Genomic DNA, 56,663 nt, shown 5'->3' with positions numbered 1-56,663 from the left:
GTTGACGCGCGCGTCGTCGTCCTTCAGGCCCAGCAGGCGCAGCACGGCGAGGCCTTGGGCTGCGAAGGCTTCGTTGAGTTCGATGACGTCGATCTGGTCGATGGTGAGGCCGGTGAGCGCCAGCACCTTCTGCGTGGCGGGCGCCGGGCCGATGCCCATCACGCGCGGCGCGACGCCGGCGGTGGCCATGCCGACCACGCGGGCGCGCGGCGTGAGGCCGTGCTTCGCGGCGCTGGCTTCGTCGGCCAGCAGCAGCGCGCAGGCGCCGTCGTTCACGCCGCTGGCATTGCCCGCGGTGACGGTGCCGTCGGGGCGCACCACGCCCTTGAGCTTGGCGAGCGACTCGAGGCTGGTTTCGCGTGGATGCTCGTCCTTGTTGACGATGATCGCGTCGCCCTTCTTCTGCGGCACGCTCACGGGCACGATCTCGGCGTCGAAGAAGCCCGACTTCTGCGAGGCCACGGCACGCAGCTGCGAGTTGAGCGCCATCAGGTCTTGCGCTTCGCGCCCGATCTTGTAGTCGGTCGCCACGTTCTCGGCCGTCTCGGGCATGGAGTCGACGCCGTACTGCGCCTTCATTAGCTTGTTGACGAAGCGCCAGCCGATGGTGGTGTCGTACACCGCATTGTTGCGGCTGAAGGCGCTCTCGGCCTTGGGCATCACGAAGGGTGCGCGGCTCATGCTCTCCACGCCGCCGGCGATCATCAGGCCCGCTTCGCCGGCGCGGATGGCGCGCGCGGCGGTGCCCACGGCGTCGAGCCCCGAACCGCACAGGCGGTTGATGGTGGCGCCGCCGAGTTCGAGCGGCAGGCCCGCGAGCAGCGCCGACATGCGCGCGACGTTGCGGTTGTCTTCGCCGGCCTGGTTGGCGCAGCCATAGAGCACGTCGCCCACGGCCTGCCAGTCGACGTTCTTGTTGCGTTCCATCAGCGCGCGCAAGGGCACGGCGCCCAGGTCGTCGGTGCGCACGCTGCTGAGCGAGCCGCCGTAGCGGCCGAAGGGGGTGCGAACGGCGTCGCAGATGAAGGCTTGGTTGGTCATTTGGCTGTGTCTCTGTGAATGGTTGAACGGGTCATGCTGCGATCGGCAGACCGACCAGCTTCTCGAGTTCTTCGCGGGTGAGGCCTTCGGCGAGGTCGACGAGCTTCAGGCCCTGCGGCGTGCATTCGAGCGTGGCGAGGTCGGAGTACACGCGCTTGACGCAGCCAATGCCGGTGAGCGGATAGGTACATTCCTGCACCAGCTTGCTCGCGCCCTGCTTGGTGAGCAGATCCATCATCACCCAGGTCTGCTTGGCGCCGATGGCCAGGTCCATCGCGCCGCCGACCGCGGGAATGGCGTCTTTCTCGCCGGTGTGCCAGTTGGCGAGGTCGCCCGTGGCCGACACCTGGAACGCGCCGAGCACGCAGATGTCGAGGTGGCCGCCGCGCATCATCGCGAAGCTGTCGGCATGGTGAAAGAACGAGCCGCCCGGCAGCAGCGTGACGGGCTGCTTGCCGGCGTTGATGAGGTCGTAGTCTTCTTCGCCGGCCGCGGGCGCGGGGCCCATGCCGAGAATGCCGTTTTCGCTTTGCAGGATGACCTCGCGGCCTTGCGGCAAGTGGTTGGCCACGAGCGTGGGCTGGCCGATGCCGAGGTTGACGACGGCGCCGTCGAAGATGTCTTGCGCCACGCGGGCGGCGAGCTGGTCCTTGGTACGACGTTGGTAAGTGCTGCTCATGGTCATGCCGCCTTCTTGAAGCCGCCGGCTTGCGTAGCCACGCGTTCGATGCGCACCACCTGGTGCACGAAGATGCCCGGCGTCACGATGCTCTCGGGGTCGAGCGTGCCGAGCTCGGCAATGTCGTGCACGGTGGCAATGGTCTTCTTCGAGGCCATGGCCATCACGGGCCCGAAGTTGCGCGCGGCCTTGCGGTAGACCAGGTTGCCCCAACGGTCGCCGCGCTCGGCCTTGATGAGTGCCACGTCGCCGTGGATGGGGTACTCGAGCACGTATTGCTTGCCGTCGATCTCCCGCGTTTCGCGGTTTCCGGCAAGCTGCGTACCGTAACCCGTGGGGCAGAAGAAGGCGCCGATGCCAGCACCCGCGGCGCGAATGCGCTCGGCGAGGTTGCCCTGCGGTACCAACTCGAGCTCCAGCTTGCCGCTGCGGTAGAGCCCGTCGAACACCTGGCTGTCGGCCTGGCGCGGAAAGCTGCAGATGATCTTGCGCACGCGGCCAGCCTTGAGCAGCGCCGCCAGGCCGGTCTCGCCGTTGCCGGCGTTGTTGTTGACGACGATGAGGTCCTTGGCGCCCTGCTCGACGAGGCCGTCGATGAGTTCGCCGGGAATGCCGGCGGTGCCGAAGCCGCCGATGAGAACCGTGGCGCCGTCTTGGATGCCTGCCAAGGCATCGGCGACCGAGCGCGCGATCTTGTTGATCATGAAGCTTGTCTCCGGGAATGAAGAAAGAAACCGGACTGCCTGCGAGCCGCGGGCAATCCGCTTGAACGACCGTACGAACTTACCAACGAACGAACCGATGAACTGATCGATTTCGTGAACCGCTCTTTTGTTCGTCTAAAGAACATTTGTTCGTATAATGAATTCTAAAGAGGATCACCCCGCATGGCAACCCACGCCCAGAAAACCAAGGCCCCCGAGGCACCCGCCCCCGGCGACAGCTACGTGCAGTCGTTCGCGCGCGGGCTGCAGGTGATTCGCTCGTTCAGCGAAAGTGCTCCGCACCAGACGCTGAGCGAAGTGGCGGCTTCGAGCGGCCTCACGCGGGCCGGCGCGCGGCGCATTCTGCTCACGCTGCAGACGCTCGGCTACGTGGTGACAGACGGCAAGCTCTTCACGCTCACGCCGCGCATCCTCGACCTGGGCTTTGCGTATCTCTCGTCGATGCCGATATGGAACCGCGCCGAGCCGGTGATGGAAGCGCTGGTGCAGGAGGTGCAGGAGTCTTGCTCGGCCGCCGTGCTGGACGCGACCGACATCGTCTACGTGATGCGCGTACCGACGCAGAAAATCATGCGCATCAGCCTGGGCGTGGGCTCGCGGCTCCCCGCCTACTGCACCTCGCTCGGCCGGCTGCTGCTCGCAGACCTGGACGACGCCGAGGTGCGCGCACGCCTCGAAGCCTCGGAGCGCGTGGCGCTCACCAAACACACGGTGACCGACCTCGAAGCGCTCATGGCCAAGGTGGCACAGGCGCGCCGGCAGCAGTGGTGCCTGGTGAATCAGGAGCTGGAAGAAGGCCTGATCTCCGTGGCCGCCCCCATCGTCAACCGCCAGGGCCGCATGGTCGCGGCACTGAACATCAGCGGCCAGGCCAACCGCACCAGTGCGAAGGCGATGCAGGAGACGATATTGCCGGCACTGATGAATGCCGCGAAGAAGGTCTCTCAACTGCTGTAAGAGAAAGCGGCCCATTCCAGCGTACCCGCGGAACCGGCTTTGCCGGGCCGCCGGGTGCGCCCCCCAGTGGGGGGAAGGGCCGAAGGCGCTTCGGGGGGCGTCCTAAGTCTCCGACTGGATGCCCTTCATGATGATCACGCCGCCCAAACGCGCCGTGTCGGAGCGCATGCGCTTGGCCAGTGCATCGGGTGTGCCCGGCTGCGCCTGCCAGCCGGTCTTCAGCAAGGCCTGGCTCACGTCGGGCGAGCTGGTCACTTCGACCAGCGCCGCATTGAGCCTGGCAATGGCCGCCGGCTTCATGCCCGCGGGTGCGGCCAGTGCGGTCCAGATCTCGAGGTCGGCGCCGCGCACGTCGGCATCGCGAATCGTGGGCAACTCGTTGGCGAGAGGACTGCGCTCGGGCGACGTCACGCCAATGGCCTTGATCTTTCCCGACTTCACATGCGGCATGGCCAGGCCCGGCGGCAGCAATGCCAGCTGAATCTCACCCGACAGCAGGCCGGCAATGACTTGCGGATTGCCGGTGTAGGGCTTGTGCTGCGCGGTGATGGCAGCGCGGCTCTTGATGAGCTCCATGCCCAAATGGCCTACGGTGCCCACGCCCGGCGTGCCGTACTTTCCGCTGCTGCTGAGGTTGCGCGTCCACAGCAGCAGATCGGCCGCGGTCGTGCCGGTCGCGTTGCCGGACACCACGAGCACGAGCGGCGCGGTACCGATCATGCCGACCGGCGCAAAATCTTTCTCGGGGTCGAAGCTGATCTTGGGGTTCAGCAGCTTGGCGATGGTGAGATTGCCGTTGATCAGCGCACCGAGGGTGTGGTCGTCGGTGGCCTTGGCCACCTGGTCGGCCACGAGATTGCCGCTCGCGCCCGGCTTGTTCTCGACAGTGACGGGCTGGCGCAGGATCTTCGACAGCGGCTCCGCGATGGCGCGGGCCGCCAGGTCGGGCGATGCGCCGGCGGGAAAGCCCACGAGGATGCGAACAGGCTTGGTCGGCCATGCGTCGCCGCCGGCCGCGCTGGTTGCAGAGCGCTGTGCCAAGGAACCCGGCGCAAAAAGCGACGCGGCAAGTGCTGCTGCGCCGCTTTCGAGCAAGCGGCGTTTGGTGATCTTCAAGATGACTCCAGGGAATGAAGGGACTGGGAAGTTGCTGACAATTCGCTTACACAACGTTACATGATCATGCTGCGTTGCGCAAGTCGTCAGTTGGTGAATTAGCAGCCTTCGAACACTGTGTCCGAAGGTTACCCGCCCACTTACAATGCCTGCCGCATCTCCCCTTCCCTCCTACGAGGTCTTGTCCGCAATGCCCAAGAGCCCCCACCCGCGCGCCCGTTTCTGCTTTTCCCCTGCCGTGCGCGCCCTGCTCCTGGCCACCGCCTGCGGCATGGCACTTCCTGCGCTCGCCGCGGCGGAGCACGACGAGGTCGACCGCCTCATGCAGGCCGGCAAGCTCGACGAGGCTGCGAGCCGCGCCGATGCCTTCCTGAAGGACAAGCCGAAGGATCCGCAGATGCGTTTCCTCAAGGGCGTGATCCAGCTCGACACCGGCAAGCGCGCCGAGGCCATCGCGGCCTTCACGCAACTCACGCAAGACGCGCCCGAGCTGCCCGAGCCGTACAACAACCTGGCGGTGATCTACGCCAGCCAGAACCAGTTCGACAAGGCGCGCAGCGCGCTCGAAAGCGCCATTCGCACCAACCCGAGCTATGCCACGGCGCAAGAGAACCTGGGCGATGTGTACGCGCGCCTGGCCAGCCAAGCCTACAGCAAGGCCTTGCAACTTGATCAGAACAACACGGCCGTGCAGCCCAAGCTGGCGGTGATTCGCACGCTTTTCACCCCCGCGCCGGCTGGCGCCAAGCCCTTCGCGCTCGTGGCGGCAGCCCCTGCGGCTGCGAAGGCGACCGCACCTGCTGCAGCACCCGCACCTACACCTGCACCTGCACCTGCAGCGGTCGCGAAAGCACCCGCTGCTCCTGCACCCGCAACCGCACCTGCGCCGGTGCCCACCGCCAAGGCAGCTGCCCCCGCGCCGGTGCCCGTGGCGCCGCCGCCCGCCGTGGTCGCCAAGGCACCCGAAGGGTCGGTGTCCTCCGCGCCTGCACCTTCCGCTGCGGCGTCTCCCGCTTCCACGGCCGAGATTGAATCGGCCGTGCGTGGATGGGCTGCCGCGTGGGCGGGCCAGGACATGGACCGCTACCTTGCCGCGTACGGCCCAGAGTTCAACCCGGCCGGCGGGCAAAGCCGCAAGAGCTGGGAAGACGAGCGCCGTGCGCGCATCGTCGGCAAGTCGAGCATCAGCGTGAACATCGAGAACCTGGCGATCCACGTCAACGGGCAGGCCGCAACCGCCAAGTTCCGACAGATCTACCGCGCCGACAACCTCAACATCTCGAGCCGGAAGACGCTGGAACTCCAGCGCTCCGGCAACCAATGGCAGATCCGCAAGGAAAGCGTCGGCGGGTAGTGGCGGGCATCGTCCGGCGGGGCCGGCCACAGAACCCTGCATTGCGGCACGGCGAAAACATGCTGGCCGCACTCGTCACGGCATCGGCCTTGTTGCTGGCCGCGCCCGGCGCTGCCGATGCGTCGGCCCAGACTGGCGGCACGAAGACGAAGACCGGCAGCAGCGCCCACGCAAAGGCCGGCATCAGCCGCGCGGCCCCACAGGGCACCAGCAGGGAGGCAAAAGCCAGGTCAAAGAAGGCTTTGGCGGCAGGAACCGCGGCCAGGTCCGCGCCGCGGAAGGCAGCCGCACCGTCGCCAGCCGCCATCCAGGAAGCCAGCGGCGCCGAGGCCCGCCTGATTGCGGTCTACGAGTTGTTCGGCCGCGGCCAAGCCCGGCCGGCGCTGGCCAAGGCTCGCGAGCTGGTGCGCGACCATCCCAACTTTCAGCTGGCCCAGCTGGTGTACGCCGACCTGCTCGCAACGCAGGTACCGCCCGCGCACGCCTTCTCCGACGCCTCCGGCATCGCCCGGCTGCGCGGCGATCCGGCCATGGCCGAACTGCGCGAGGAATCGCGCCGGCGCCTGCAGGCCCTGCGCGAAAGACCGCCGGCCGGCAGCGTGCCGTCCCAGTTCCTGGCGCTGTCCGCGCGCAGCCGCTATGCCATTGCGGTCGATGCCTCGCGCTCGCGGCTCTACCTGCTCGAGAACTCCGGCAAGGGGCTGCAGCTCGTGGCCGACTACTACGTCTCCGTAGGCAAATCGGGCATCGGCAAGGTCACCGAGGGCGACGCGCGCACGCCGCTCGGGGTGTACTACATCACCAGCAGCCTCGACCCCAAGTCGCTGCGTGACTTCTATGGCGCCGGCGCGCTTCCCATCAACTACCCCAACCCCTATGACGTGCGGCGCGGCAAGACCGGCGGCGGCATCTGGCTGCACGGCACCCCGCCCCAGCAGTTCGCCCGCGCTCCGCTGGCCAGCGACGGCTGCGTCGTCATGGCCAACCCCGACCTGAAGCAGCTGCTGCGCAAGGTGCAGATCGGCGCCACCCCGGTGGTGACGGCGGACAGCCTGCAATGGATCACTCCGCCGCAAGCCGAAAAAGAAGCCCAGACCTTCGCAAGCACCGTCGCAGCCTGGAAAGACGCCAGGGCCACGGGCAATGAAGCGCAATTGAAGAAATTCTATTTGCCGGATTTCCAGCGCAACAACAATAAAAAATCCATCGAAGGATTTTCGGTTCTCCGCGATGAAGTGGAATACGCCCGAGGCAAGCGCGTCCAGTTCAAGGACGCGTCCTACCTGCATTGGCGCGACGGCGACGACACCATGGTCGCCACCTTCGGCGAGGTGTTCGAGGGCGAAAAAAGCGGGCGCACACGTCGCCAGTACTGGCTGCGTCAAAGCGGTGAGTGGAAACTTTTTTACGAAGAAGTACTCGGCTGAGCGACCGATTGCGCTTTGCTGGCGACGAGGTTGCGCCCAGAAATGTGACTTATGTCTCAGATGGAATGCCAAAGTTGGGGCGTTACATCTCGCTTCACATTTCCTTTGTTACGTAACACGTAACCCATTTGTTCTCGTAACAAGGCTCTTTTGCGTGTTCCGCGCGGCCGTAGCGCGCATCCCTCATTCATGGGATAGGAGGCGGCCACCACAGAGGGAGCAGCGCATCTCCAGAAGGCCTACCCCCTCCGGCACGAGAACTTTCGCGATCGCGGCAACGGGTTGGCCGCTATCGTGCTTACGCCTCCTTGCTAGCACACGAAACGCCGCGTCGCCCGGGTTGGCCGCCTTGATACACGGAGTTACGCTGTATAACATTCACCTTGCCAGCCGTTGTTAACAACTTTCAAAAAGGGTCAATCATGCTCAGCTCAATTACTCGTTTTTTGCGTGACGAAGAAGGTGCTACTGCAATTGAATATGGAATTATTGCGGGGCTGATTTCGGTTGTGATGATTACCGCCATTACCGGCCCGGGCGGGATCGGCGCCAGCTTGGCGAGCATATGGGCGGACATCAAGTCCTCCATTGCAACCGCTGCTACTTGAGGTATGTAAAAAAGCAATGACGTCAGCCTATTTGATCTGGTTGCTCTTCATTGCCATTTATGATTTCAGGCAGCGCCGCGTTCCCAACTGGCTTGTGCTTGCAGGAGCCTTCCTGGCTCTTGCGGCACTGTCGACGGGAATGGCTCCCATCGAGCAGGACTGGACTGCCGCCCTGCTCGGCGCAGGCGTCGGCTTCGGGTTTCTGCTGCTTTTCTATGCACTCCGGGTCATGGGAGCCGGCGACGTGAAGTTCGCCGGAGCGCTCGGGCTGTGGGTCGGCCTTTCGGCGCTGCCGCCGGTATGGCTCATCGGCAGCCTCCTGGCCGGTCTTCACGCCGCACTGTGGCTCGCTCTTCAGCGCTGGCCCGTTTTTCCCCGGCTGTCGCTGGTGCTTTTCGGGCCCTCGTCTTCGCCGCAAGGCCAGCCGGCGCCAACCCGGGTTCGATTTATTCCTTATGCGGCCTACCTCGCGCTGGCCGCCGCGGTGTGGATGGTTTGGGGTCGACAGGGCAGCTAACCGCTCCGTCACCACGAGTTGTTCATCGATGACTCTCGAATTGCCCCCTTCCTTGACCTGCCGCCCATGATCAATCTCACCAAAATCATCGCCGCCATCCTCGTGCTCCTGGCCCTCGTGCTCGGCGGCTATGCATGGCTGCTGAGCCGGCAGCCGCCACCACCCGTTGCGGTCGCCCCTTCGGCCCTCGCCCCGGCCAAGGCAGCCCAGGCGCAAACCTTCCGGGTCGTCGTGGCGTCCAAGCCGCTGCCCGCGGGTGGGGCGATCCCGGCCGACGCGCTTCGCGTCGAACGCCTGACGATCAACCCTGCAGGCGCTTTCCAGGAGACGGCGCAGCTCGCGGGCCGGGTGCCGGTGATCGACCTGGGCGAGGGCACGCCACTCGTCGAAGGGCAACTGGTTTCCGGCCTGGCCCTGCGCGTCGGCGAAGGCGAACGGGCTGTCGCCATCAAGGCCGACGAGGTCATGGGCGTGGGCAACAAGGTACGGCCCGGCGACTTCGTCGATGTCTTCCTGATGCTCAAGTCCGACGGCAAGGACATCGACCGCAGCCAGGCGCGCCTGCTCCTGTCGCGCAAGCGTGTGCTGGCCTATGGCGGCGCTTCCATCGACGGCATGCCTTCCGGAATGGACAAGAACGGCGCAGCCCACCAGCAAGCCCAGCGCGCCGAGGCCGCCCGCACCGCGGTGCTCGCGGTGCCCGTGGACGACATCAACCGGTTGACGCTCGCCGAGAACAGCGGCCGCTTGCTTCTGGCGCTGCGCAATCCCACCGACCTGTCGGAGCCCGACCCGAAGCTTTTTGCCGAACTGCCCACGGCCTTGCAGCCGATGCCCCCAAAAGCCGGCGAAGCCCGCAGAGCCCCGCTCGAAGGCCTGGACCGCGCCCAGGCCGGCATGACCGCCGCCGACTTCGTGACAGGCGGCAAGCCGGGCACCTCGCGAATGCCAACCGTTGCAGCCGCAGCCGCCGCCGCAAATCCTCCGGTCCGCACCGGCGGCTCCCGCGGCGGGCTGCAGGTCGAGGTCATTCGCGGCGACCGCAGCGAAACCATCAACTACTGATCAGCAACAAGTGGCACGCAGATGCACGCCACCCAGGAAACGAACACCATGACGATCGCCCCACGCGCGAAAACAACCGGCACGGCGCGTTCCATGCGCCCGAAGCTCGCGGTGCTGAGCCTGCTGGCCTTGGGCGTCTGGCCGGTGGCGGCCGCAACGGCGGCCGAGGCAGAGGCGACGCCTGCGCGTGCTGCGCTTCCACTGCGGATCGACGCGGGCACGCAAAAGGAACTGCTGATCGGCAAGGGCATCGAGCGCATGGCCATTGCCGACGAAACCGTGGCCGGCGTTGCGCTCACGCGCCAATCGCCCAACTCGCCGGCGGCGCGCCTCATCGTCACCGGCAAGGCGGCCGGCCGCACCACACTCATGGTCTGGGAAAAGGGCCAGGCCAACGCCATCGTCTATGCGCTCGAAGTCCGGCGCCGCACCTCCACGCTCAGCGGCTCGCTCAACAGCATGGAAGCGCACCAGGAGGCGCGCGATGCCGCCATGTCGGCCGGCGGAGAAAAGTCGGCGTTGAACGACCGCTCCGTCGTCAACGTACGCAGCAACACGGTGCAGGTCGAAGTCAAGATCGTCGAGTTCAACCGCAGCGTGCTCAAGCAGGCCGGCCTCAACATCTTCAGCACACGCGCCAACTCCAATGGCTTCAGCTTCGGCGTGTTCGGTCCGTCGTCGCTGCGCTCCGCAACGTTCGGAACCGACGGTTCGATCGGCGGTGAATACAACAATCCGCTCGCACAAGCCTTCAGTCTTCTGTTCAATTTCAGCAAGGCCGGCATCGGCCTGAACGTGGGTTTTCTCGAGGGCAACGGCATGGCCCGCGTGCTCGCCGAACCGACGCTGGTGGCGCTGTCGGGCCAGAGCGCGAGCTTTCTGGCGGGCGGCGAACTTCCCGTGCCGGCGCCCCAGGGCCTGGGCACCACGAGCATCGAATACAAGCCCTTCGGCATCGGCCTCACGCTCACACCGACTGTGCTCTCGAACGAGCGCATCGTGCTCAAGGTGGCGCCGGAGGCCAGCGACCTTGACTACACCAACTCGCTCAGCATCGGCGGCGTGGCCGTACCCGCGATCAGCACGCGGCGCGCCGACACCACGGTGGAACTCGGCGACGGCGAGAGCTTCATCATCGGCGGCCTCGTGAGCCGCACCACCACGTCGAATGCCGACAAGGTTCCGCTGCTCGGCGACATACCGGTGCTCGGCACCTTCTTCAAGCAGAACAAGTACCAGATGAGCGAGAAGGAGCTGGTGATCATCGTCACGCCGCACCTGGTGAAGCCCATTGCGCGAGGCACCGATCTCGGCCCGTACCTCCCCGGGGGCGCCGAACAGCGGGACGGGCCCGTGTGGGGCGCTCACCTTCTCGGCCCGGCTTCAGGCACCACTGTTCCGGGCTTCTCACGTTGACTGAAACAAACCCCACAGATCCGGTGGCAGAAGCCATGAACGCTCCTCGCGACAGCCTCCCAGAGATCGGTGCCGAGACCTTTCTCTTCGCATCGCCGAACAGCGGCCACATCACCTGGCTGACCGATGCCCTTGCCGGGCTGGGCACCGTGGTGAACCTTCCCGCCGAGGCCAAGTCCCTGGACGAGCGCATGGCCATGCTCGGTCCCGCCGCGGTGTTTCTCGATTTTTCGGGCGACCACGCAGCCGCGGCAAGCGAGCTTCACCAGCGCCTCAAGCGCGAATGGCCGACGCTCCCGGTGCTGGCCATCGGCGTTTCGGCCGAGCCCGCTTCCATGCTCGCCGCGTTGCGCGCCGGCGTGGACGACTTCGTGGACATGGTCGCGCCGCCGGCGGATGCGATCAACACGCTGCGCAAGCTGCTCGATCGCCAGAGCAGCGTGCCGGGCCGCACGCGCGGACGCACGCTGGCCCTGCTGGGCGCCCGCGCCGGCATCGGCGTGACCACGCTCGCGGCCAGCCTGTCGCTCGTGCTCAAGGACCAGCTGGGCCAGGCCGCGGCCCTGCCTCAGTCTGGCCGCAACGCGCGCGGCGGTGTCGCGCTGCTCGACCTCGGGCTTCCGGCCCGCGACGGGCTTCTTTATCTCGACACGCAAAGCGGCTTCAGCTTTGTCGACGGCGTGCGCAACCTGCGACGCCTCGACCAGACGCTGCTGCACACCGCGCTGGCCCACCACGCGAGCGGTGTGGCCGTGCTCCCGCTCCCCGCGAGCCTTGCGCAGGTGCGCGAAATCTCGCATGCGGATTCGGTGGCGCTGATCAAGCGGCTCGGCGATTTCTTCGATTTCCAGATCGCCGACCTCGGGGGCTTTTCGACCCTCGACTTCGTCGCCCAGACCGTGAAGGCGGCTCCGCGCAGCTGGGTCGTGTGCGACCAGAGCATCGGCGCCATCGTTTCCACGGCGACCATGCTCAAGGAACTGCGCACGCGCGGCGTCGAGACCGAGCGGCTGTCGCTCGTGGTCAACAAGTTCGACAGTCACGTGGGCCTGTCGGCCAAGGACGTCGCCGAGCGGCTCGAGCTGCCGCTGCACCACGTGGTGCCGGCGCGCAGCACGCAACTTTTGGCGGCGGCAAGCCGCGGCGAAATGCTGGTGCGCACGGCGCGCAGCGACGCGTATTCGCAAGCCGTGGCCGAGCTGGCGCGCGGCCTGCACCAGGAACTCATGGCCGGCACAGGCCAGCCACCGGCCAAGGAATCCCGCTGGGCGGCACGACTACCGCGAATCGCCGGCCTCTGGAAAAGCTCTAGCGAAGGTTGAACCGCCCTTATGTCCAACGATCTCGAATTCGCCGACGACGACCAGGCGTTCATCAACTCCCAGCAGTTCCAGGACATCAAGAGCTGGACGCACGACCATCTGCTGAGCCGCATCGAGGAGCTCGGCGCGGAGTTCGGCCGCTGGTCGCGCGCCTCGATCCAGCAGTTCGTCGAACTGGAGGTCGACAGCTTCGTGCGGCTGCGCCGCGTGCCGATCAACGACCGCGAGATGCAGCTCATCTCCGACGCGCTGACCAAGGAGCTTGCGGGCTTCGGGCCGCTGGAAGACCTGCTCAACGATTCGGCCGTCGAAGACATCCTGATCAACGGCTACCAGAACGTGTACGTGTCGCGCCACGGCATGCTCGAGCGCGAGACGGTGCGCTTTGCCGATGCGGAGCACGTGATGCGGATCGTGCGCCGCATTCTCGCGCCGCTCGGCCGGCGGCTGGACGAATCCAACCCGATGGTCGATGCGCGCCTGCCGGACGGCGGCCGCATCAACGTGATCATCGAACCGCTGGCGATCGACGGACTCTCGGTTTCGATTCGGAAGTTCCGCAAGGAACCGCTCACGCCGGCCGACATGGTGAAGCTCGGCACCTTCGACGCGGGCATGGCGCAGCTGCTGGAGATTGCCGTTCGCGCGCGCTGCAACATCCTGGTGAGCGGCGGCACCAGCTCGGGCAAGACCTCGCTGCTCAATGCGCTGGCCACCTTCATCCCGCCGCGCGAGCGTGTCATCACCATCGAAGACACGGCCGAGCTTTCGCTCGGCACCAGCCATGTGGTGCGGCTCGAAAGCCGCCCCGGCGGATTCGACGGCACCGGCGTGGTGTCGATCCGCGACCTCCTGCGCAACAGCCTGCGCATGCGGCCCGACCGCATCATCGTGGGCGAGGTGCGCGGCGCCGAAGTGATCGAGATGATGCAGGCGATGAACACGGGCCACGAAGGTTCGATGGGCACCATCCACGCCAGTTCGCCGCGCGAGTGCCTGTACCGCCTTGAAATGCTCGCGGGCTTTGCGGGCTACCAGGGAAGCGAAGTGAGCCTGCGCCGGCAGATTGCCAATGCCATCGATTTCATCGTGCAGATCGGACGCCTTTCGAACGGCCAGCGCCGCATCCTCTCGCTGAGCGAAGTCACGGGCGTCAACGACAACGTGGTGGCCATGCAGGAGCTCTACCGCTACGAGCCCATTGCATCGCCCGACGGCGAGGAGCGCGACCGCTGGGTGTCGCTCGGCATTGCGCCGCATTCGCCCAAGATCACGCGCTTCCGGCAGTCGCTGACACGCGCCGCACAGCAGGGAGACAACAACCGTGCGTGAAATGCTGCTCGCGGTGGCCGGCCTCGCGCTGCTGCTCGCAGCCGGGGGGCTGCTGCTGTGGCAATGGGCCAAGGGCCGCCAGGCACGCCAAGCGGCCGCTCGGCACCTGAACCAGCAGATCCAGGCAAGCACCGGAGCCGATGCACCGGCGCGGATGCCCATGCCTTTGCGGGACCCGGCCAACGACAACCTCATGGCGAGCGTGATCTCGGACCCGTGGCTCAACGCCGACGCAGGCACTGCGGCCGCGGCACCCGCCGGGTTGCTTGAAAAGGCTCTGCCCGAATGGCTGATCGGCGTGATTGCTCCGCGCACAGCCGCATTGGGGCTGGCCGTGATCGCGGCGGCAGCCGCACTCGCCGGCCTGCTTGCCGGCTGGGTATCGGGCCTGAGCGCGCTCGTGCTGCTGGCTGTTCTGGCGGTCTTCGCGCTCTGGCTGCGCGTGCAGAAGTTCCGCCGCAAGCTCGTGAGCCAGTTGCCCGCGTACATCGATGCGATGGTGCGGCTGATCACCATCGGCAATTCCACTCAGGCCGCATTCCAGCTTGCGATTGCCACCACCGAGGCGCCGCTGCGGGGCCAGCTGGAGCGCTCTGCATCGCTGGTGCGCGCGGGCATGGATCTCGATCGCGCCCTGCACCAGACAGCCAGCAACGTGCGCATCGAGGAAATGTTCCTGCTGGCGTCCATCCTCGGGCTGGGCGTGCGTTACGGCGGGCGCTCCGACCTGCTGCTGGAGCGTGTGGGCAACTTCATGCGCGATCGCGAGCAGGCCGAGCAAGAGCTGCTCGCCCTGTCGTCCGAAACCCGGCTTTCCGCCTGGATTCTCGGGTTGCTGCCTGTGAGCGTGGGCGCCTTCTTCATCCTCACCAATCCCGGCTACTTCATGGGAATGTGGAACGACGGGACCGGACGCGTCATGGTCCTTTCCGCGGGAGGCTTTCAGCTGTTCGGTGCGGCGCTTCTCTACCGGCTGGCGAAACTCACATGAGCTTCACCACCCATCAGCTCGCGATCATCAGCCTGGCGTTGCTGGCCCTGGGCCTGATGGCCGGTGCCGGCGCGCTGATCGCGGCCGAGCTGCGCCGCACGCGCAGCGGCAAGGTCATCGGCCGCGCCATCCAGCAGGTCACCACGGCGCCGGGCGGATCCGCGGCGTCCGCCGATGCGGCCGACGTGTTCAACGCCTCTGCAAAGTCCGACATCGAGCTGCCGTTTCACTGGCTCGATTCACGGATCGGCCGCGCACTCGTGGCCAACGAGGACCGGAACCTCATTGATCAATGCGGCTTGTCCTCCAAGCGGGCCCAGCTGGTTTTTCTGGTGACCCGCATCTTCTTCACCTTCCTTCTTCCCTTTGCCGTCTACGTGCTGTGGAGCGCGGGCCGCCCGCAGCGCACCGTCACCATCGTGCTGGCGGCCGCCTTCGTCATCGGCTTCATGGCGCCCAAATGGGTGCTCGGCCGCTTTGCCGCCAAGCGCCGCGAGCGGGTGAACCAGGAGCTGCCGCTGTTCATCGACCTGCTTCGCCTTCTGCAAGGCGTGGGACTGAGCCTGGACCAGAGCCTGCAGATCATGGCCAGCGACTTCTCGCATGTGCTGCGCGTGCTCGGCTACGAGCTCACCTTTGCCAACAACCAGTACAGCCGCGGCCGCAGCCGCGAGCATTCGTTGCAGCGCCTCGCAACCCTGCACAAGAACGAGAACCTCCGCGGGCTCGTGTCCTTGCTGGTGCAGGTCGACAAGCACGGCGGCGCCGTGCAGGAGCCGCTGCGCATCTTCAGCGACCGGCTGCGCGAACACCGGCGTTCCGAAATGAAGGAACGCATCGGAAAGATCACCGTGAAGATGACCGCCGTCATGGTGACCACGCTGTTGCCGGCATTGGTCATCGTCACGGCGGGGCCGGCATTTCTTGCCATCTTCCGTTCACTGGGAGCCGCCGCCAAATGAAGAAGCCACTCGACCTCTGCGCAAGCCCGCGCCCTGCTTGCCGCTTGCTGGCCATCGCCTGCGCGGCGGCAGCGGCGCTCGCCATTGCCGGCTGCGCCGGCCTCAAGGACCAGTACGCCGCCAGCGCCGATGCGCAGCAGCGCATGGCCGCCGAAGCCGCCGCGGACACCAAGGCCGGAGCGGCCGTGGACACGCAGGCCACCTATCTCAAGCTCGTCGAGCAGATGCAGAAGGAAGACCTGTGGTTTGCATCGCTCGCGCACATCGACGCCCTGGAACAGCGTTGGGGCGTGTCGCCCGAATCCACGCGCACGCGCGCCGAAGCGCTGCGCCAGACTGGGCAGGCCGCGCCCGCCGAAGCCGCCTACAAGCGCCTGCTGGCCACGCCGCTGGCGAGTGCGGGCTACCGCGGGCTGGGCCTGTTGGCGGGAATGCGCGGCAACTATGCCGAGGCGGTCCAGTTGCTTGTGCAAGCGCAGCGCCGCACCCCGACCGATGCGCTGCTGCTGAGCGACCTCGGCTACGCGCACCTGGGCGCCGGCCAGATCGAGGAAGCCCGGCTGCCGCTGATGCAGGCCCTGCAATTGCGCCCCGACAGCACCCAGGCGCAAGCCAACCTTGCGCTCTATCTGGAAGTGACCCACCAGCCCGACCGGGCGGCAGCACTGATGGACGCCCACCGCATGCCGCAGCCGACACGCCTGGCCGTGCGCGAAGCGGCGTTGCAGATGCGTGCATCGGGCAGGCTGCCCGCACCCGCACCCGCACCCGTTGCTGCTGCCGCGGCGGCGGGAACTCGCGTCGAACCCGTTGTGGCGCCCCTTGCGCTCAAGCCGTCGCGGTGGAGCGGCGCGGGCGGCATGAGAACCGCGAGCCAGACCAATCCTTCGCCCTCCGCGCCTGAAGCGCCGCTTTCACTGAACTCGACCTCGCGAGGTACACCATGAACCACCAGCTTGCCGAGCGGATCGCGCTGACGGCCGCACTCTTCTTCATGGCGACCGCCGCCTCGGCCCAAGCCGTACCGCAGGCGCCGCAGCCCCCGAAGGCGCAGGAGGCCGAGGCCGAAGCGTTCGAATCGCCGCCGCCGCTGCTCATGGGCGATGCGACGCAGAACCTGCTCGCCTGGCAGCGCAGCGGAGAAATCGCCTCGCGCACACCCCGGCCCATCGCCGGCAGCGTGGCCAACCGAAGCTATGAGCGCTACATCAAGAGCTTCGAGCATCCGATTCCGGAACACCTGGGTTCGACGGTGACGAAATCGAAGAGCGGCGGCGGCGATTCCTCTTCCGGAGGCCGGTAGGCAACAAGCCGATCCTCGCCGCGCAAAGCAGAAAACCACGATGGAAACACGCAACCACGCAAAGTCCGAGCGCGCCCAACGCGGCGTGTACGCGATCGAGTTTGCGTTCGTGTTCCTGATCATCTTTGCACTGCTGTACGCGGTGATTTGCTATGGCTTCTTGCTGACCGTGCGCATGAGCCTGCAGAACGCGGCGGAAGACGGTGCCCGAGCGGGGCTGCGTTACCAGAGCAATCTCGAAGCCAGAAAAACCAAGGCAAACGACATTGCGACAGCGCGCAGCGACTGGTTGCCTGCGGGCCTGAAAGCGAACCGGAATGTCGAGGCAAGAATTTGCATGGCAGGAACGGACGACTGCTCGCAGGCTGCACCCACTTGCGGCCCGGAATGGAACAACCGGTGCCAGGTGGTTGTGACCGTCGCCGTCAGCGGGCTCGACGCGTTGTTTCCCGCGATTCCGAGTTTTGCGGTCCCCGCCCGGATTGCGGGCCAGGCCAGCATGCTGCTCGACGGGAGGTCGTTGTGAAGTTCGGCCGGCTGAAACTCGAACGGGCCATGGCTCACCGCCAGCGAGGCGTTGCCGCCATCGAGTTTGCACTCGTCTTCGGCGTTCTGTTCCTCGGCATCTATGGCCTCGTGACGTTCTGCGGCGTCTTGTACGTTCAGCAGGTCATCTCTCGCGCGGCTGAAGATGGCGCGAGAGCCGCTCAATCTTTCCGCAGCGACACGCCGGCCGCAGATCTGCAAACGAATGTTCGAACGGCGGTCTACCGCTCGCTGGCACTCTCGATGATCACCCCCGCCTCCGTGGGCGCCGCCCCTCTGTCAAAAGAAAACTGGCTGCGGGAAAAGATGGCAGGCATCCCTCCCGAAGTGACTGTTTCGCTTGGAGAAGTTGCGGTGAAGGTGACTTACCCCTACCGCGCCAATCCACTGCTGCCACCCGTTCCGCTCACCGGCAGCTGGATGCCCGAGCGCCTGCTTGGCAAGGCCACGGCCGCCAGATCTTCTTCATAGACAGATGCGAACGATGCGGGCACTCCATCGAAGAACAGCACGGCGGCAAGGCGGGTCGGTGGTCATCACTGCGACCATCGCGTTGAGCCTTCTGGTCATCGTGCTTGTCGGCGTTGAACTGGGCTACATGTTCTTTCTGAAACGCGAGCTTCAGAAGACGGCGGATCTTGCGGCGCTGGCGGGTGCGCAGGCCTTGCTGCCCGCAAGCTGCGGCGAGGCAACCACCGCAGCAATTACGAATGGTGGAAAAAACATGCCGCAGTTGCTGACGCCGGTAACAGCAGCAGAAGTCCAATGCGGCAACTGGAACCCGACCCTGCGACCAGCGCCCCTTCACTTTGGCACGCCCGAGAGCGGGCAGATCTTCAATGCCGTGCGGGTGACGCTTACCAGGAGCGCGCCATCTCTGCTGCCGAATCTCCCCGGCAATCAGTCTTTCGCCATCAGCGTCGAAGCACTCGCGGCCAAGAAGCAGCCGCTCGCTTCACTGAGCATCCGCAGCACGATCGCAGCCATCGACTCCCAACGCTCGCTGATTTTGAACGCACTGTTCCGCGGCATGCTCGGCGGTTCGCTCGATGTGTCGGTCGCCGGCTGGCAAGGGCTGGTCGACTCCAACATCAAGCTGCTCGATTTTCTCGATCAGCTCAAGCTGGATCTCAACATCAATACCGCCAACTACGACGAAGTGCTTGGCACCGATGTGAACGCCGGCATCCTTTTGCAAAGCATGATCACGGTCATGGAACGCGGGGGCACCAGCGCCAGTATTGCGGTGCAGGCGTTGCAGCAACTTCTGACAGCATCGGCTGGGTCGCCTCAGCCCCTCACCGTCGGCGAACTGCTGAACATCGCTACCGGCACCGATGCCGCGGGTTTGCAGACCGACTTGCAGCTCTTTCAACTCGCTCAGGGTGTGGTGCAGCTTGCGAATGGCAAGAACGCGCTGGCCGCCGATCTTCCCGTGAATGTTCCCGGGGTTGCCGGTGTCACCGCCAAGGTTCGTGCAATCGAGGCACCACAAGTTTCGGCGGTCGGGGATCCTTCCTTGATCAACGCAAGTCTGGGCGTGAACGATCCCAACAAGATCTATGTGCGAACGGCGCAGATTCGATTGTTGCTTTCGCTGGACCTGAGTGAGCTGGCAACAGTTGTTTCGGACGTGGCATCCGCTGCATTGGGCGCACTGGCTCCGCTTGCCAATTTTCTGGACAGCGTCACAACACCGGGTTTCGATAACTTCGTTCCGGACCTCATCGGCATTGTTGCCTGCGGTGGAATCTTTCCCTCCTGCGCGCCGATGAAGGTCATCTACACGACACCGCTCGCTACTCCTATCGATATCAGCATCAGTTCGGGCAACGGCGCCGCCCTGGTCACTGGTCACACATGCGGGTTGAACGCCAGCAAGACACTGAACGCCCATGCATCCACCAGCCTTGCCCGAATCAACGTGGGAAAGGTGTCGAATGCGCTCTCCTCCTCGCAGCCTGCAACGGCGGAGCCGGTGGAGATTCTGGAGATCGGCTATCGCGAAGCCAAATACGATTCCTGTTTGCTCTCGTTGGTGTGCTTCGGCAAGAAATGGAAGAATGCGGCCGGCACGTTCGTGAACGACGAAACGAGTGCCAAGAAGAACATCATTTCGGGCTTGGGGCTGGTAGTCAATTCGGACGTAGGGGGAAGCGCCAGCAACCGCACCTTGACCTACACCGCGCCCGCTGCCGCAAACCTGCCCGAGATCGACGCCGCGCCGTATGACGGTTCCAGTCCTGATCCTTCATTCCAGCCGATCAGTGCTCAATCGCTGGTCCAGAGCCTAGGCCCCACACTGGCCGGCATACAAATCCAGCCGTATTCAAGCACCACCAGCGGCATCCTCGGACCGCTCCTCAACGGCACCTTGAGCCTCGTGAGTGGCCTCCTCAGCACCGTGAAGACCATCATCACGGATGCGCTCGCTCCTTTGCTCGACCCCGCAGTCAACCTGCTTCTGAACTTGCTGGGCATCGACCTCGCGAAAGCGGAAGTCGGAGCTCGGCTTTCCTGCAACCGAGGGGCCGAGCTTGTCTATTGATACACGTATTCCCCCGACATGAGCTCCCCCCCCAACTTCGACGAACTCGACCTCTTTGTCTGGGAAGGCAAGGCCGACATCCTCGACCGTATCGCGCGGTGCATGGCGAGCTTCGACGTGGAGGTGATCCGGGCCGATGGCATGCCGCCTCCGCAGCAGCAGCGCGGCACGGCGCTTCGGCCTTCGGTCGCCATCCTCAGCGTCACGGTCATCGACGGCGGAGGGCTGGCGCATGCGACCGAGCTGTTGCAGGGCATGCCGGTGATCTGGGTGGCGGCGGGCTCGCGGGACCGCGACTCTCGCACGTACCCGCCCGAGTACCTGCATGTTCTGCCGTACGACTTCACCTGCGCCGAGTTGCGCACGATGGTCGCCAAGCTGGTGCGGCAGCTGCGGGCGCGCGACGTGGCACCGCAGGCGCCCGATGTGCTGGTGGCGCATTCGGAGGCGATGCAATCGCTGCTTGCCGAAGTGACCGCCTTTGCCGATTGCAACCACAGCGTGCTGGTGCGCGGCGAAACGGGTGTGGGCAAGGAACGCATTGCGCAGCAGTTGCACCTGGGGCACCAGCACTACAGCAAGGGCGCATTCGTGGCGGTGAACTGCGGCGCGATTCCGGACGGTCTCTTCGAGTCGCTTTTCTTCGGCCATACCAAGGGCTCGTTCACCGGCGCCGTGCATGCGCATCGCGGCTATTTCGAGCAGGCGACGGGCGGCACGCTGTTCCTCGATGAGATCGGCGACTTGCCCAAGTACCAGCAGGTCAAGCTGCTGCGCGTGCTGGAAGACAACGCGGTGACGCGGCTGGGTGCCACGGCGCCGGTCCGCGTCGACTTTCGCCTGGTGGCCGCGACCAACCGCAACCTGCGCGAGATGGTGGCCAGCGGCGAATTCCGCGCCGACCTGTTCTATCGGCTCGCAGTGATCGAGCTGCATGTGCCCAGTCTCGAGGAGCGCGGCGAAGTCGACAAGATCGCGATCTTCAAGGCGCTGCTGGGCAACGTGCTGGGCGATGAACTCGAGGCGCTCGGTGAAACGCCGCACTGGCTCAGCGATGCGGTGGCCGAGACTTATTTTCCCGGCAACGTGCGGCAGCTGCGCAACCTGGCCGAGCGGGTGGGCGTGATTGCGAGGCAGCTGCATTCGTGGGACCAGAACCTGATTCAGCGCGCCATTGCGCTGACGCGCGGCACGCCGACGCCCTCGGCGAACTCGGCCGAAAGAAACGGACACAACGGCAGCGCCAACGGCGCTGCACTCGACGGCAACGGCGAGCGCAAGGGATGGAACAGCAGCGAGCGCAATCGCATCATCGCGGCGCTGGAGATCAACGACTGGAAGCGCCAGGACACCGCGCAGCACCTCGGCATCAGCCGCAAGGTGCTGTGGGAAAAGATGCGCAAGTACCAGATTCTCGACGGTGAGCCCGGCATCCCCGAGGACGCCTGAGCCCTCCTCCTCCTCCCCCGCTTAACGGGCCGCCAAGCGCGCGGCGCGGCGCAGCGGCGGGTTCGATGCCACCGCGGTGGCGCCGCGATCGGTCACCGGCTCGCTGGCGCAGCTCGCGTTGCTCGAGATGCACAGTGCGGTGAGCAGCCCGTCTTCGCTCAGTGCCGGCCGGCTCGGCGGGCCGAAGATGCGGTCGATCCAGGCGTTGCCCGCTTCGGGTTCGATGCGCAGTTCGCCGGTGGTGCGCGCCAGGCGCAGTTCGGAAATGCGCAGGTCGAACACGGCGTCGACATAGTCGAACAACAGGTTGTAGTAGTCCAGTTGTGCGTCGAGCACGGCGGGCAAGGTCTCGCGGCCGAACTCCATCAGGCGGCGCCGGCCGCGGAAAGCCTGGCCCGAGGTGCTGACCGCTTCCATCAGCTGGCGCTCGCGCTCGCGTCCAGAGACCGTGCGGGCCCATGAGGCCGATGTGAGCTCCAGCAGATTGAGCTTCACACCTTCGAGCTTCGCTTCCTGATTCGCGACTTCAGCCAATGCGGACTTCAGCCGCAATTGGCGGTCGAAGCCGTTGCCGAAGTTCCAGTTGAGCTCGAAGGCCGCGCGCGTCGGGTCCTGCGGCGACACGCCGCGCGGGTCCTTGCTCTTGACGAACACCGCGTCCACCGTCGGGTAGATGCTGGCCTCCTGCTGGTCGACGAGCGCCTGGGCCCGTGCGACGCGGCCCTTGGCTTCGGCGATTTCGGTGCTGCGTTCCTCGGCGCGGCGCAGGGCCTCTTCCTGCGAAGCGATGCGCCAGAGCGTGGGCGCCGCGAGCACGGGCAGCGAATCGGTCGCGGGCGTGAACTTGAAGTAGGTGTTGAACTTGGCGACCGCCTCGTCGCGCTGCGCCTGAAAGTCGGATTCGCGCGCGGCCACGCTGGCACGGCGCGCGGCGGCCATGTTCAGGTCGTTCTCGCCCGCGGCGCCAAGGGCAACGCGCCGGGCCTCGGCCTTCGACAACTCGGCCACCACTTCGGTGGACTTGCGCGCGATCTGCTTCTTCAGGTCGAAGCGCTGCACCTGCAGGTAGGCGGTCAGGGCGTCGAGCACCACCTTCTGCGAGGTGGTGACGACCGCTTCGTCGTCCGCCTGGTTGCCGGCCTCGGCCGCGCGCACCGCGGCGCTCATGGCGCCGCCGTCGATCAGGCTCACGCGTGCTTCGGCGGTCAGCACGGTGTAGTTCTCGGACTTGGCATTCGCCGCGCCGCTGTTGTAGTTGCCGGACGCGGTGCCCATCTTGAAGCGCGGATAACGCGCCTTCCTGGCGGCATCGACGCCGAAGCTGCTGGTGTTGGCCGCCGCCTGCGCGGTCTGCACTTCGGGGTATTCCTGCGAGAGCGCGACCAGCGCCTGCTTCACGCGCTGGGCATAGCTTGCGGCTCCGATCGACGGCATGGAAAGGCGGCGCGCCGCCACGAGTTGCGCTGGCTCCTCCTGCGCGACGGCGACGCCAGGAGGCAGCGCAAAGCCCGCGCACAGCGCTGCACAGAGAACGCCGCGGCCCATGCGGCGCCGGCCTGCCGAGTTGCTGCCCCTCATGGTTCGCGGAAGGCTTCGCGCCGAAGCTTGAGCACAGGACGAAGGATGTACCAGATGAACGGATCGGTTCCCACCTTCAGGTCGACCTCCGACTCCATGCCGGCGGTGACACGGTTCTCTTGCTGTCCCACATAGGATTGTCCGGTGCCGATCAGGATGCGGTAGTACGGCGCCGCGTTGGCAATCGCCGGATCACGGTCGGCATCGGCGGCGACGAGTGTGACCTTGCCGTCGATGGCACCGTAGCGCAGGTAGTCGTAGGCCGTGATCTTCACGCGCGCCGCCTGCCCGACTTCGACGAAGCCGCGATCGTTCGGATTCAGGCGCGCCTCGATCATGACCTCGTCCTTGTCGGGCACCACTTCCATGATGGCTTCGCCCGGCTTGATGACCCAGCCCGGGCTGGCGCTGCGCAGCCCCTTGACGATGCCATCGGCGGGCGCCTTGACGATCGTGCGCGAGCGCTGGGTGCGCGCGCGCGCGAGGTCTTCGCTCAGGCTTGCGAACTGGCGCTCCACGGTGGCGAGTTCGTCGGACGCGCGGCGCCGGAAGCGCCCTTCGGCCTCGGCCATCTTGGCCTGCGCCTCGGCGATGGCGGCGCTGGCGGAAATAGCGCCCTGGCGCGCCACGGCCAACTCGCTTCGCACGCCCTCGACCAGCCTGCGCTTCTCGAGCACCTCGACCTGGCCGACCAGCTTCTCGCTGAGCAGCTGCTCCGAAATTTCGAACTCCTTGTGCATCAGCGCCAGGCGGTCGTTCAGGCCCTTCACCTTGGCCTGCTGTTCGAGCTCCTTGCTGCGCGCCTGTTCGAGCCCCGACACCGCACCGGCCATCACGCCGCGCTGCTCGAGCGCGCGTGCTTCATACGCACCGGTTTCGCCGTCGAGCACGCTCTCGTCGATGTCGGCGGCAAAACTGTCTCGCTTGAGCGGCTTGCCGCGGCTCTCGGCCATGAGCCGGATGCGGGTGGCTTGCGTGGACGCATGGCGCGCCGCGAGCTCCTCGAAATTGAGGCCGCTGCCGCCCAGGTCGATCTCGACCAGCGACTGGCCCTGCTTCACGCGGTCGCCTTCCTTCACCAGCACGTTGCTGACGATGCCGCCTTCCAGATGCTGGATCGACTTGACGCGGTCCGACGGGATCACGCGGCCTGGCGCCACCACCACCGTCTCCATCGGAAAACCCAGCCCGACGACGGCCAGCACGGCCACCACGCCGCCGATCACCCACTGGCGGCGCCGGCCCTCGGGCGATGCATGCGCGGCGCGCTTGTGCTCTTCGTCCTGGAGTATCTGCGGCAGATCTGATTTCAAGTCGCGGTCCCTGTTTGCTCTTTGATCGACTGGCTCAAGCCATGGAACGGTTCGCCGCGGCGGCGCCCTGCGAGTGCGCATCGGCGTCGCCGTCTCCCGCGGCCGGATCGGTCAGCGCCACCAGCGCCTTCTTCACCCCGAAAAGCTTCGGCACCATCACGGCGGCCGTTCCCTGTTCGACATTGCCCTGCCCCGTGACGTGATAGACCACCGTGGCGGCCGATACGATGCGCAGCGAATGCGTCACCACCACCACGGTGCGCACCTTGGCCACCGCGAGCAGCGTGGCGAGCAGCGTGCGCTCGCTCTGGAAGTCGAGGTCGTTGCTCGGCTCGTCGAGCACCAGCACCGAGGGCTTGCGAAGGAAGCTCATGGCCAGCGCGAGCTTGCGCCGCTCGCCCACCGAAAAGCCGGTGCCGCCTTCGCCGACCACGGTGCGATAGCCATCGGTCAGCTTCGAGATGAAGTCGTGCGCGCCCGAGAGCTTGCAGGCCGCCACCACCTGCTCGTCGCTCTGCCCCGGAGCCGTGCGGCGCATGGTGTCGATCAGCGGGCCGCCGAACCAGTAGACCTCTTGCGAGAGATAGCTGATCCAGCGCGAGAGCTCTTCGCGGCCGAACTGCGACAGGTCGTACTCGCCGATGCTGATGACGCCGCGCGTGGGCGTGTACAGGCCCGACAGCAGCTTGACCAGCGTCGACTTGCCGGCGCCGTTGCGCCCGACGATCACATGCAGCCCGCCCGGCCCGATGTCGAGGTCGACGTTTTCGAGCACTGGCTTCTGCGCGGCTTCCGAGAAGCTGAAGCTCACGTCCTTGAGCGTCACGCGGCCGAGCGGCTGCGGCAGCGCCATGCCGCTCGGCGGCTTTTCGACCGGTTCGGCAAGCACTTTTTCGAGCCGCTTCGCCGCTTCCTTCGCGGCGGCCAGCGAACGCCAGCTCGAGACCAGGCCGGCCACCGGCTGCAGTGCCTTGAGGGCCAGCATGTTCGAGGCCACGAGCCCGCCGACCGTCATCCACTGCTCCATCACGGATACCGCGCCCACCGACACCACGACGACCGAGAAGACGGTCAACAGCACGGTGGTGCCGTCGCGCGCGGACTCGATCTGGCCGTTCTTGCTGAAGCTCTCGCTCAGCCAGGCGTTGTAGGTCTGGCGCCACATCTCGACCGTGGGGCCGTCGTTCGACTGCGTCTTGAGCGTTTCGCGCGCGTTGCAGATCTCCGAAGTCATGCGGTCGAGGCCGCGGCCGCGCTGCACTTCCTCGACCCGGCCGGTGCGCACTTCGTCGGCCCACCACCAGGCCAGGAAGGCCATGACGCCAAGGAACAGCACCACCACCGGCAACACCGGCAAGGCGACGATGCCGATCACCGCCAGCGCGAAGACCGCCATCGGCAAGTCGAAGATCGATTGCGCCAGCCCGCCCGTGACCGTGCCGCGCACCGACGCCACGTCGCGAAAGAACTGGTGCCAGATCGAGGCCGGCCGCGCTTCGAGCGCGCGCAACGGACGGCTCAGCATCGAATGCAGCAGCGCACCCGACACCCCATGATCGATGATGGCGCCCGCATTGCGCAGCAGGCGCGAGCGCCGCGAACGCAGCCAGAACTCGATGCACAGAAAGAACAGGATGCCGCTCACCAGGGCGGCGAGTGTCGAGATGCCGCTGCGCGAGAGCACGCGGTCGTAGACCTGAAGCAGGAAGATCGACGGCAGCAAGCCGAAGAGGCTGATCGGCAGCGAGCGCCAGGCCGCGCTCTTGACCAGCGGGTACGCCTCGCGAAAGGCCTTGTTCAGCGCAGCTGCATACGGACTCGCGCCCGGCTCTTCGGGCGCATCGGCAACCAGCTGGCTGGGCAAGAGAAACTTGATCATGGGAAATGGCCGATCCGTCGGGCAGTGACGCCTCGATGATTATCAACTGTTACCCTGTTGTTACAAGCGAAATCTACCCATGGCATCGCGGCGCCGGCGCGGACTCTGGAGGTGCCGTTCCGTCGAGGGCCGCGACAGGCTTCAGCAGGCCTGCGGCGGCCACGCAGCCTGTGGGTTTTCTGGCTCCAGCACGAGCGTCATCCATGGGCAGCCCCTTGGACAGTACGAGCGCGATGTTGGCGCACAGCAACATGCAAAGAAGCCACGCGCCGAGCAGCTGCAGCCAGCCGAGCCACCAGCGGCGGGCGGGCGCCGCCTCGGCCGCATGGCGTTGAATGGGCAGTGACACATACGCGCTGAATTTCATGGCAGTGCTTTCAAAACCCGGGCCAGCCGGGACAGGCCGACGCCCGCGGAACTCTTGGCCAGCACCCAGTCGCCCGGCTGCAGCAGGCCGCCAAGCGCGGTCGACAGATCGGACACATCGACGAACCAGTGCGACCGGACCTTGGTACGGATGCGTGCGTGCAGCGCCCGCATGAGCGGGCCGCACAGCAGCACGCGGTCGGGCTGCGAAGCGAGCAGCTCGGGCTCCAGGTCGAGGTGATGCCGTTGTGCGGCGGGGCCAAGCTCCTGCATGTCGCCGAGGATCGCCACGCGCCGCGCCGGTTCGCACGGGGCCTGCGACAGCAGCTCGAGCGCGGCGCGCATCGAACTCGGGTTGGCGTCGTAGGTTTCGTCGATCAGCTTGAAGCTGCCGCCGCCGATGTGAATGGTGTGCAGCGCACCACGCCCGCCCGGTGGCTCGAAACGCGCAAAGGGCTCCACCGCGGTGGCCAGCTTGAGGCGCATGGCCTGCAGCGCCGCGAGCGCGGCCACGGCGCTTGCCCCCATGTGGCGGCCCGGTGCGTTGAGCCTGAGCTGAAACGGCTCGCCGAGTACCAATGCCTGCACTTCGCCGTGGTCGAACGCGAGCAGCCGCACATCGGCGTCCTTGTGCTCGCCATAGGTCACGATGTGGAGCTGGTGCGCCATGGCGGCTTCGGCGAAGGTCGCGAACTCGGGAATGTCGCGGTTCAGAACGGCGCTGTCGCCCGGCGCCATGCCTTCGAAGACGCGGCTGTCCAGGCGCGCGGCCGCTTCGGACGGCCCGCGGTGTTTCAGCGAAGCGGCCGAAAGCCCCGTCACCACGGCCAGCATCGGACGCACCAGTTGCGCCGAAGCCAGCATGTGCGGTGAGCCCATCTCCAGCACCCAGTAGGCCGCGTGTCGCGGCATGCAGGTCAGGTTCCAGGCAATGCCCGAAGGCAGGCTGACGTTGCCTTCGGGCCGGCCCACCTCACCCCAGACGGCCAACGCGTCGGCGAGCATCGCGGCCACGGTGCTGCTGCCGGTGCCGCTGCCCAGCACGGCGCACACACGCCCGCCGAACTCGGTGCGCGCATGCATGCCCAGTTCCAGCACGGCCTGCAGCACGTCGGACACCTGGAGCACGGGCACGCGCTTGTCCAGGTGCGGTGCGGGGTCGGTGCACAGCACGGCGGCTGCCGGCTGCAAGACGCCTTTGAGCGCCACGGCGGCCAGCGCGGTCTTCGAAGGGCGCGCCTGGTGCTCGAACACCACGCGGCCCTTGCGCAGAAAAGAGCGCTGCGTCACGCCGGTGGCGCGCCAGCCGTCTTCCGGTTTGACGACCCAATCGCCGCCGGTTACGCGTGCCATGTCGATCGCGGTCCAGAGGGCGCCCTCATCCCTCGCGTGGCCGTTGCCGGCGCCGGGCACGGCGCGGCGCTCCAGCAGGTAGCGGTGGTAGGCCACGAATCCCGACACATATTGAGCCACGTCGTCGACGCGCACGCGGAATGCGTGATGCCGGACGAAGAACGAGCCCGCGACGACGGACGGCCGCCGGAAGTACATCGCCATCTCGGGCCAGAAGAAGCCGTTGAGCAGGTAATGGGCGCGGTACTCGAGCGCGCGGTAGAACTTTTCGGTGTCGAGCTCGTCGAGCAGGTGCCGCATGGCGGGCATGCCCTCGAGCCGCTGGAGCATCTGCTGCGCGGCCAGCATGAGCTCGAGCAACGTCGGTAGCGTGGTCTTGCGGTCGAGCACGAAGTCCAGGTAGCCGGCCACGTTCTGCAGCCCGAAGCGAAAGTACTTTTCCTGCGGGCTCCAGCGCGTGAGCTCGTTGACGCAGCAGCTCAACCCATGGTCGTGCGCCTGCCAGTGCTGGCTTGCGATGAAATGCTCGAACGCCTTCTCGACCGCGGCAAGCCATCGCGCATCGCGCGTGAGGCCATACAACCGCATCAGGCCCAGGGCCGCCTCGCCATCGAAGTAGATGGCGCTCGAGGCCTGCTTGACCGTCAGATCGGCGGCATGCAGCACGTGGTTGAAGCGGCCCGTGCCGGCGTCCTGCATCGACACGATGCCCAGCGCCAGCTTTTCGAGCAGCGGCAACCATTCGCGTGTGTCTGTTGCCTCGCAATACTTCACCCATGCGAGCACGCAGGCCGCATTGCCGCTCAGCTTGATCTCTTCATCTTCATCGACGAGGAAGGCGGCTTCGCTGCCGTCGGCGAGCTTGCGGTCCCGTATGAAGCCGTTCGCAAGATGGTCGAGCGCGCGATCGATGGCAGAACGCAGCGTGTCGTCGCGTGTGAGCTCCCATGCCTCGATCATGGCGTGAAGCACGCGCGCGTGACGGGTCGCATCGTAGGTCGGAATGCGGCTGTCGAAGCACGGAAAGTAGCCGTAGACGAAGAGCCCGTCGCCCTGGACCTGTCGCGCGAGATAGGACGCGCCGCTGCGCACGAGGTCGAGCGCCGACTGCGGATTGAGCGCGGGGGCCTGGCGCCGCCCGGCGTCGAGCCCCGTTCCCACGAGCTTGTGCACGACGCCGTCGGGCTGGCAGAAAACGCCCACCGTCGCGAGCAAATAGACCGGCCGGTCGGCCGGCAGATCGAACGTGAGCGCGCGGGCGAAGCGCGCCTGGCCGTAGACCTCGAAGTTGCGCGTGTTCACCACCGCATGCGCAACGCTCGAATCGCCATACAGCATGGCGTTGGCGTTGAGCTCCTGCTCGGTGAATGCCGTCTCGAAGTCCTTGTCGAAGGCCAGTCCGAGACGGAAGTAGTTGCGCTTGACGGCCGCGAGCTGGGCCTTGAACTGGGCCCAGTCGATCGGGCTGGCGCCTTCGACCCAGTCGATGCGCAGCCAGGGCGAGGCGATGCCGTTTTCGCACACCCAGCGCGCGACGGTTTCGGCACCTTCGCGCCACGCGGTCTCGAATTCGGCCGCGCGCGCGTGCACCACGTGCGCGCGCTGCGACCCGTCGCTGACCGAGAAGAAAAGCGTGAACGCCGGATAAGGCGCCGGCAGCGCCGCGCACACCGAGACCAGGCGCTCGTGGCAGGCGTGGAGCTGGTCGGAGAAGGACATCATTCGGCCTCGATCGAAGACGGGAGACCGATCGCGCCCGTCATCTGCTCTCGCTTCCTTGACGTGGCGGACCGAAAGCTTCCCTCGAAGGCATCGCGGTTCTCCGGATTTCAGCGGTAGCTGAACTCGGCTCGGCGATTGAGCTGATAGCCCTCCTCGGTGGTTTCAGGGGACGCGGGCTTTTCGATGCCCCAACTCACGGCCTCGATGCGCTCGGCCTGCACGCCGAGCTGCGTGAGCGCGCGCTGCACGGATTCGGCGCGGCGCTGGCCCAGCGCCAGGTTGTATTCGCGGCCGCCGCGCGAGTCGGTGTGGCCCTCGATCACCACCTTGCTGGCAGGACGGTTCCTGAGAAAGCCCGCATGCGCTTCCACGATGCTGCGGTACTGCGGCTTGACGTCGTATCTGTCGAAGTCGAAGTACACGATCTTCGCTGCGGCGGGGCTGTCCTGCACCGGCGGCGCGGGCGGAGGCGGCTCCACCTTCGCGACCGGGACGGCCTTGTTCGAGTAGTAGTACGTCGCGTCTTCGCGTCCGCTCTTGGGCCCTGTTCCGCAGGCGGCAAGGCTTGCCCCGAGCGCGACGACGGCCAGTATCCGGGAGGTGTTTTTCATGTTCGGTCCTTTTCGCGCGGGGCAGGCCGGCGAGGCCTGCCCCTTGCTTTCGTTTTTTCTTTCTTCTCCTGCTGCTGCCCTTGTTCCTTAGCCCAGCAAGCCGTGCAGGATGTTCGTGACCGGAGTCAGAACGCTGCCGGCGCCGGCTGTTTGATCGACCAGGCTCGTGATCGGGGTCACGACATCGGTCACGATCGGAGCGGATTGCTCCACGGTGTCCACCAGGCCGGCGACCGTTTCGACCACCGGCGCGAGCGTGGGTGCCGTGCCGGCCAGGATGTCGGTGACCGGTTCGGCCACCTCGGACACCGCAGCAACCACGGGCTCCAGCGTCGCGCCGACCGAGCCTGCGGCGTCGAGCACCGGGTCCAGGATGTTGGCAACCGGGTTGGTGTCGCCCAGCACGCCGCCCAGCAGGCCGCCGTTGCCGAGCAGGCTGCCGACGAGGCCCTCGTCGCCCACCAACCCGCCGAGCAGATCACCGCCGAGCAAGTCGCCGCCCAGGAGGTCGCCACCGAGCAGGTTGCCGACCACGCCGTCTTCGCCGAGCACGCCGCCAAGCAGGTCACCGCCGAGCAAGTCACCGCCCAGGAGGTCGCCTCCGAGCAATTCGCCACCGAGGAGGTCGCCGCCAAGCAGGTTGCCGACCAGGCCGTCTTCACCGAGCACACCGCCCAGCAGGTCACCGCCGAGCAAGTCACCGCCCAGGAGGTCGCCGCCAAGCAGGTTGCCGACCAGGCCGTCTTCGCCGAGTACGCCACCCAACAGGTCACCACCGAGCAGATCGCCACCCAGGAGGTCGCCGCCGAGCAGGTTGCCGACCAGGCCGTCCTCGCCCAGCACGCCGCCCAGGAGGTCACCACCGAGCAGATCGCCGCCAAGAAGGTCACCGCCGAGCAGACCGCCGACGATGCCGTCTTCGCCGAGTACGCCGCCCAGCAGGTCACCACCGAGCAGGTCGCCGCCAAGCAGGCCACCCACGAGACCGTCGTCACTCAGAAGGCCGCCCACGATGCCTTCATCGCCCAACAAGCCGCCAAGCAGGCCATCTCCGCCGAGCACGCCGCCAAGCAGGCCATCGTCAGCCAGCAGGCCACCGACGACGCCTTCGTCACCGAGCACGCCGCTCAGAAGTCCGTCGTCAGCCAGGATGCTGCCCAGCGGGCCCGTGCTGCCCAACAAGCCGCCTTCGCCAAGCAGGCCGCCTACCAGGCCTTCGTTGCCGAGAGCGCCGCCCAGCAGGCCGTCATCGCCCAACACGCCATCGGTCAAACCACCGAGCAGGCCGTCTTCGCCGCCCAGCACGCCGCCGAGCGGACCGTCTTCGATCAGGCCGCCGAACACGCCATTCGCGCCGAGCAGGTTGTCGACCACTCCTTCCTGACCCAGCAAGCCGCCGGTCAGACCTTCGCTGCCCAGCAGGCCGGCCAAGGTGCCTTCTCCGCCGAGCAAACCACCGACCAGGCCGTCACCCAGCAGCCCGCCCACCAAACCATCGGCGCCGAGCACACCACCCAGCAGGCCATCGTCGCCCAACGGTCCGCCGAGCACACCGCCCAGCAAGCCGTCATCGCCCAGCAGGCCGCCTGCGATGCCGTCTTCGCTCAGCACGTTGTTCAACAGGCCGCCGACGGCGCTGTCTTCTCCGATGAGGTTGCCGAGAGCACCGTCTTCCGCGAGAAGGCCACCCACCAGACCGTCTTCGCTCATCAGCGTGGTGACCAGGCTGTCATCTCCAAACACGCCGTCGACGACGTTGCCGATGACGCCGCCTTCGCCAACGAGGTCCTGGAGGACGCCGTCCAGACCCAGCGCCGCGGTCGCGCCGATCAGAATGCCGTCGTCGCCCACGAGGTTGTCGAGACCGTTCTGCAGTGCGTCCGTGAGGTGGTCGACCTGGTCGACCAGCGCATCGGTGGCGCCTTCGCCCAGAAGAGCATCGATGACCGGGCTTGCCACGCCGCCCACGCCGTCGACAACGGTTTCGGCGAAATCGTCGACCGGGTCGAACTGGTTCGGATCGTTGCGCGTGAAGTCCTCGCCGAGCACCGGGGACACCAGGTTGTCGACGAGGTCGGTCGTGCTGTCGATCACACCCGGCACCGGGTTGAGAGAACCACCGAGGCCCAGGTTGTCGTCTGTCGAGCCGACTGCGCCGTCAAGAAGGTCATCGCCCGGGTTGAGGAGTCCACTGCCATCGGCATCGGAGTCCGAGTCGGCATCTGCATCTGCATCTGCATCTGCATCTGCATCTGCGTCGGCGTCTGCGTCGGCATCGGCATCGGCATCGGCATCGGCATCCGCATCGGCGTCAGCGTCAGCATCCGCATCGGCGTCGGCATCGGCATCGGCATCGGCGTCGGCGTCGGCATCGGCATCGGCATCGGCATCGGCATCGGCATCGGCGTCAGCATCGGCATCGGCATCGGCATCGGCATCGGCATCGGCGTCAGCATCGGCATCGGCATCGGCGTCAGCATCGGCATCGGCATCGGCATCGGCATCGGCGTCAGCATCGGCGTCTGCGTCTGCGTCTGCGTCTGCGTCTGCGTCTGCGTCGGCATCGGCATCCGCATCACCGTCCGCATCGGCATCCGCATCAGCGTCGGCGTCCGCATCGGCATCTGTGTCACCGCCGCCGACGAAGAACGGAACCGTTCCGCCGTCGCCGCCGCCGCCACCGCCGAGAGCGGCACCCAGCCCGGCGGCGCCCAGTGCGCCGAGCGCGAATTCGCCCAGTCCAAGACCGCTACCGGCAGCGACCTTCTTGGTGACGGCCAGCGCGGCCGCATCGGCGTCGCTGTCGGGGGGCGTCACTTGCAGGTCGCCCGAAGCGACGTCGACATTCACTTGCTCGAGGCCGCCGGGCAGCTTGGTCGAGCCGATGGTGGCGTCGGTGCCGCCGGTGAAGACGCCGGCCAGCGGCGCCTTGTTGGTGGCCGAGCCGGGGAACAGGACGTTGGCCTGGCCGCCTTCGGGAACGATCACGCGGTCGCCCGCAAGCAATGTCTGGTTGCCGTCCACCGGAATGCGGACGCCTTCGCGCATCACCGCGACACCCGGCGTAGCATTGGACAATGTGCCTATGCCGGCGGGTCCCGCAACGGCGGCAGGTGCCGACGAGCCCACTGCGGCGGGTGCGCCCAGCGGAGTGACGGTGGCTTGAGCGATGACCACGGGAGCCACGCCACTGGCGGCGAGTCCTTCGGTCGAAACGGTCGAAACGGTCGATGCTTGCGGTGCGTTCATGGGGGCCCCTGTGTGACAAAAGATGCATGTACAGGGGCAACTGGCGTGCCAATTCGTTAACAGTTGTTCGCCACGGTACCAAGAACGAGGCAAGTCGTTGATTTATATAGATATTTTTTCGTTTCAGGGGCGAGGCGCCGCGCTGAAAACGCCCCTTGCGAGGGTCTTTTAGCCGTTCGTTACGTAACGATGTAACGTCGTGCTACCGGAACATCGGGCGTGTTTCGGGCCCCTCCACACGCGCATCTCCCCACCTTTCTCTTCTCCCTCTCGGCTCCTCATATAGATATGTTCAACCCCTCCCAGGAAGACGTGCGCCGCTTCTTCTGCGACGTGTATGCGAAGCACCGGCAAGGCCTGCCGATGGAAGCCCTCGAGACGATTGCCGCGGGATGGATCGACGCGCATCCCGAATACCACGAGGACCTGGCCGATGCCGATGCGGCAGTTGCGCGCGTGTACGACGGCTCGAGCGGCCGAGAGAACCCGTTTCTGCATCTGTCGATGCATCTCTCGATCAGCGAGCAATGCTCGATCGACCAGCCGCGCGGCATCCGCCAGGCCGTGGAGTTGCTGGCTGCCCGCCGCGGTTCGCTGCTCGATGCGCATCACGAGGCGATGGAATGCCTCGGGCAAATGATGTGGGAGAGCCAGCGAGCCGGCCGCGCGCCCGACGGCGAAGGCTATGTCGCGTGCGTGCAACGCCGCGCAACAAAGGATTGATCGACTCGCCCCCAGGCTTCGCGCATTTCGCGGATCAAGCCAGCGGCTTTTTCAGGGATCGGGTGGGAGGCGCGCCCTGCTGCTTCGCGCCTTCGCGCAGCAGCGCGGCCATGGCGCCGCGCAGGGCCGAGGGCTCGGACTCGCTGCGCAGCAGCAGGCCCACGGGCTCGTCGGTGCCGGCGGTTTCGATGCGCAGCCTGACGAGACGCTCGTCAGCCAGCTCGCCGCGCGCGGCGCCGAGCGGCGTGATCCAGACCGCATCGGAAACCGCCAGCAGGCCGCGCGCCACCGCCACGTCGAGCGTCTGCAACGCGTTGGCGGGCAGCGCCAAGCCGCGCGCCGACAAAAAACTTTCGGTGTTGTGGCGCGGGATCGTGCCTTCGCCATACACGACGAGCGGATAGTCCAGCACCGCCTGTACCGACACCGCGCGCGCAGACCGACCCGCGAGCGGATGGCCCGCGCGCACGGCGAACACCAGCGGCTCGGTGTAGAGCAGTTCGAAGCTGAGCCCGCCCATCAGCCGCGGGTCGCTCATGCGGCCTACCACCAGGTCGACTTCGCCCGCGCGCAGCTCGTCGAGCAGCACCGGATTGGCCGCGCTCTTGACCACGATCTGCACCGCGGGCCAGCGCTCGCGAAAGCGCGCGAGCGCCGTGGGCAGCAGCGCAGGCGCCACGCTCGGCAGCGCGCCGATGCGCAGCCGCTCGACGCGCTCGCCCGAAGTCGGGGCCACGGCCTGCGCGCTGGCGTCGAGCGCCTCGAGCACGCGCAGGGCGTGGGCCAGCAGCTGCTCGCCGGCCGGTGCGAGCCCCTGCACGCCGCGGCGGCCGGCCTTGCTGCGTTCGACCAGGCGCGTCCCGACGATGGCTTCGAGTTCGGCCAGCGTCTTGGAGACCGCCGGCTGACTCAGCGAAAGCCGCTCGGCGGCGCGCGCCAAATGGCGCTCCTGCGCCACCGCCACGAGGCAGCGCAAGTGGCGCAATTGCACGTTGCGCAGAAAATCCTGGCGAAGGTCGGCGGGGTTTTTCAATTACCGTTGGTTATTCAGAACGAATCAATCTTCAATTTACATCATCGGATGGGACTTCTAAAGTTCGGCTTCCGGATTCGATTCGTCCCACGACAGGAGACAACGACATGTTGACCCCCACGCAAACCAAGGCGCCCTCCGCCATCCTCACGCCGCGCGACTGGGAAGCCCACCCTTCTTACGTCTACCCCGGCTACAAATCCACGGTGAAGCGCGGCCCGCAAAAGCCGCTGGTTCCGCTGAAAGCCTCACTGGGCGAGCTGCAGCAGCCGGTCTACGGCCATGACAGCATTGGTGAGTTCGATCACGACCTGACGCGCAATGCGCGCAAGAACGGCGAGCCGCTGGGCGAACGCATGATCCTGACCGGCCAGGTGCTCGACGAGCGCCGCCGCCCGGTGGCCAACACGCTGGTGGAGCTCTGGCAGGCCAATGCCTCGGGCCGCTATGTGCACAAGGTCGACCAGCACGATGCGCCGCTCGACCCCAACTTTCTGGGCGCGGGCCGCTGCTTGACGGACAGCGAAGGCCGCTACCGCTTTCTCACCATCAAGCCCGGCGCCTACCCCTGGGGCAACCATCCCAATGCTTGGCGCCCGCAGCACATCCACCTCTCGCTGTTCGGCCAGAGTTTTGCCAGCCGCCTCGTCACGCAGATGTATTTCCCGGGCGATCCGCTGCTGCAGTACGACCCGATGATCACCGGCACGCCCGAGCGCTACCGCAACCGCCTGATCGCCGATTTCAGCCTCGACATCACCGAGGAAGGCTACGCGCTGGGCTATCAGTTCGACATCGTGCTGCGCGGCGCCGACGAAACGCCGTTCGAGAACCGCTGAGCCAGAAGGAGACACACACCATGACGTTGATGAGCGCCCAGGAAGCCGACTTCGGCCAGACCCCCTCCCAGACCGTCGGCCCCTACTTCGCCTACGGCCTTACGGCCACGCAATACGGCTACGACTTCAACCAGCCTTTCGACGCGGTCGTGGCGCTGGACAACGCCGCCGGCGAGCGCATCCGGCTCGAGGGCCGCGTGATCGACGGCGACGGCAACCCGATCGGCGATGCGCTGGTCGAGATCAGCCAGGCCGACGGCGAAGGCAACTATCCGCAAACCCCGGCCGAGGCGCGCGACATCGGCTTTCGCGCCTTCGGGCGCACCGGCACGGGTACCGATTCGCAGAACCGTTTTGTCTTCCACACCGTGAAGCCGGGTGCCGAAACACCGGGCGAAGCCCCGCACATCAACGTGATCGTGCTGATGCGCGGGCTGCTGCTGCATGCGTTCACGCGCGTGTACTTCAGCGACGAGGCCGAGGCCAATGCCAAAGACGCCGTGCTGGCCAGCGTGCCGGCCGAGCGCCGCCACACGCTGGTTGCGGAGCGCGTGGAACAAGGCGGCGCGGTGAGCTACCGCTTCGACATCCGCATGCAGGGCGCGGACGAGACGGTGTTCTTCGACGTCTGAACCACAACTGGCCCCGCAAACAAGAAAGCCCGCTCGATGCGGGCTTTCTTCATGGGGCGGCTGCAGCGCTTACTGCGGAGCGCGGTGGATGCGCGATTCCGGCACTGTCTTGAGTTCGCCGGGCAGCGAGCTGATGTAGCTGGCGAGCGTCTTGAGTTCGGCGTTGGTGAACTTCTTGGGCTCGACCTGCTGCGCCATGACCGCGTTCGAACGGCCCAGGTGCAGGTTGTTCTTGACGCGGTACGACTTGAGCGCCACGAAGAGGTAGTCGGCATGCTGGCCGGCCAGCTTGGGTACCGTGCCGTCGTTCGGCGTGTTGAAGTTGGCGCCGTGGCACTTGGTGCAGCTGTTGTCCTTGTCGCGCGACACCAGCGCCTGCACGTTGTCGGGCATGGGCTTGGCCAGCGCGGCCGGCGGTGCATCGCCTTCCTTCAGGCCCAGCTGGCTGTAGTAGGCGGCCAGGTCGGCGATGTCCTGCTCGCTCAGGCTGTCGGCAATCGCGCGCATGGTGGGGTGCTTGCGGTCGCCGCCCTTGTAGGCGGTGAGGGCCGAGACGATGTAGCTGGCGCTCTGGCCGGCAATCATCGGCACCTTGTGGATCTCCGGAAAGCTGGCCTGGTAGCCGATGATGCCGTGGCAACCCACGCACATCGCTACCTTCTTGGAACCGTCCTGGGCCTTGCCCGTGACTTGCTGGGCTTGCGCTGAGACCGTCACGCAAGCGACAGCGAAGGCAAACATCGTGGTCAACAACTTGTTCATTTTGCGCGCACAATCTCGTGGAGCTACAGTTTTTCGAATCAACATTCGATTATATGCAAGGGTCTCCCGGGACCCCCGGCAAGCCCCCCAAGAGGCTGCGCGGATCGAATCGAGTGTGTTCTTTTCTCCACCCTGCCTTCTCACCTTGCCTCCCGTCCACTCATGAAATTCAAGGGCTCAGACAACTACGTCGCTACCCAGGACCTGATGCTGGCCGTCAATGCCGCCATCACCCTCAAGCGCCCGCTGCTCGTCAAGGGCGAACCCGGCACGGGCAAGACCATGCTGGCGGAGGAAGTGGCCGAGGCGCTCGGCCTGCCGCTCTTGCAGTGGCACATCAAGTCGACCACCAAGGCGCAGCAGGGCCTCTACGAGTACGACGCGGTGAGCCGCCTGCGCGACTCGCAGCTCAAGGACGTCGACGGCGGCGAGCGCGTCAAGGACATCCAGAACTACATCGTCAAGGGCGTGCTCTGGCAGGCCTTCACGGCCGACCAGCCGGTGGCGCTTCTCATCGACGAGATCGACAAGGCCGACATCGAATTCCCGAACGACCTGCTGCGCGAAATCGACCGCATGGAGTTCTACTGCTACGAGACGCGCGAGCTCATCCGCGCCAAGCACCGGCCGGTGGTCTTCATCACCTCCAACAACGAGAAGGAGCTGCCCGACGCCTTCCTGCGCCGCTGCTTCTTCCACTACATCAAGTTCCCCGACGCCGAGACGATGAAAAGCATCGTGGCGGTGCACTTCCCCGGCCTCAAGCAGGAACTGCTCACGGCCGCGATGAAGACCTTCTACGACGTGCGCAACCTGCCCGGCCTCAAGAAGAAGCCTTCCACCTCCGAGCTGCTCGACTGGCTCAAGCTGCTGGTGGCCGAGGACATTCCGCTCGAAGCCCTGCAGAGCAAGGACGACAAGGTGGCCGTGCCGCCGCTGGTGGGCGCGCTGCTCAAGAACGAACAGGACGTGACGCTGTTCGAGAAGCTCGTCTTCATGCAGCGCAACAACCGATGAGCCCCCGCCCGGCCGTTTCGAAGAGGGCTCGCGCCGCAGTGCGAAGCACGGGGGTTGCCTTATGAGCCAGCAGCAGGCACCGCACCCCGTCGGCCAGCTGCTCAAGCTGGGCGTGGCCCAGGCCGTGCTGTTCGTCGCGGGTGCGCTGCTCGGCCGCTGGATCGGGCTCCAGCTCGGCCTCGATGCCTTCGGCCCCAACGGCTACGGCAACCGCGAGATCTTCGGCATTCTGCTGATCGGCGTGGGCGGCGGCGGTGGCGTGCAACTGGCGCGCGCCTGGTACGACCGCAAGTACGGCAAGCCGCCGCGCTGAAAAATTCCGAAGAGGTTGAAAAGATGGCGTTCGTCGAACCTGTCACGCTGAAGGCGCGCGACCTGGCCCTGGTGCCGCTCTCGCTCGGCCATGAAGAAGGCCTGCGCGCCGCCGCGGCCGACGGCGAGCTCTGGAAGCTGCGCGTCACCTCCGTGCCGGAGCCGCACGAAACCCGCGCCTACATCGAAACCGCGCTGCAGGGCCGTGAAGCCGGCCACCGCTTCGCGTTTGCCGTGACCGAGGCCGAAACCGGCACCGTGCTCGGCAGCACCAGCTTTCACGACATCCTGCCGGGCGTGAAGCGCGTGGAGATCGGCTACACCTGGTATGCCAGGCGCTGCCAGCGCACGCACGTCAACACCACCTGCAAGCTGCTCATGTTGACGCATGCCTTCGATACCCTCGGCTGCAATGTGGTGGGCTGGCGCACCGACAATTTCAACTTCGCTTCGCAGCAGGCAATCGAGCGGCTCGGCGCAAGAAAAGACGGCGTGATTCGCGGGCACGCGATGCGCCGCGACGGCACCATCCGCGACACCGTCATGTACAGCCTGCGCGCGGGCGAGTGGCCCGAGGTGAAGGCCCAGCTGCTCTACCTGCTCGACAAGCCGCGAAGCTGAAGAGAAGCCCAAGGAAAGCCGCCATGCTGATCGATTTCTTCTACACGCTGCGTTCGGCCAAGCTGCCGGTGTCGGTCAAGGAATACCTCACGCTGCTCGAGGCGCTGCAGGCCGACGTGGTGGGACCGAACTCCGACGGTGCCTACGGCCTCGACGACTTCTACTATCTCTCGCGCACCGCGCTGGTCAAGGACGAGAAGCACTACGACAAGTTCGACCGCGCCTTCGCCGCCTATTTCAAGGGCGTGGAGATGCTCACCGACTTCACCAAGGAAGTGCCGCTCGACTGGCTCAAGAAAACGCTGGAGCGCGAGTTCACCGCCGAAGAGAAAGCCAAGATCGAGAAGATGGGCTGGGACGAGCTCATGGAAACGCTCAAGAAGCGCTTCGAAGAGCAGAAGGAGCGCCACGAGGGCGGCAGCAAGTGGATCGGCACCGGCGGCACTTCGCCCTTCGGCCACGGCGGATACAACCCGCAAGGCATTCGCATCGGCGGCGCGGGCAAGAACAAGAGCGCCGTGAAGGTGTGGGACCAGCGCGCCTACAAGGACTACGACGACAGCCAGGAACTCGGCACGCGCAACATCAAGGTGGCGCTGCGCCGGCTGCGCAAGTTCGCGCGCGAAGGCCATGAGGAAGAGCTGGACCTGGACGACACCATCCACTCGACCGCGGCCAATGCCGGCTACCTCGACATCAAGATGCGGCCCGAGCGCCACAACAACGTCAAGGTGCTGCTGCTGATGGACGTGGGCGGCACCATGGATGAGCACATCCAGCGCGTCGAGGAACTGTTCTCGGCCGTGAAGACCGAGTTCAAGCACCTGGAGTTCTATTACTTCCACAACTGCGTGTACGACTTCATGTGGAAGAACAACAAGCGCCGCTTCTCCGAGAAGTTCGCCACCTGGGACATCCTGCGCAAGTACAACAAGGACTACAAGCTCATCTTCGTCGGCGACGCGACCATGAGCCCCTACGAAATCCTGCAGCCCGGCGGCAGCGTCGAATACAACAACGAAGAGGCCGGCGCCGAGTGGATCCAGCGCCTGACGCACGCCTTTCCGAAGTTCGCGTGGGTCAACCCCGAGCCCCAGGGCGTGTGGCAGTACCGGCAGAGCATCGCGGTGATGCAGCAGCTCATGTCCAACCGCATGTACCCGCTCACGCTGCGGGGCCTCGAAGAAGCGATGCGAATGCTTTCGAAGTAAGGCGGCGTGGGTCGGGCAGACCTGTTTCCGGATGCTTCCGGAGCACGCGTGCCTTGCTGTCAAAATCCGCCCATGTTCAGGGTGGTTCCAGTCTTTGCGCCGGCATGGTTGCCGGCTTTGCTTTTTTGCGGCGTCCTGCTTTTGCAGGGATGCAGCCTGCTGCCGAAAAAAGAAGCCAACGCCGACGCCCCGGCGCCGACCCTTGTGCGCAACGGCGACACCGCGGGCGCGGCAAGTGACGAGACCGCGAAAGGCAGCGACAAGCGTGCCCGGCGCGACGCCTTCACTGTCGAAGTCCGCGGGCCGGACACCGTGCGCGACTACCTTGCATTGCACCTGGACATCCAGCGCTACCGCACGCTCGACGACCTCGGTGCGACCGAGATTTCGCGGCTCATGGTGGCGGCGGAAGCCAATGCCCGCGAGCTGCTCGGCACCCTGGGCTATTTCACGCCCACGCTGACGCTCGAGCTCAACGAGACGCCGGCCAGCACCAAGGCCCCGCGCGAGATCGTCATCACCGTGGCGCCCGGCGAGCTCACCCGCGTGAGCACCGTGCAGATCAGCTACGGCGGCCAAATCGCCAGCGACCCCACCGCCGAGGCCCAGCGCGATTCGATCCGCACCGACTGGGCACTGCGCGCGGGCCAGCCTTTCACGCAGCAAGGCTGGGACAACGCCAAGACCACGGCCTTGCGCAGCCTGACCGCCAAGCGCTTCCCCACCGGCAGCATCGAGATAAGCCGCGCCGAGGTCGATGCCGACCGGCAGGAGGTGCGGCTCAGCGTCACCTACCAGTCGGGCCCGGCCTACCGCTTCGGCCCGCTCGTGCTGCGCGGCGTCGAACGCTACGACGCCGACGCCGCGCGCCGCATCGCGCAGCTTCCCACCGGCACCGGCTACGACCAGCAGAAGCTGCTCGACGCCCAGCAGCGCCTGGCCAGCAGCGGCTACTACGACTCGGTGTTCCTCACGCTCGACACCGAGAGCGGCGCGCCGCTGGCGGCTCCCGTGATCGCGCAATTGCGCGAAGCCCCGATGCAGAAGGTGGTGCTGGGCGCCGGCTTCACCACCGACAACGGGCCGCGGCTTTCCGTCGACCACATCCACAACCGGCTGCCGCTGCTCGGCTGGCGTGCCGTGTCGCGCCTGTCGGTGGACCGCGACATCAAGTCGCTGGGGACCGAGTGGAACGCCATTCCCGACGACACCGGCTGGCGCTGGTTTGCAGGTGCCGAACTCAAGAGCGAAACCTCGGGCAGCTATGTGGTCGACAGCGGCCGCGTGCGCAGCGGACGCAACAAGTCGAGCGGCCACATCGACCGCAGCTACTTCCTGCAGTACGACTACGCGCAGAACCGCGGCACCAACGCCCCGCCCTCGGCCTCCGCCGTGACCGCCAACTGGGGCTGGACCGGGCGCTATTTCGACGACAATGCCGCGCCCACGCGCGGCTACGGCCTGGCACTCGAGCTCGCCGCGGGCTACACGCTGACCGGCGAGCAACTGCCCTTCACGCGCACCTATGCGCGCTGGCTCGGCGTGCTGCCGCTGGGCTTTGCGGACGGCCGCGACGCCGCCACGCTGGCGCGGCGCAGCCGGTTCCAGCTGCGGGCCGAAGCCGGCGCGGTGAGCGCCAAGGACAGCGCACAGATCCCTTCCACGCTGATGTTCCTGACCGGCGGCGACACCACGGTGCGCGGCTACAGCTACCGCCAGATCGGCACCGTGCGCAGCGACGGCCAGATCGTGGCCGGCCGCTACCTCGGTGTCGTGAGCGCCGAATGGCAGCGTCCCTTCGTCTACAAGGACAAGCTCACCGAATGGGAGAGCGTGGTGTTCGTCGACGCCGGTGCCGTGGCCGACAAGCCCGGTGAGCTCAAGCCGAAGGTCGGTGTGGGCGTGGGTGCCCGCTGGCGCAGCCCGGTCGGGCCGGTGCAGGCCGACCTTGCCTACGGCGTGGACACGAAGAAGTTCCGCCTGCACTTCCGCCTCGGCTTCACCTTCTGACAGCGTTTTCCATCGATGCAGACAGACGCCGAACCCCAGTCCAACGCCGCTCCGCGCGCACGACGCTCGCGCACGCGCCGGGCGCTGCGTGCGCTGGCCTGGACTGCCGCGGGCCTGCTCGCGCTGGTGCTCGTGCTCGGTGCGGGCGCCTGGTGGTGGCTCGGCTCCAACCAGTCGCTGGCGTTCGCGCTTGCCAAGGCCGCGCGCTACCTGCCCGCGGGCCAGACGCTCGAAAGCCGCGAGGTCACGGGATCGCTGCGCACGGGCGGGCGCATCGGCTGGCTGCGCTGGCAAAGCGAAAAACTGGCGGTCGAGGTGCACAGGGCCGAGATCGGCTGGCAGCTGGCGCCGCTGTTCCAGCGCAAGCTGCAACTCGGCGAGGTGCACGCGGCACGGCTGCTCATCGAACGGCGCGGTCCGCCGAGCGACACGCCCACCGAGCCGCTCGAACAGCTCGCGCTGCCCATCGAGGTCGAGCTGCCGTTCCGCATCGACGAGCTGCGCTGGACCGGCCCGCCCGCGCTGCAAGCCAACCAGCTCACCGGCAGCTACCGCTACACCGGCGCCGAGCACCAACTGGAGGTCGAGGGCGTCGACATCGCCGAAGGCCACTACAGCGCACGCGTGAAGCTGCAAGGGCCCGCGCCCATGGCGCTCGATGCCGCGCTGAACGGCCGCGTGAAGGCACCGCTCGCCGAAGGCCGCAGCATCGAGGTGCTGGCTGCAGCGGCCATCAAGGGCAAGCTCGCCGGCACCGAGGCGCGGCTGCAGGTGGCCGCCGAGCTGAAGCCGGCCGAGCCCGCGGCCGAAGACCCGATGGAAGCGAAGCTGCAAGCCAACATCGCGCCCTGGCTGCCGCAGCCGGTGATCGACGCCAACGCCGATCTTCGCAATGTGGATGCCGCCAGCCTGTGGCCCGGCGCACCGCGAACCCAGCTGACCGGCACGGTCGAAGTGCAGCCCGATGCGGCCGCCGGCCCGGCCGCCTGGCAGGCCTCGGCCAGCATCCGCAACGCCGTGCCCGGGCCCTGGGACAAGGGCGCGCTGCCGCTCGAACAGGTCGAGGCGCGCGTGGGCTTCGACGGCACGAACTGGACGATTCCCGAAGCCACGCTGCGCACGGGCGGCGGCCGCATCGAGGCAGAGGGCCGCTGGAGCCCCGCGCCTGCGCCATGGCAGGTGCGGGCCACGGTGCGCGGCGTGCGGGCCGGCCTGCTGCACAGCGAGCTTTCAGGTGCACCCATCAGCGGCACGGCCACGGCGCGGCAGCGCGAGGACGCCATCGGCTTCGAGCTCGCGCTACGGGCCGAAGGCGGTGCCGGTAGCAAGGCCATGCCCGGCTTCGGCCTGGACCGCGTGCTTGCGCAGGGCCAGTGGAAAGACAAGGTGCTGGACCTGCGCACCCTGCGCCTCGAAGCGGAAGGCGCGAAGGTCGAAGGCAAGCTGCAGCTGCGCGTGGCCGAACAGGCTGCGAGCGGCAAGCTCGGCCTGACGCTGCCCGGCGGCAGCGCGCAACTCGAAGGCCACATCGCGCCGGCGCAAGGGGGTGGCGACATCCAGGCGCGCATCGACGATGCCGACGCCGTGCAGCGCTGGATCGAAGGCCTGCCCGAGCTGTCGAGCGTGTTCGCGGGCACCACGGCCAAGGGTTCGGCGCGGCTCGACGCCAGTTGGCAAGGCGGCTGGCAGACCCTCCAGCGCCGACTCGCAAACCCCGGAGCACCGGCCCCGCGCGGCACCACGGAACCCAGCCTCACGGCCACGCTCGGCGTGCCGCACCTCGACCTGCGCATGCCCGCGGCCAACGGCAATGCGGCGGCGACCACGGTTGCGCTGAAGGACTTGCGCGCAGAACTCGCTGGCAGTCTTGCGCAGGCCACGCTCGCGTTGCAGGGCGAAGCCACCACCGGCACGCAAAAGCTCGCCATCGATGCGCGCGCCAGCGGCGGCCTCGCGGGCCCCGGCCAATGGCGCGCGGCGCTTGCCAGCCTGCGCCTGCAGGCCCAGGACAGCGCGCGGCCAGCAACGGCCGGTGCAGCCGCCGCGCCATGGACACTGGAGCTCGGGCGCGAAGTCACCGCCACTATCAAGACCAGCGGCAGCGGCAACACCAGCCGGCTCGATCTCGAAGCCTCGGCCGCCACCGCCACGCTGCGCGGACCGGCGCCCGGCACCGTTCGCATCGAATGGCAGCCGCTGCGTTTCACGCGCAGCGGCGTGGCGCCGAATCAAGCCTTCCGGGTGCAATCGAAGGGCAAGCTGCAGGGCGTTCCGATGGCATGGGCCGAAGCTTTCGGCGCCAGCACCACCTTCAATGAGATCGGCGTGAGCGGCGACCTGATGTTCGACGGCGACTGGGACATCGATGCCGGCGACACGCTGCGCGCCCATGCGCGGCTTGCGCGCCAGAGCGGCGACATCCGCGTGCAGGCCGGCGAAGCGGCCCTCGTCACGCGCATCACGAGCCGCGGCACCGGCACGGCGAGCGAGCGCACGATGAACTCCGCGACCGCGGGCGCGGAGGCGCCCAGCACGCCCGCCGGCTTGCGCCAGGCCGAACTGCGGCTCGATGCACAGGGGGATGCCGTGCGCGCCACACTGGCCTGGGACAGCGAACGCGCCGGCAAGATCAATGCCGAGCTCAACACGCGCATGCAGCAGCGCGCCAATGGCTGGCAATGGGCGGCCGATGCCCCGCTGGCCGGCAACATCAAGGCCACGCTGCCGAACCTCGGGGTCTGGTCGATGCTCGCGCCGCCCGGCTGGCGCGTGGCCGGCACGCTGGACGCGAACGCCGTCCTGGCAGGCAACCGCGCGGCGCCACGCTGGACCGGCAGGCTCGGCGCCGACAAGCTCGCACTGCGCGCGCCGGTCGAAGGGCTGGACCTGCGCGATGGCCGCCTGCGCGCCACGCTCACGGGCGAGCGCGTCGAGATCAATGAATTCACGCTCCAGGGCGGCGCCGGCAGCACAGCGCGCATTGCGGGCCAGAGCGGCAACCGCAGCACCGTGGCGAGCGAAGCCGGCATCGGCGGCGGCTCACTCTCGGCACGCGGCGACATCGGATGGGGTGCGGCCGGTGCATCGGGTGCATCGGGCACAGGCATTCGCATGGCGCTGCAAGCCGACCTGCGCGCACTGCGCGTGCTGGTGCGCACAGATCGCCAGGTCACACTCTCGGGCAATCTTCAGGCGCGGCTCGACAGCGGCCAGTTCAGCGTGCGCGGTAAGCTCAAGACCGACCGTGCCGTGATCATCCTGCCCGACGAGACCGCGCCCAGCCTCGGCTCCGACGTGGTCGTGCGCTCCGCCGCCAAGGACCGCGAGGCGGCCGAGCAGGCCCAGCGCGATGCCGCGCGCAACGAGGCGCAGGCCGCCAAGCCACAGACCGCGAAGCCGCCCGACATCGTCGTGAACTTCAACCTGGGCGATGACTTCGCGGTGCAGGGGCGCGGCATCACCACGCGGCTCGAAGGCGACCTCGAGATTCGAAGCACCCGGCTCAATGCGCCGCCGAGCATCACCGGCGAAGTCAAGACCGTGAAGGGCCAGTACCGCGCCTATGGGCAGCAGCTCGATGTGGAAACCGGGCTCGCGCGCTTCAATGGGCCCTTCGACAATCCCGCACTCGACATCTTGGCCATACGGCCCAACATCTCGCAGCGCGCGGGCGTGCAGATCACGGGCACCGCGCAGTCGCCGCGCGTCAAGCTCTATTCCGAGCCGGCGCTGTCGGATGCGGAAACCCTTTCGTGGGTGGTGCTGGGCCGTGCCTCGGCCACCAGCGGCGGCGAATCGGCGCTGCTGCAGCAAGCGGCGCTCGCGTTGATCGGCCATGTCAGCAAGGGCGCGAGCGGCGGCAGCCTGGCGAGCCGCTTCGGGCTCGACGAGCTCGGCTTCAAAGGCCCCGGCAACGGCGGCGACCTGCGCGAGTCGGCCGTCACGCTCGGCAAGCGGCTGTCGAAGGATTTCTACCTGACCTACGAGCGCAGCGTGGGCGGCACCTTCGGCACGATCTTCATCTTCTACGACCTGACGCAGCGGCTCACGTTGCGCGGACAGGCCGGACAGACCAGCGGCCTCGACCTGATCTACACGATGAAGTACGACTGAGGTTTCCGGGTCTGCCGCCTTGACCGCGGCAATACCCCGGGATAAGAATCATCGGCGCCCTCCAAAACAAGGAACGACGATGCACGATGATGGAGACAAGGGCGGGTGTTCCCGGTTGGACCGTCAGAAGTACGACCCCCCGGGGTACTCGCGAACCACGTTCTTGCGCAACGCATTGCAGTGCGTGATTGCAGCCGTTGCAACCGGCGCCGTGCTGGCGTCGATTCCCTACTGGGGCGGAGACGACTTTCCGCTGATGGGCCTGATCGTCTACGTGGCGGGCATGGTGTTCGTCGCAATGCCGCTGTGCCTTTACTACGAGTCGCTGCTCCAGTCGCACGAAGAACGCGTGGCGCGTGCGAGGCACACGCTGGCAACCTGAAACCTAGTCCGCCGGCTTCGCCTTGACGACCTGCCTCAGGCCCGCGAGCGCGGGGTCCACGATGGCGGCGTCCGCCCCCACCGCGTACACCGCATAGGCCGGGTAGAGAAACTCCGGCGTGCCGGGCACGCGGCGCAGCCGGCCCGATTCGAGGTGGCTGCGGACCACGTCGTGCCGAAAGTAGCCCGTGCCTCCCGCGGCCAACAGGTACTCGCGGCCGAGCGGCCCCAGCCCGGCCATCACCGCGGCATTGGAGAGCTCGGGAAACGCAAGGCCGTGCTGCGCGGCGAACTCCGGCCCCCAGTCGACATACACATAGTCCGCAGGCCGCGGCACGCGCGGGCGCTCTGCGGTGGTGACCATGACGAGCTTCTCTTCGATGAGCAACTCCACCCGCAGCCCCGGCCGTTGCTGCGGCGCGTAGGCGATGGCGATGTCGAGCACGCCCGCGGCTACCTTGTCGAGCAGGTCGTGCGGAAAGCCCACCTCGGTGCGAAGGGCCAGGTGCGGCGCGGCGGTGCGCATCCAGAGCAGCCATTGCAGCAGCAGCGGATCCCACAGGCTGATCTCGCATCCGATGGCGAGCACGGCGCGGCTTCCGTCGGGCACCGCGACCTGGTGGCGCGCGCGCTCCCACACCTGCACCAGCAGGGTCGCATGCGGCAGGAATTGCTCGCCGGCGGCGGTGAGCGCCGCGCCCGCCTTGTTGCGAACGAAGAGCGGCCGGCCCAGCAGCTCTTCGAGCGTGCGCACGCGCGCGCTCACCGAGGTCTGCGTTACGTGCAGCCGCTCTGCGGCACGCTGGAAGCTGCGCGTCTCCACGATCTCGAGAAAAGTCCGGGCCAGGTTGATGTCCATGCCGCATCCCGTTTCAGTGCATTAATTTTGCACTTAACTGGCAATTAATATCGTTTTACTTGATGCGAACACGGGCCGAAGATGAAGACATTCAACAGCAACCAGGAGTCGATCGATGCCTACCCTTCGCCAGCCCTTCCATGCCAGCGCATCCGAAAGCCTTGTCGATGCGCTCAAGGCACTGTTCGACGAGACCCTGATGCTCGCCGAGGCCCTGCTGAGCCCCAACAAGATCATCGGCGAGGTGGAGCAGATGCGTACGCTGCAAGTTGCGGCGGACAACATCGAGGCCGCCGATCCGGCGCAGGCCGAAGCGCTGCGCTCGCGCGCCTCGCGCATCGGTCTGCGCTGAAGCGCGAGAAGCGAGCGGCGCAGCTTACGGCGACAGCCGGCTCTGCTCGATGTGCTTGCGCCGCATCGGCCGCAGAACGAACCACGCCATCAGCGCCGCAGCCGCATTGACCGCGCTGGCGGCAATGAACACGGCCTGCCAGCTGCCCGTGGCGGCGGCGAGCACGCTGGAGAGCGGCACCAGCAGCGAGGCCGTGCCCTTGGCGGTGTACAGCATGCCGGCGTTCGAGGCCGCGTACCTGGAGCCGAAGGTGTCGGCGCAGGTCGATGGAAAAAGACTGTAGATCTCGCCCCAGGCAAAGAACACGATGCCCGTGAGCACGACGAAGAGAATCGGGTTGTGGCCGTAGTGATAGAGCATCAGGATGCCCACCGATTCGAGCGCGAAGGCGATGAACATCGTCTGCTCGCGCCCGATCTTGTCGGACACCCAGCCGAAGAAGGGCCGCGTGAGCCCGTTGAGCACGCGGTCGATCGCGAGTGCGAAGGTCAGCGCCGGCAGCACCAGGCCCATGATGTTGACCGGCACGTCCATGATCTTGAAGTCTTGCGCAATCGGCGCGAGCTGGGCCGTGGCCATCAGCCCGCCCGCAGCCACCATCACGAACATCGCATACATCACCCAGAAAACCGGCGAGCGCAGCACTTCGGAGGGTGCGTAGTCGCGCTGCGATTGCTGCACGTTGCGGCTGTTCGAGGCCTTGGAGTGGCTCGGCGCGCGGGTCAGCATCCATGCGAGCAGGAACACGATGAGTCCCTGCCCGATGCCAAAATACAGAAATGCCGATTCATAGCCGCTCGACTTGATCATCGCGGAGATCGGAATGATCGTGAGGGCCGAGCCGGCGCCAAAGCCTGCGGCGGTCATGCCCGCGGCAAGCCCGCGGCGATCGGGAAACCACTTGAGCGCGTTGCCCACGCAAGTGCCGTAGACCGCACCTGCACCGATGCCGCCGATGGCCGCTGCGATGTACAGCAACGGCAGCGTGTCGGCCACCGAGTTGAGCACCCAGCCGAGGCCGCACAGCACGCCGCCCACCAGCACCACGGGACGCGGACCGAAGCGGTCGACCAGGTAGCCTTCGATGGGCACCAGCCAGGTTTCGGTGAGCACGAAGATCGTGAAGGCCACCTGGATCGCGGCGCGGCTCCAGCCGTGCTTCTCGGCAATCGGATTGACGAAGAGCGTCCATCCGTACTGCAGGTTGGCGATCATCGCCATGCACACGATGCCGATCAGCAACTGGCCCCATCGATAGGCCTCGGATCGGGTCGCGCTGGCGCCATAGGTTTCGGACGGGGGGTACATCGCGGGGTTGGAACCTGCGATCGTGGAGGTGGGCCGAGTCATGGAGTTTGTCCTAAGTGTTTTCGTTGAATCCGACAGGCTGCGAACAGGGAGCAATCAGTCGAGCAATCGATGCGTATCGACAGTCGACGAGGCTTCTTTGACATCGCTGAAACGGCGTTGGGAGCACCAGTTTCCGCGCGTGAATGACTGTCGGACCGAGCGGCTCAAAAACTCTTGACCTCCGTCAAGTTCACGCGAATCGCGCTCACGCCGAAGCCCCGTGGTATCCCTCGCACCAAGCCTCGATGCGCGCGCACTTGCGTGAATGGATACCGCTCGAAACACGCGGCAATGCATGCACACCTTGCGCTGCATGCGATGTGCATTGCGCAAATGCGAAGACACGGTATTGCAAAGAAGAAATTCGGCGCTCTTCGCGCGAACTTTCGATGGTCCGTGCGACGGCCTTCGTGAGGTGCGATGCGCGTTGCGCGCTCGCTCGAACTCCTCCCGAAGGGCTCCAGCAGCCGGCGGATGCCAGAACCCGTCTGCGGCGGAAAAAATTGACCTAGGTCAAGAAACGCAAAAATGGCGTTTGCGCCCGTCTAGGGTAAACCCTAAAATCGAGGGTAATCCCTTCAGTCTTTTCGATTCAACCTTTGGAGCCGCCAATGAGCCACGCCACCTTGAATTCCAGCGCCCTGCGTACCCCTTCCTCGTCGTCGACCGCCAACAACGCAATGCGCGAGCTGTTCTCCGCCATGCCCATCGTGATTTTCTACAAGGCCGCACGCGCCGCGCTGATGCAACGCCGTTCGGCGGCCGTGCAGCGTTGAGTCGCCACGCCGGATTCACTCTCCACGAAGAGCGCGCGCGAGCTACTCGCCGCGCTCTTTTTCATTGGAATTGCCGAAGGGCACGATCTGCGAGATGAGCCCCGCCCCGTCGGCGAGCAGAAAGTCCTTGAAGGCCTGCGCCACCGGCGGCAGGCGCTTGCTGCGCCGATGCACCACGTACCAGTGGAGCATCAGCGGAAAGCCCTGCACATCGAGCACGCGCAGGCTGCCGGCGCGCAGCTCCTGGCTGATGGTGTGGGCCGACACGAAGCTCACGCCCATGCCCGCGATGACTGCCTGCTTGATGGTTTCGGTGCTGCGGATTTCCATCGCGATGTTGATGCCGCGGAGGTCGCCGCCGAAGCCCTCTTCCATCGAATGCCAGGTGTCCGAGGCTTTCTCGCGCACCACGAAAGGCTCGCGCATCAGCCGGGCCAAGGGGATTTTCGGCGCGCCCACCAGCGGATGGTTGGGCGCCGCGACGATCACATAAGGGTGCGGCGCAAAGGGCTGGTTGACGGTGTCCAGGTCGGTCGGCGGCCGCACCATGATCGCGAGATCGGTGAGGTTCTCCGCGATGTGGGTCATGAGCCCTTCGCGGTTGTGCACGGTGAAGTTCAGCGTCACGCCGCGATGCCGGCTCGCGAACTCCACCAGGAGGCGCGGAAAGAAGTAGTCGCCCGCGCTGATCACGCCCACGTTGAGCTTGCCGCCCGAGACGCCGTTGAACTGCAGCATTGCGTTCTCGGCCGCCTCGAACTGCTGGATGATCGCGCGGCTGATCTGCAGCAGCTCGGTACCGGCCGGTGTCAGGTAGATCTTCTTGCCGAACTGCTCGAACAGCGCGTTGCCCGCGTGCTCTTCGAGCTTGCGCACCTGCGTGGAAACAGCCGGCTGCGTCAGGTGAAGCTCTTCCGCCGCGCGCGAGAAGCTCAGCAAGCGCGCCACCGCTTCGAAGACTTTCAACTGGCGCAGGGTCGCGTGCTTCATTCGGAAAAGGATTGCTGCTGCTGCGAGCGGGGAGGCATCTTGCGGCGCGCCGAGCCTCTCTCGAAAAGGGCCTAGGGTATGCGCGCGACGTGCAGCAGGTTGGTCGTTCCCGAAAGCCCGAAAGGAAGGCCCGCCACCACCACCACGTCGCTGCCGGTGCTCGCGAAGCCTTCGGTGCATGCGACACGGCAGGCGCACTCGATCATCTCGGCCACGTCGTGCACGTCGTCGACCAGCACCGCATGCACGCCCCACACCATCGCCATGCGGCGCGCGGTGGCGATGTCGGGTGTCAGCCCCAGGATGGAAACCGCGGGCCGCTCCCGCGCGGCGCGCAGGCTCGTGAAGCCCGAGGAGGTGTAGGTGACGGTGGCGGCGGGCGCCAGCAGCGCAGCCACCTGCCGCATCGAAGCGCAGACCGCGTCGGCCGTGGTCGACAAGGACGCTTCGTGCGTGGCGTCGATGCCGATGCGGTAGGACGCATCGGATTCCACGCGCGAGATGATCCGCTCCATCATGGAAACGGCCTCCAGCGGATACTTTCCGGAGGCCGATTCGGCCGACAGCATGACCGCATCCACGCCGTCGTAGATGGCGGTGGCAACGTCGGACACCTCGGCGCGCGTGGGCACCGGTGCGGCAATCATCGATTCGAGCATTTGCGTGGCCACGACCACCGGCTTGCCGCGCTTGCGGCAGGCACGCACGATCAGGCGCTGCAATTCGGGCACGCGCTCGGGCGGCAGCTCCACGCCGAGGTCGCCGCGCGCAACCATGACGCCGTCGCACAAATCGACGATGGCATCCAGGTGGTCGATGGCCGCGGGCTTCTCGAGCTTGGCCATGATCCACGCGCGGGTGCCGATGATGGCGCGCGCCTCTTCGATGTCCTCGGGGCGCTGCACGAAGGAAAGCGCGACCCAGTCCACGCCCATCGCCAGGCCGCAGGCCAGGTCGTCGAGGTCTTTCGGCGTGAGCGGCGAAATCGGCAGCACCACGCTCGGCACATTCACGCCCTTGCGGTCGGAGATGGGCCCGCCGACGAGCACCGTAGTTTCTGCGAAGTCGGCGCCGTAACTGTCGACGCGCAGCCGCAGCTTGCCGTCGTCGAGCAGCAGATCGGTGCCCACCTGCAGCGCCGCGAAGATTTCCGGATGCAACAGCGGTGCGCGGCGTGCATTGCCGCTCGTGGCGTCCATGTCGAGGCGAAAGCGCGACCCCGCATCGAGCTGCGCGCGGCCGCCTTCGAAAGTACCGAGCCGCAGCTTCGGCCCCTGCAGGTCGAGCAGTACGCCGATGGGCCGGCCGAACTCTTTCTCGAGCCGCCGGATGGTGTCGAGGCGGCGCGCGTGGTCGTGCTGCGTGCCGTGACTGAAGTTGAGCCGGAACACATCCACGCCGCGCTCGAACAGGGCACGGATGGCCGGTTCGTCGGTGGTGGCAGGGCCCAGTGTGGCCACGATCTTCGCGCTGCGTGTACGTCGCATCATCCGTTCCATTTCATTGATCACAGCGCACACGGGCTGCGCAAAATCGCCCAGCCCCAGTGGCGCTAGTCCGCCATTTCGTGAAGGCAAACCCGGCCGCGCTGTTCTTCCATCGTACGCGCCAGCAGCTTGACGAGGGAATACACGGTGTCGATGTGCGGCGTCGGGGTGTCGGTGAGCCGGGCCAGTTCGACCACGGCGCCCACCAGCGCATCGATCTCCGGCGCGCGCCCGGCTTCCACGTCCTGCAGCATCGAGGTCTTGTGCTTGCCGACTTTTTCAGCGCCGGCAATGCGCTTGTCGAGCGTCACGCGGAACTCGATGCCCAGCTTGTGGGCCACGGCCTGCGCCTCTTCCATCATCGACGCGGCCAGCGCGCGCGAAGGCGGGTACTGGCAGATGTCGACGAGTGTCGAATGCGACAGGCTGCTGATCGGGTTGAAGGTCAGGTTGCCCCAGAGCTTGAGCCAGATTTCGGCGCGGATGTTGTCGAGCACCGGCGCCTTGAAGCCGGCCGCAGTGAAGCAGGCCGAGACGCGGTTCACGCGCTCGCTCGAAGAGCCGTCGAGTTCGCCGACCGGAAAACGGTCGCCCTCGATGTGCTTCACCACGCCCGGCGCGATGAGCTCGGACGCCGGGTACACCACGCAGCCGATGACGCGCTCGGCCGGAATCTTCGCGGCCACCAGGCCGGTGGGATCGACGCTGCGCACCGGCGTGCCCGCGAGCGCGCCGCCGTGGCCGTGGAAGTACCAGAACGGGATGCCGTTCTGCATCGTGACCACGACGGTCTCGGGCCCGAACAGCTTGGGAACGTCGTTCGCCACGGCCTCGACCTGGTGCGCCTTCATCGCCAGCACCACGATGTCCTGCGGCCCCGCCTGGTCGTAGCGGTCGGTCGCTTTGGCGTTGAGCGCCACCTGCTCGGTGCCGTCGGCTCCGATGAGCTTGAAGCCGTTGGTGGCAATGGCGTCGAGGTTCTTTCCGCGCACGATGAACGTCACGTCCTCGCCGGCCAGGGCGAGCTTTGCGCCCACCAGGCCGCCGATGGCGCCCGCTCCGATGACTGCTATCTTCATGTCGATCCCCAAGTTGTTGATTCTTTGCGCGCGCGCGGGCAGACAGGCCTCAGCCGAAGCGGTTGCCGAGCCTGCCGATGCCGCCGATCTCGACCTCGACCAGGCTGCCAGGCTTCATCGAGCCGACGCCGATGGACGTGCCGCACAGGATCACGTCGCCGGGATGCAGCGTCATGTCGAGGGAGATCAGGCTTACGAGTTGCTGGACCGAAAAGCGCATGTCGCTGATCGGATAGTTCTGCCGCACCTCGCCGTCGAGCAGCGTGGTCACGGTCAGCGTGGCGGGGTCGAGGCCGGTGGCCACCACTGGGCCCATCGGGCAGAAGGTGTCGAAGCCCTTGGCGCGCACCCACTGGGCGAACGACGCATCGCGGTTCAATATGTCGGCGACCGTCACGTCGTTGGCGCAGGTGTAGCCGAACACGTGGCCGAGCGCCTCCGCCTCGGGCACCGCGGTGCAGGTCTTGCCGATGACGATGCCGAGCTCACCCTCGAACACCACCTTTCCGTCGCACAGCGGCTTGCGGATGCCCGCGCCGGGCGCAAGGTAGGAGTTGGGCGCCTTCAGCAGGTAGAGCGGCTCCGCGGGCACCGGCAGCTTGAGCTTTTCGCCGAGCGCATGGAAGTTGTTCCACAGCGCAATGACCTTGGTCGGCTCGGTGGGCGTGAGGAGCCGCACGCCCGAGAGCAGGAACACGCGGCCTGTCGGCTCCGGGCGTTCGAACATGTTGCCGCGGTGCTCGTGCACGGCATCGCCTTCGAGCGTGCCGAAGGCCGTTTCGCCGCCGTGTTCGAAACGGACCCACCGTTGTTGCTGCTGCTGTTGTTGCATGTCGCGTTCCTTGATTTCTGTTGGAGTGTTTTTTGGAGCTCAGTCGAAGGGCAGGTAGTCCGGGACGACGAGCGACGCAAGCAGCTTTCCCATCTCGGCGGGGTTGTCGGTCACGTGAATGCCGCACTCCTTCATCACCGCCAGTTTTCCCTGTGCGGTTCCGTTGCCCCCGGAGACGATGGCACCCGCATGGCCCATGCGCTTGCCCGGCGGTGCGCTGGCACCGGCAATGAAGCCGACCACGGGCTTCTGCATGTGGTCCCGGATCCAGCGCGCGCAAATCTCTTCGTCGTTGCCGCCGATTTCGCCGACCATGATCACGGCGTCGGTGCGCGGATCGTCGTTGAACATCTTCAGCACGTCGATGTGCCGCAACCCGCCGACCGGATCGCCGCCGATGCCCACGACGGTCGACTGCCCGATGCCGAAGCTCGCAAGCTGGCTCGCGGCCTCGTAGGTGAGCGTGCCGGAGCGCGAGACCACGCCGATGCGGCCTTTCTGGTGGATGTGGCCGGGCATGATGCCGATCTTGATTTCGTCAGGCGTGATGAGGCCCGGGCAGTTGGGACCGAGCAGCAGCGTCTTGCTGCCTTCCATGCGATGGCGGGTGCGGATCATGTCGCGCACGGGGATGCCTTCGGTGATGCACACGACCAGGTCGAGCCCCGCATCGACGGCCTCGTCGATGGCGGCAGCTGCGAACGGCGGCGGCACGTAGATGACCGACACGGTGGCGCCGGTCTCTGCCTTGGCTTCCTTCACCGTGCCGAACACTGGAATGCCGTCGAAGGACTTGCCCGCCTTGTTGGGGTTCACACCGGCGACAAAGCATTTCTGGCCGTTGCCGTAGTCGCGGCACATGGCGGTGTGGAACTGCCCGGTTTTTCCGGTGATGCCTTGGGTGATGACGCGGGTGTGCTTGTTGACCAAAATCGACATGTCAGCTCTCCGGGTCTTGTTCTTGGCGCGGCTTTTCTTGGCGCTGCTGTTCAGGGCTTGTGCAAAGGCCACCGGGTACTCCCCTCCGCGAATGTCCCCCGGGCTTCGCCCTCCTCCTTGATTTCGCTGCGGGGAGCACCCGATGCCCTGTGCACACCGGGCGCTGCGCTTGTTCCGTGCGATCAACGACCGCTCTGTACAACGGTCCCGCTGATGGGGTGCCTTGCGCAGCGAAATAAAGGAGGAGGCCGCAGGCCGGGGGACATTCGCGGAGCAAGGTACCCCATCAGCGGGAGCGCACCCTGAACGCACAACGCGACGAATCGAAGAGCAAGTTTTCATCGAGCCCCCCGTCGAGCCGCAGCCACGACCGTCTGGGCCGCGTCGGCCATGTCGCTGGCGGTGATGACCTTCAGGCCCGACTGCCCGAGGATGGTCTTGCCCAGGCTCTCGTTGGTGCCCTTCATGCGCACCACGACCGGCACTGACAGCTCGACCTCGCGCGCCGCGGCGATGATGCCCCGCGCGATCACGTCGCACTTCATGATGCCGCCGAAGATGTTGACCAGGATGGCGCGCAGATTCGGGTTGCGCAGCATCAGCTTGAAAGCCTCGGTCACCTTCTCCGCCGTGGCGCCACCGCCGACGTCGAGGAAGTTGGCGGGCGACCCGCCGTACAGCTTGATCGCGTCCATCGTGGCCATCGCCAGCCCGGCGCCGTTCACCAGGCAGCCGATGTCGCCACCGAGCGCAATGTAGGAGAGATCGAACTTCGAGGCCTCGATCTCGGCCGGGTCTTCCTCGTCGAGATCGCGCATTGCCACGATCTCGGGCTGGCGGAAGAGCGCGTTCGGATCGAAGTTGAACTTGGCGTCCAGCGCCATGACACGGCCGTCGCGCGTCAGCGCCAGCGGAT

General features: G+C 66.5%; 50 protein-coding genes (2 of these 50 only partly in view). 29 read left to right on the top strand and 21 right to left on the bottom strand.

From position 1 onward, the window contains the following. The 3 genes in view from pcaF to QFZ42_RS01245 are tightly spaced (at most 31 nt apart) and all read right to left on the bottom strand, a layout consistent with a single transcriptional unit that may run on beyond the window. Window positions 1–1,041: the 5' portion of a 3-oxoadipyl-CoA thiolase gene (gene pcaF / locus QFZ42_RS01255; RefSeq protein WP_307699205.1), read on the bottom strand. Its footprint begins 165 nt before the window's first position; the window shows 1,041 of its 1,206 coding nt (coding positions 1–1,041); it begins with the start codon at window positions 1,039–1,041; its stop codon lies off the left edge, out of view. Window positions 1,042–1,072: 31 nt separating this feature from the next. Continuing rightward, a complete protein-coding gene (locus QFZ42_RS01250; RefSeq protein ID WP_307699204.1) occupies window positions 1,073–1,726 on the bottom strand; it encodes a 3-oxoacid CoA-transferase subunit B in 654 nt (217 codons plus the stop codon). After that, window positions 1,723–2,424, bottom strand: a complete 702-nt coding sequence (locus QFZ42_RS01245) for a 3-oxoacid CoA-transferase subunit A (protein ID WP_307699203.1) — start codon at window positions 2,422–2,424, stop codon at window positions 1,723–1,725. The genes QFZ42_RS01250 and QFZ42_RS01245 overlap by 4 nt, the downstream gene beginning before the upstream one ends. A 183-nt stretch (window positions 2,425–2,607) precedes the next feature. Here QFZ42_RS01245 and QFZ42_RS01240 point away from each other — a divergent pair, with 183 nt between their 5' ends. After that, entirely contained in the window at window positions 2,608–3,402 is a 795-nt protein-coding gene (locus tag QFZ42_RS01240; protein ID WP_307699202.1) for an IclR family transcriptional regulator domain-containing protein, read from the top strand. Window positions 3,403–3,504: 102 nt separating this feature from the next. Here QFZ42_RS01240 and QFZ42_RS01235 read toward each other — a convergent pair whose 3' ends face one another. Next, on the bottom strand, window positions 3,505–4,518 hold the full coding sequence (locus tag QFZ42_RS01235) for a Bug family tripartite tricarboxylate transporter substrate binding protein (RefSeq protein WP_307699201.1): 1,014 nt from the start codon (window positions 4,516–4,518) through the stop codon (window positions 3,505–3,507). 190 nt (window positions 4,519–4,708) lie between these two features. Between QFZ42_RS01235 and QFZ42_RS01230 the strand changes: the two genes are divergently transcribed. The 16 genes from QFZ42_RS01230 to QFZ42_RS01155 all read left to right on the top strand — a co-directional run bounded on the left by QFZ42_RS01230 (window position 4,709) and on the right by QFZ42_RS01155 (window position 21,358). Continuing rightward, entirely contained in the window at window positions 4,709–5,872 is a 1,164-nt protein-coding gene (locus QFZ42_RS01230) for a nuclear transport factor 2 family protein (protein ID WP_307699200.1), read from the top strand. Then, entirely contained in the window at window positions 5,839–7,299 is a 1,461-nt protein-coding gene (locus tag QFZ42_RS01225) for a L,D-transpeptidase family protein (protein ID WP_444875724.1), read from the top strand. Before QFZ42_RS01230 ends, QFZ42_RS01225 begins: the two co-directional genes overlap by 34 nt. Window positions 7,300–7,721: 422 nt before the next feature. Beyond that, window positions 7,722–7,907 carry a Flp family type IVb pilin gene (locus QFZ42_RS01220; RefSeq protein ID WP_307704142.1) on the top strand — a complete coding sequence of 62 codons (186 nt, stop codon included), beginning with the start codon at window positions 7,722–7,724 and terminating at the stop codon, window positions 7,905–7,907. After that, window positions 7,888–8,424, top strand: a complete 537-nt coding sequence (locus QFZ42_RS01215; RefSeq protein WP_307699198.1) for an A24 family peptidase — start codon at window positions 7,888–7,890, stop codon at window positions 8,422–8,424. The genes QFZ42_RS01220 and QFZ42_RS01215 overlap by 20 nt, the downstream gene beginning before the upstream one ends. A gap of 66 nt (window positions 8,425–8,490) precedes the next feature. Then, window positions 8,491–9,489 carry a Flp pilus assembly protein CpaB gene (gene cpaB / locus QFZ42_RS01210; protein WP_307699197.1) on the top strand — a complete coding sequence of 333 codons (999 nt, stop codon included), beginning with the start codon at window positions 8,491–8,493 and terminating at the stop codon, window positions 9,487–9,489. Window positions 9,490–9,582: 93 nt separating this feature from the next. After that, a complete protein-coding gene (locus tag QFZ42_RS01205) occupies window positions 9,583–10,905 on the top strand; it encodes a type II and III secretion system protein family protein (RefSeq protein WP_307704141.1) in 1,323 nt (440 codons plus the stop codon). 35 nt (window positions 10,906–10,940) lie between these two features. Continuing rightward, window positions 10,941–12,227 carry an AAA family ATPase gene (locus QFZ42_RS01200; protein WP_307699196.1) on the top strand — a complete coding sequence of 429 codons (1,287 nt, stop codon included), beginning with the start codon at window positions 10,941–10,943 and terminating at the stop codon, window positions 12,225–12,227. Window positions 12,228–12,236: 9 nt separating this feature from the next. Next, window positions 12,237–13,559, top strand: coding sequence for a CpaF family protein (locus QFZ42_RS01195; RefSeq protein WP_307699195.1), 1,323 nt, complete (start codon window positions 12,237–12,239; stop codon window positions 13,557–13,559). Between the two features lies 1 nt (window position 13,560). Beyond that, complete coding sequence (locus tag QFZ42_RS01190) at window positions 13,561–14,550, top strand: type II secretion system F family protein (RefSeq protein WP_307704140.1); 990 nt, start codon at window positions 13,561–13,563, stop codon at window positions 14,548–14,550. Next, the gene (locus tag QFZ42_RS01185; protein WP_307699194.1) at window positions 14,547–15,512 is read left to right on the top strand and encodes a type II secretion system F family protein; all 966 of its coding nucleotides are present in this window, start codon (window positions 14,547–14,549) and stop codon (window positions 15,510–15,512) included. The genes QFZ42_RS01190 and QFZ42_RS01185 overlap by 4 nt, the downstream gene beginning before the upstream one ends. Beyond that, the gene (locus QFZ42_RS01180) at window positions 15,509–16,459 is read left to right on the top strand and encodes a hypothetical protein (RefSeq protein WP_307699193.1); all 951 of its coding nucleotides are present in this window, start codon (window positions 15,509–15,511) and stop codon (window positions 16,457–16,459) included. The genes QFZ42_RS01185 and QFZ42_RS01180 overlap by 4 nt, the downstream gene beginning before the upstream one ends. Further along, window positions 16,456–16,815 (top strand): DUF3613 domain-containing protein, encoded by a 360-nt coding sequence (locus QFZ42_RS01175; RefSeq protein ID WP_307699192.1) that lies wholly within the window; start codon window positions 16,456–16,458, stop codon window positions 16,813–16,815. The genes QFZ42_RS01180 and QFZ42_RS01175 overlap by 4 nt, the downstream gene beginning before the upstream one ends. Before the next feature lie 40 nt (window positions 16,816–16,855). Next, entirely contained in the window at window positions 16,856–17,341 is a 486-nt protein-coding gene (locus QFZ42_RS01170; RefSeq protein WP_307699191.1) for a TadE/TadG family type IV pilus assembly protein, read from the top strand. Beyond that, window positions 17,338–17,832: a TadE/TadG family type IV pilus assembly protein gene (locus tag QFZ42_RS01165; RefSeq protein WP_307699190.1), complete on the top strand. Its 495-nt coding sequence runs from the start codon at window positions 17,338–17,340 to the stop codon at window positions 17,830–17,832. Before QFZ42_RS01170 ends, QFZ42_RS01165 begins: the two co-directional genes overlap by 4 nt. Window positions 17,833–17,836: 4 nt before the next feature. Beyond that, window positions 17,837–19,909, top strand: coding sequence for a TadG family pilus assembly protein (locus QFZ42_RS01160; protein ID WP_307699189.1), 2,073 nt, complete (start codon window positions 17,837–17,839; stop codon window positions 19,907–19,909). Window positions 19,910–19,927: 18 nt separating this feature from the next. Continuing rightward, window positions 19,928–21,358, top strand: a complete 1,431-nt coding sequence (locus QFZ42_RS01155) for a sigma 54-interacting transcriptional regulator (RefSeq protein ID WP_307699188.1) — start codon at window positions 19,928–19,930, stop codon at window positions 21,356–21,358. A 21-nt stretch (window positions 21,359–21,379) separates the two neighbouring features. Here the strand turns inward: QFZ42_RS01155 and QFZ42_RS01150 are convergent, their stop codons facing one another. The 7 genes from QFZ42_RS01150 to QFZ42_RS01120 all read right to left on the bottom strand — a co-directional run bounded on the left by QFZ42_RS01150 (window position 21,380) and on the right by QFZ42_RS01120 (window position 33,429). Next, window positions 21,380–22,936, bottom strand: coding sequence for a TolC family protein (locus QFZ42_RS01150; protein WP_307699187.1), 1,557 nt, complete (start codon window positions 22,934–22,936; stop codon window positions 21,380–21,382). Then, window positions 22,933–24,249: an HlyD family type I secretion periplasmic adaptor subunit gene (locus QFZ42_RS01145; RefSeq protein WP_307699186.1), complete on the bottom strand. Its 1,317-nt coding sequence runs from the start codon at window positions 24,247–24,249 to the stop codon at window positions 22,933–22,935. Before QFZ42_RS01145 ends, QFZ42_RS01150 begins: the two co-directional genes overlap by 4 nt. A gap of 34 nt (window positions 24,250–24,283) precedes the next feature. Next, window positions 24,284–26,128 (bottom strand): peptidase domain-containing ABC transporter, encoded by a 1,845-nt coding sequence (locus tag QFZ42_RS01140; protein WP_307699185.1) that lies wholly within the window; start codon window positions 26,126–26,128, stop codon window positions 24,284–24,286. Between the two features lie 73 nt (window positions 26,129–26,201). Beyond that, entirely contained in the window at window positions 26,202–26,495 is a 294-nt protein-coding gene (locus QFZ42_RS01135; RefSeq protein ID WP_307699184.1) for a hypothetical protein, read from the bottom strand. Next, entirely contained in the window at window positions 26,492–29,569 is a 3,078-nt protein-coding gene (locus tag QFZ42_RS01130; RefSeq protein WP_373423296.1) for a glutamate ligase domain-containing protein, read from the bottom strand. The genes QFZ42_RS01135 and QFZ42_RS01130 overlap by 4 nt, the downstream gene beginning before the upstream one ends. Window positions 29,570–29,676: 107 nt before the next feature. Then, the gene (gene pal, locus QFZ42_RS01125) at window positions 29,677–30,180 is read right to left on the bottom strand and encodes a peptidoglycan-associated lipoprotein Pal (protein ID WP_307699182.1); all 504 of its coding nucleotides are present in this window, start codon (window positions 30,178–30,180) and stop codon (window positions 29,677–29,679) included. Between the two features lie 87 nt (window positions 30,181–30,267). Next, a complete protein-coding gene (locus tag QFZ42_RS01120; protein WP_307699181.1) occupies window positions 30,268–33,429 on the bottom strand; it encodes a hypothetical protein in 3,162 nt (1,053 codons plus the stop codon). Between the two features lie 288 nt (window positions 33,430–33,717). Here QFZ42_RS01120 and QFZ42_RS01115 point away from each other — a divergent pair, with 288 nt between their 5' ends. Next, window positions 33,718–34,152 (top strand): DUF1841 family protein, encoded by a 435-nt coding sequence (locus tag QFZ42_RS01115; protein WP_307699180.1) that lies wholly within the window; start codon window positions 33,718–33,720, stop codon window positions 34,150–34,152. 34 nt (window positions 34,153–34,186) lie between these two features. Here QFZ42_RS01115 and QFZ42_RS01110 read toward each other — a convergent pair whose 3' ends face one another. Further along, window positions 34,187–35,185 carry a LysR substrate-binding domain-containing protein gene (locus QFZ42_RS01110; protein WP_307699179.1) on the bottom strand — a complete coding sequence of 333 codons (999 nt, stop codon included), beginning with the start codon at window positions 35,183–35,185 and terminating at the stop codon, window positions 34,187–34,189. 107 nt (window positions 35,186–35,292) lie between these two features. On the opposite strand from QFZ42_RS01110, the gene pcaH reads away from it, so the two are divergent. Both pcaH and pcaG read left to right on the top strand, forming a co-directional pair. Next, the gene (gene pcaH / locus QFZ42_RS01105; RefSeq protein ID WP_307699178.1) at window positions 35,293–36,024 is read left to right on the top strand and encodes a protocatechuate 3,4-dioxygenase subunit beta; all 732 of its coding nucleotides are present in this window, start codon (window positions 35,293–35,295) and stop codon (window positions 36,022–36,024) included. A gap of 20 nt (window positions 36,025–36,044) precedes the next feature. Next, a complete protein-coding gene (pcaG, locus tag QFZ42_RS01100; RefSeq protein ID WP_307699177.1) occupies window positions 36,045–36,656 on the top strand; it encodes a protocatechuate 3,4-dioxygenase subunit alpha in 612 nt (203 codons plus the stop codon). A gap of 69 nt (window positions 36,657–36,725) precedes the next feature. Here pcaG and QFZ42_RS01095 read toward each other — a convergent pair whose 3' ends face one another. Beyond that, window positions 36,726–37,418 (bottom strand): c-type cytochrome, encoded by a 693-nt coding sequence (locus QFZ42_RS01095; protein WP_307699176.1) that lies wholly within the window; start codon window positions 37,416–37,418, stop codon window positions 36,726–36,728. Window positions 37,419–37,580: 162 nt separating this feature from the next. On the opposite strand from QFZ42_RS01095, the gene QFZ42_RS01090 reads away from it, so the two are divergent. The 7 genes from QFZ42_RS01090 (at window position 37,581) to QFZ42_RS01060 (ending at window position 47,084) form a co-directional block, all read left to right on the top strand. Next, on the top strand, window positions 37,581–38,435 hold the full coding sequence (locus tag QFZ42_RS01090; RefSeq protein WP_307699175.1) for an AAA family ATPase: 855 nt from the start codon (window positions 37,581–37,583) through the stop codon (window positions 38,433–38,435). Between the two features lie 61 nt (window positions 38,436–38,496). Next, window positions 38,497–38,748: a hypothetical protein gene (locus QFZ42_RS01085; RefSeq protein ID WP_307699174.1), complete on the top strand. Its 252-nt coding sequence runs from the start codon at window positions 38,497–38,499 to the stop codon at window positions 38,746–38,748. A gap of 23 nt (window positions 38,749–38,771) precedes the next feature. Further along, window positions 38,772–39,368 (top strand): GNAT family N-acetyltransferase, encoded by a 597-nt coding sequence (locus QFZ42_RS01080; protein WP_307699173.1) that lies wholly within the window; start codon window positions 38,772–38,774, stop codon window positions 39,366–39,368. Between the two features lie 23 nt (window positions 39,369–39,391). Next, window positions 39,392–40,579 carry a vWA domain-containing protein gene (locus QFZ42_RS01075; RefSeq protein WP_307699172.1) on the top strand — a complete coding sequence of 396 codons (1,188 nt, stop codon included), beginning with the start codon at window positions 39,392–39,394 and terminating at the stop codon, window positions 40,577–40,579. Window positions 40,580–40,651: 72 nt separating this feature from the next. Beyond that, window positions 40,652–42,589, top strand: a complete 1,938-nt coding sequence (locus tag QFZ42_RS01070) for an autotransporter assembly complex protein TamA (RefSeq protein WP_307699171.1) — start codon at window positions 40,652–40,654, stop codon at window positions 42,587–42,589. A gap of 15 nt (window positions 42,590–42,604) precedes the next feature. Beyond that, window positions 42,605–46,702, top strand: coding sequence for a translocation/assembly module TamB domain-containing protein (locus tag QFZ42_RS01065; RefSeq protein ID WP_307699170.1), 4,098 nt, complete (start codon window positions 42,605–42,607; stop codon window positions 46,700–46,702). 163 nt (window positions 46,703–46,865) lie between these two features. Further along, window positions 46,866–47,084: a hypothetical protein gene (locus QFZ42_RS01060; protein WP_307699169.1), complete on the top strand. Its 219-nt coding sequence runs from the start codon at window positions 46,866–46,868 to the stop codon at window positions 47,082–47,084. 3 nt (window positions 47,085–47,087) lie between these two features. Here QFZ42_RS01060 and QFZ42_RS01055 read toward each other — a convergent pair whose 3' ends face one another. Further along, the gene (locus QFZ42_RS01055) at window positions 47,088–47,942 is read right to left on the bottom strand and encodes a LysR family transcriptional regulator (RefSeq protein ID WP_307699168.1); all 855 of its coding nucleotides are present in this window, start codon (window positions 47,940–47,942) and stop codon (window positions 47,088–47,090) included. 115 nt (window positions 47,943–48,057) lie between these two features. Here QFZ42_RS01055 and QFZ42_RS01050 point away from each other — a divergent pair, with 115 nt between their 5' ends. After that, window positions 48,058–48,294 (top strand): hypothetical protein, encoded by a 237-nt coding sequence (locus tag QFZ42_RS01050; RefSeq protein ID WP_307699167.1) that lies wholly within the window; start codon window positions 48,058–48,060, stop codon window positions 48,292–48,294. A 24-nt stretch (window positions 48,295–48,318) separates the two neighbouring features. Here QFZ42_RS01050 and oxlT read toward each other — a convergent pair whose 3' ends face one another. Next, window positions 48,319–49,602 (bottom strand): oxalate/formate MFS antiporter, encoded by a 1,284-nt coding sequence (gene oxlT, locus QFZ42_RS01045; RefSeq protein ID WP_373423375.1) that lies wholly within the window; start codon window positions 49,600–49,602, stop codon window positions 48,319–48,321. A gap of 653 nt (window positions 49,603–50,255) precedes the next feature. On the opposite strand from oxlT, the gene QFZ42_RS01040 reads away from it, so the two are divergent. Next, window positions 50,256–50,420, top strand: coding sequence for a hypothetical protein (locus tag QFZ42_RS01040; protein ID WP_307699165.1), 165 nt, complete (start codon window positions 50,256–50,258; stop codon window positions 50,418–50,420). A 42-nt stretch (window positions 50,421–50,462) separates the two neighbouring features. Here the strand turns inward: QFZ42_RS01040 and QFZ42_RS01035 are convergent, their stop codons facing one another. The 6 genes from QFZ42_RS01035 to sucC form a co-directional block, all read right to left on the bottom strand. Continuing rightward, window positions 50,463–51,410, bottom strand: a complete 948-nt coding sequence (locus QFZ42_RS01035) for a LysR family transcriptional regulator (RefSeq protein ID WP_307699164.1) — start codon at window positions 51,408–51,410, stop codon at window positions 50,463–50,465. Between the two features lie 71 nt (window positions 51,411–51,481). Then, window positions 51,482–52,897: a pyruvate kinase gene (gene pyk / locus QFZ42_RS01030; protein WP_307704139.1), complete on the bottom strand. Its 1,416-nt coding sequence runs from the start codon at window positions 52,895–52,897 to the stop codon at window positions 51,482–51,484. 65 nt (window positions 52,898–52,962) lie between these two features. Further along, a complete protein-coding gene (locus QFZ42_RS01025) occupies window positions 52,963–53,976 on the bottom strand; it encodes a 2-dehydropantoate 2-reductase (RefSeq protein ID WP_307699163.1) in 1,014 nt (337 codons plus the stop codon). Window positions 53,977–54,025: 49 nt separating this feature from the next. Then, on the bottom strand, window positions 54,026–54,808 hold the full coding sequence (locus QFZ42_RS01020) for a fumarylacetoacetate hydrolase family protein (RefSeq protein WP_307699162.1): 783 nt from the start codon (window positions 54,806–54,808) through the stop codon (window positions 54,026–54,028). Window positions 54,809–54,847: 39 nt separating this feature from the next. After that, the gene (gene sucD / locus QFZ42_RS01015) at window positions 54,848–55,747 is read right to left on the bottom strand and encodes a succinate--CoA ligase subunit alpha (RefSeq protein WP_307699161.1); all 900 of its coding nucleotides are present in this window, start codon (window positions 55,745–55,747) and stop codon (window positions 54,848–54,850) included. Between the two features lie 338 nt (window positions 55,748–56,085). After that, window positions 56,086–56,663, bottom strand: the final stretch of a protein-coding gene (gene sucC, locus QFZ42_RS01010; RefSeq protein ID WP_307699160.1) for an ADP-forming succinate--CoA ligase subunit beta. 595 nt of this gene lie beyond the right edge of the window; 578 of the gene's 1,173 nt are visible here — the last part of the coding sequence; its start codon lies off the right edge, out of view; its stop codon occupies window positions 56,086–56,088.

Origin of the sequence: Variovorax paradoxus (genome assembly GCF_030815855.1) — a bacterium.
GTDB lineage: Bacteria > Pseudomonadota > Gammaproteobacteria > Burkholderiales > Burkholderiaceae_C > Variovorax > Variovorax paradoxus_M.
Note: the sequence above shows the minus strand (reverse complement) of the source record. Positions and strands in the feature narration are given on the sequence as shown.

What these genes read in the sequence shown, in the direction of transcription:
- QFZ42_RS01245 (WP_307699203.1), bottom strand. Translation starts at nt 2,424, where the DNA reads ATGATCAACAAGATCGCGCGCTCGGTCGCCGATGCCTTGGCAGGCATC.
- QFZ42_RS01120 (WP_307699181.1), bottom strand. Translation starts at nt 33,429, where the DNA reads ATGAACGCACCGCAAGCATCGACCGTTTCGACCGTTTCGACCGAAGGA.
- QFZ42_RS01025 (WP_307699163.1), bottom strand. Translation starts at nt 53,976, where the DNA reads ATGAAGATAGCAGTCATCGGAGCGGGCGCCATCGGCGGCCTGGTGGGC.
- QFZ42_RS01250 (WP_307699204.1), bottom strand. Translation starts at nt 1,726, where the DNA reads ATGACCATGAGCAGCACTTACCAACGTCGTACCAAGGACCAGCTCGCC.
- QFZ42_RS01175 (WP_307699192.1), top strand. Translation starts at nt 16,456, where the DNA reads ATGAACCACCAGCTTGCCGAGCGGATCGCGCTGACGGCCGCACTCTTC.
- QFZ42_RS01090 (WP_307699175.1), top strand. Translation starts at nt 37,581, where the DNA reads ATGAAATTCAAGGGCTCAGACAACTACGTCGCTACCCAGGACCTGATG.
- pcaH (WP_307699178.1), top strand. Translation starts at nt 35,293, where the DNA reads ATGTTGACCCCCACGCAAACCAAGGCGCCCTCCGCCATCCTCACGCCG.
- QFZ42_RS01040 (WP_307699165.1), top strand. Translation starts at nt 50,256, where the DNA reads ATGAGCCACGCCACCTTGAATTCCAGCGCCCTGCGTACCCCTTCCTCG.
- pcaG (WP_307699177.1), top strand. Translation starts at nt 36,045, where the DNA reads ATGACGTTGATGAGCGCCCAGGAAGCCGACTTCGGCCAGACCCCCTCC.
- QFZ42_RS01185 (WP_307699194.1), top strand. Translation starts at nt 14,547, where the DNA reads ATGAGCTTCACCACCCATCAGCTCGCGATCATCAGCCTGGCGTTGCTG.
- QFZ42_RS01095 (WP_307699176.1), bottom strand. Translation starts at nt 37,418, where the DNA reads ATGAACAAGTTGTTGACCACGATGTTTGCCTTCGCTGTCGCTTGCGTG.
- QFZ42_RS01170 (WP_307699191.1), top strand. Translation starts at nt 16,856, where the DNA reads ATGGAAACACGCAACCACGCAAAGTCCGAGCGCGCCCAACGCGGCGTG.
- QFZ42_RS01195 (WP_307699195.1), top strand. Translation starts at nt 12,237, where the DNA reads ATGTCCAACGATCTCGAATTCGCCGACGACGACCAGGCGTTCATCAAC.
- QFZ42_RS01080 (WP_307699173.1), top strand. Translation starts at nt 38,772, where the DNA reads ATGGCGTTCGTCGAACCTGTCACGCTGAAGGCGCGCGACCTGGCCCTG.
- QFZ42_RS01220 (WP_307704142.1), top strand. Translation starts at nt 7,722, where the DNA reads ATGCTCAGCTCAATTACTCGTTTTTTGCGTGACGAAGAAGGTGCTACT.
- QFZ42_RS01130 (WP_373423296.1), bottom strand. Translation starts at nt 29,569, where the DNA reads ATGATGTCCTTCTCCGACCAGCTCCACGCCTGCCACGAGCGCCTGGTC.
- QFZ42_RS01160 (WP_307699189.1), top strand. Translation starts at nt 17,837, where the DNA reads ATGCGAACGATGCGGGCACTCCATCGAAGAACAGCACGGCGGCAAGGC.
- QFZ42_RS01085 (WP_307699174.1), top strand. Translation starts at nt 38,497, where the DNA reads ATGAGCCAGCAGCAGGCACCGCACCCCGTCGGCCAGCTGCTCAAGCTG.
- QFZ42_RS01150 (WP_307699187.1), bottom strand. Translation starts at nt 22,936, where the DNA reads ATGAGGGGCAGCAACTCGGCAGGCCGGCGCCGCATGGGCCGCGGCGTT.
- QFZ42_RS01115 (WP_307699180.1), top strand. Translation starts at nt 33,718, where the DNA reads ATGTTCAACCCCTCCCAGGAAGACGTGCGCCGCTTCTTCTGCGACGTG.
- cpaB (WP_307699197.1), top strand. Translation starts at nt 8,491, where the DNA reads ATGATCAATCTCACCAAAATCATCGCCGCCATCCTCGTGCTCCTGGCC.
- QFZ42_RS01205 (WP_307704141.1), top strand. Translation starts at nt 9,583, where the DNA reads ATGCGCCCGAAGCTCGCGGTGCTGAGCCTGCTGGCCTTGGGCGTCTGG.
- QFZ42_RS01140 (WP_307699185.1), bottom strand. Translation starts at nt 26,128, where the DNA reads ATGATCAAGTTTCTCTTGCCCAGCCAGCTGGTTGCCGATGCGCCCGAA.
- QFZ42_RS01055 (WP_307699168.1), bottom strand. Translation starts at nt 47,942, where the DNA reads ATGGACATCAACCTGGCCCGGACTTTTCTCGAGATCGTGGAGACGCGC.
- QFZ42_RS01035 (WP_307699164.1), bottom strand. Translation starts at nt 51,410, where the DNA reads ATGAAGCACGCGACCCTGCGCCAGTTGAAAGTCTTCGAAGCGGTGGCG.
- sucD (WP_307699161.1), bottom strand. Translation starts at nt 55,747, where the DNA reads ATGTCGATTTTGGTCAACAAGCACACCCGCGTCATCACCCAAGGCATC.
- pyk (WP_307704139.1), bottom strand. Translation starts at nt 52,897, where the DNA reads ATGCGACGTACACGCAGCGCGAAGATCGTGGCCACACTGGGCCCTGCC.
- QFZ42_RS01050 (WP_307699167.1), top strand. Translation starts at nt 48,058, where the DNA reads ATGCCTACCCTTCGCCAGCCCTTCCATGCCAGCGCATCCGAAAGCCTT.
- QFZ42_RS01230 (WP_307699200.1), top strand. Translation starts at nt 4,709, where the DNA reads ATGCCCAAGAGCCCCCACCCGCGCGCCCGTTTCTGCTTTTCCCCTGCC.
- QFZ42_RS01070 (WP_307699171.1), top strand. Translation starts at nt 40,652, where the DNA reads ATGTTCAGGGTGGTTCCAGTCTTTGCGCCGGCATGGTTGCCGGCTTTG.
- oxlT (WP_373423375.1), bottom strand. Translation starts at nt 49,602, where the DNA reads ATGTACCCCCCGTCCGAAACCTATGGCGCCAGCGCGACCCGATCCGAG.
- QFZ42_RS01065 (WP_307699170.1), top strand. Translation starts at nt 42,605, where the DNA reads ATGCAGACAGACGCCGAACCCCAGTCCAACGCCGCTCCGCGCGCACGA.
- QFZ42_RS01200 (WP_307699196.1), top strand. Translation starts at nt 10,941, where the DNA reads ATGAACGCTCCTCGCGACAGCCTCCCAGAGATCGGTGCCGAGACCTTT.
- QFZ42_RS01240 (WP_307699202.1), top strand. Translation starts at nt 2,608, where the DNA reads ATGGCAACCCACGCCCAGAAAACCAAGGCCCCCGAGGCACCCGCCCCC.
- QFZ42_RS01135 (WP_307699184.1), bottom strand. Translation starts at nt 26,495, where the DNA reads ATGAAATTCAGCGCGTATGTGTCACTGCCCATTCAACGCCATGCGGCC.
- QFZ42_RS01190 (WP_307704140.1), top strand. Translation starts at nt 13,561, where the DNA reads ATGCTGCTCGCGGTGGCCGGCCTCGCGCTGCTGCTCGCAGCCGGGGGG.
- QFZ42_RS01075 (WP_307699172.1), top strand. Translation starts at nt 39,392, where the DNA reads ATGCTGATCGATTTCTTCTACACGCTGCGTTCGGCCAAGCTGCCGGTG.
- QFZ42_RS01020 (WP_307699162.1), bottom strand. Translation starts at nt 54,808, where the DNA reads ATGCAACAACAGCAGCAGCAACAACGGTGGGTCCGTTTCGAACACGGC.
- pal (WP_307699182.1), bottom strand. Translation starts at nt 30,180, where the DNA reads ATGAAAAACACCTCCCGGATACTGGCCGTCGTCGCGCTCGGGGCAAGC.
- QFZ42_RS01180 (WP_307699193.1), top strand. Translation starts at nt 15,509, where the DNA reads ATGAAGAAGCCACTCGACCTCTGCGCAAGCCCGCGCCCTGCTTGCCGC.
- QFZ42_RS01155 (WP_307699188.1), top strand. Translation starts at nt 19,928, where the DNA reads ATGAGCTCCCCCCCCAACTTCGACGAACTCGACCTCTTTGTCTGGGAA.
- QFZ42_RS01225 (WP_444875724.1), top strand. Translation starts at nt 5,839, where the DNA reads ATGGCAGATCCGCAAGGAAAGCGTCGGCGGGTAGTGGCGGGCATCGTC.